Annotated in this window: 37 protein-coding genes; 17 read left to right on the forward strand and 20 right to left on the reverse strand. The window is 53.3% G+C overall.

Annotated features, from left to right (window positions below):
* Nucleotides 1–151: 151 nt before the first annotated feature.
* Nucleotides 152–1762 (reverse strand): ribonuclease J, encoded by a 1611-nt coding sequence (locus tag HZS80_RS20040; protein ID WP_179917125.1) that lies wholly within the window; start codon nucleotides 1760–1762, stop codon nucleotides 152–154.
* 230 nt (nucleotides 1763–1992) lie between these two features.
* On the opposite strand from HZS80_RS20040, the gene purU reads away from it, so the two are divergent.
* Nucleotides 1993–2847, forward strand: a complete 855-nt coding sequence (gene purU / locus HZS80_RS20045) for a formyltetrahydrofolate deformylase (RefSeq protein ID WP_179917108.1) — start codon at nucleotides 1993–1995, stop codon at nucleotides 2845–2847.
* 24 nt (nucleotides 2848–2871) lie between these two features.
* Nucleotides 2872–3543, forward strand: a complete 672-nt coding sequence (locus HZS80_RS20050) for an energy-coupling factor ABC transporter permease (protein WP_179917109.1) — start codon at nucleotides 2872–2874, stop codon at nucleotides 3541–3543.
* 9 nt (nucleotides 3544–3552) lie between these two features.
* Here HZS80_RS20050 and lexA read toward each other — a convergent pair whose 3' ends face one another.
* Nucleotides 3553–4233, reverse strand: a complete 681-nt coding sequence (gene lexA, locus HZS80_RS20055) for a transcriptional repressor LexA (RefSeq protein ID WP_179917110.1) — start codon at nucleotides 4231–4233, stop codon at nucleotides 3553–3555.
* Nucleotides 4234–4501: 268 nt separating this feature from the next.
* Between lexA and HZS80_RS20060 the strand changes: the two genes are divergently transcribed.
* The 4 genes from HZS80_RS20060 (at nucleotide 4502) to HZS80_RS20075 (ending at nucleotide 7416) form a co-directional block, all read left to right on the forward strand.
* The gene (locus tag HZS80_RS20060; RefSeq protein WP_179917111.1) at nucleotides 4502–5179 is read left to right on the forward strand and encodes a TetR/AcrR family transcriptional regulator; all 678 of its coding nucleotides are present in this window, start codon (nucleotides 4502–4504) and stop codon (nucleotides 5177–5179) included.
* The gene (locus tag HZS80_RS20065) at nucleotides 5157–5693 is read left to right on the forward strand and encodes a L,D-transpeptidase (protein ID WP_179917112.1); all 537 of its coding nucleotides are present in this window, start codon (nucleotides 5157–5159) and stop codon (nucleotides 5691–5693) included. Before HZS80_RS20060 ends, HZS80_RS20065 begins: the two co-directional genes overlap by 23 nt.
* Nucleotides 5694–5757: 64 nt before the next feature.
* Complete coding sequence (gene nagZ / locus HZS80_RS20070) at nucleotides 5758–6789, forward strand: beta-N-acetylhexosaminidase (RefSeq protein WP_179917113.1); 1032 nt, start codon at nucleotides 5758–5760, stop codon at nucleotides 6787–6789.
* Between the two features lie 48 nt (nucleotides 6790–6837).
* Nucleotides 6838–7416 (forward strand): hypoxanthine-guanine phosphoribosyltransferase, encoded by a 579-nt coding sequence (locus tag HZS80_RS20075; protein ID WP_007114399.1) that lies wholly within the window; start codon nucleotides 6838–6840, stop codon nucleotides 7414–7416.
* Nucleotides 7417–7436: 20 nt separating this feature from the next.
* On the opposite strand, the gene ppsR is transcribed toward HZS80_RS20075, so the two are convergent.
* Entirely contained in the window at nucleotides 7437–8270 is an 834-nt protein-coding gene (gene ppsR, locus HZS80_RS20080) for a posphoenolpyruvate synthetase regulatory kinase/phosphorylase PpsR (protein ID WP_101145420.1), read from the reverse strand.
* Between the two features lie 274 nt (nucleotides 8271–8544).
* On the opposite strand from ppsR, the gene ppsA reads away from it, so the two are divergent.
* Both ppsA and ggt read left to right on the forward strand, forming a co-directional pair.
* The gene (gene ppsA / locus HZS80_RS20085) at nucleotides 8545–10920 is read left to right on the forward strand and encodes a phosphoenolpyruvate synthase (protein WP_179917126.1); all 2376 of its coding nucleotides are present in this window, start codon (nucleotides 8545–8547) and stop codon (nucleotides 10918–10920) included.
* Nucleotides 10921–11034: 114 nt separating this feature from the next.
* Complete coding sequence (gene ggt, locus HZS80_RS20090) at nucleotides 11035–12825, forward strand: gamma-glutamyltransferase (protein WP_179917114.1); 1791 nt, start codon at nucleotides 11035–11037, stop codon at nucleotides 12823–12825.
* 5 nt (nucleotides 12826–12830) lie between these two features.
* Here the strand turns inward: ggt and HZS80_RS20095 are convergent, their stop codons facing one another.
* The 3 genes from HZS80_RS20095 to acnB all read right to left on the reverse strand — a co-directional run bounded on the left by HZS80_RS20095 (nucleotide 12831) and on the right by acnB (nucleotide 18094).
* Nucleotides 12831–14774: a glycerophosphodiester phosphodiesterase family protein gene (locus HZS80_RS20095; RefSeq protein ID WP_179917115.1), complete on the reverse strand. Its 1944-nt coding sequence runs from the start codon at nucleotides 14772–14774 to the stop codon at nucleotides 12831–12833.
* Between the two features lie 39 nt (nucleotides 14775–14813).
* Entirely contained in the window at nucleotides 14814–15308 is a 495-nt protein-coding gene (rraA, locus tag HZS80_RS20100; RefSeq protein WP_179917116.1) for a ribonuclease E activity regulator RraA, read from the reverse strand.
* Nucleotides 15309–15490: 182 nt separating this feature from the next.
* A complete protein-coding gene (gene acnB / locus HZS80_RS20105; protein WP_035557525.1) occupies nucleotides 15491–18094 on the reverse strand; it encodes a bifunctional aconitate hydratase 2/2-methylisocitrate dehydratase in 2604 nt (867 codons plus the stop codon).
* 527 nt (nucleotides 18095–18621) lie between these two features.
* Here acnB and HZS80_RS20110 point away from each other — a divergent pair.
* Nucleotides 18622–19293, forward strand: a complete 672-nt coding sequence (locus HZS80_RS20110; RefSeq protein WP_035557528.1) for a MiaE family protein — start codon at nucleotides 18622–18624, stop codon at nucleotides 19291–19293.
* 27 nt (nucleotides 19294–19320) lie between these two features.
* Nucleotides 19321–23220, forward strand: a complete 3900-nt coding sequence (locus HZS80_RS20115; protein WP_179917117.1) for an ATP-binding protein — start codon at nucleotides 19321–19323, stop codon at nucleotides 23218–23220.
* A 44-nt stretch (nucleotides 23221–23264) separates the two neighbouring features.
* Here HZS80_RS20115 and HZS80_RS20120 read toward each other — a convergent pair whose 3' ends face one another.
* The 4 genes from HZS80_RS20120 to queC are packed head-to-tail and all read right to left on the reverse strand — an operon-like array spanning nucleotide 23265 to nucleotide 25727.
* On the reverse strand, nucleotides 23265–23522 hold the full coding sequence (locus HZS80_RS20120; RefSeq protein ID WP_035557534.1) for a YkgJ family cysteine cluster protein: 258 nt from the start codon (nucleotides 23520–23522) through the stop codon (nucleotides 23265–23267).
* Nucleotides 23519–24364: a 6-carboxytetrahydropterin synthase gene (locus HZS80_RS20125; protein ID WP_179917118.1), complete on the reverse strand. Its 846-nt coding sequence runs from the start codon at nucleotides 24362–24364 to the stop codon at nucleotides 23519–23521. Before HZS80_RS20125 ends, HZS80_RS20120 begins: the two co-directional genes overlap by 4 nt.
* Nucleotides 24364–25020, reverse strand: coding sequence for a 7-carboxy-7-deazaguanine synthase (gene queE / locus HZS80_RS20130; protein ID WP_035557540.1), 657 nt, complete (start codon nucleotides 25018–25020; stop codon nucleotides 24364–24366). The genes HZS80_RS20125 and queE overlap by 1 nt, the downstream gene beginning before the upstream one ends.
* Complete coding sequence (gene queC / locus HZS80_RS20135) at nucleotides 25020–25727, reverse strand: 7-cyano-7-deazaguanine synthase QueC (RefSeq protein WP_035557543.1); 708 nt, start codon at nucleotides 25725–25727, stop codon at nucleotides 25020–25022. Before queC ends, queE begins: the two co-directional genes overlap by 1 nt.
* 222 nt (nucleotides 25728–25949) lie before the next feature.
* On the opposite strand from queC, the gene HZS80_RS20140 reads away from it, so the two are divergent.
* Nucleotides 25950–26366, forward strand: a complete 417-nt coding sequence (locus HZS80_RS20140) for an SRPBCC family protein (RefSeq protein ID WP_035557546.1) — start codon at nucleotides 25950–25952, stop codon at nucleotides 26364–26366.
* Between the two features lie 39 nt (nucleotides 26367–26405).
* On the opposite strand, the gene HZS80_RS20145 is transcribed toward HZS80_RS20140, so the two are convergent.
* The 9 genes from HZS80_RS20145 to HZS80_RS20185 all read right to left on the reverse strand — a co-directional run bounded on the left by HZS80_RS20145 (nucleotide 26406) and on the right by HZS80_RS20185 (nucleotide 35389).
* Nucleotides 26406–26645 carry a DUF2789 domain-containing protein gene (locus tag HZS80_RS20145; RefSeq protein ID WP_035557549.1) on the reverse strand — a complete coding sequence of 80 codons (240 nt, stop codon included), beginning with the start codon at nucleotides 26643–26645 and terminating at the stop codon, nucleotides 26406–26408.
* 87 nt (nucleotides 26646–26732) lie between these two features.
* Nucleotides 26733–27809, reverse strand: coding sequence for an asparaginase (locus tag HZS80_RS20150; protein ID WP_035557552.1), 1077 nt, complete (start codon nucleotides 27807–27809; stop codon nucleotides 26733–26735).
* A gap of 29 nt (nucleotides 27810–27838) precedes the next feature.
* Complete coding sequence (locus tag HZS80_RS20155) at nucleotides 27839–29050, reverse strand: MFS transporter (RefSeq protein WP_179917119.1); 1212 nt, start codon at nucleotides 29048–29050, stop codon at nucleotides 27839–27841.
* 8 nt (nucleotides 29051–29058) lie between these two features.
* Nucleotides 29059–29562: a hypothetical protein gene (locus tag HZS80_RS20160; RefSeq protein WP_035557558.1), complete on the reverse strand. Its 504-nt coding sequence runs from the start codon at nucleotides 29560–29562 to the stop codon at nucleotides 29059–29061.
* Nucleotides 29563–29657: 95 nt separating this feature from the next.
* Nucleotides 29658–30914 carry a DEAD/DEAH box helicase gene (locus tag HZS80_RS20165; RefSeq protein WP_035557561.1) on the reverse strand — a complete coding sequence of 419 codons (1257 nt, stop codon included), beginning with the start codon at nucleotides 30912–30914 and terminating at the stop codon, nucleotides 29658–29660.
* Nucleotides 30915–31194: 280 nt separating this feature from the next.
* Nucleotides 31195–31692, reverse strand: coding sequence for a helix-hairpin-helix domain-containing protein (locus tag HZS80_RS20170; RefSeq protein ID WP_179917120.1), 498 nt, complete (start codon nucleotides 31690–31692; stop codon nucleotides 31195–31197).
* A 65-nt stretch (nucleotides 31693–31757) separates the two neighbouring features.
* Nucleotides 31758–32363: a PqiC family protein gene (locus tag HZS80_RS20175; RefSeq protein ID WP_235272544.1), complete on the reverse strand. Its 606-nt coding sequence runs from the start codon at nucleotides 32361–32363 to the stop codon at nucleotides 31758–31760.
* A gap of 10 nt (nucleotides 32364–32373) precedes the next feature.
* Nucleotides 32374–34074 (reverse strand): intermembrane transport protein PqiB, encoded by a 1701-nt coding sequence (pqiB, locus tag HZS80_RS20180; RefSeq protein ID WP_179917121.1) that lies wholly within the window; start codon nucleotides 34072–34074, stop codon nucleotides 32374–32376.
* The gene (locus tag HZS80_RS20185; protein WP_246362371.1) at nucleotides 34067–35389 is read right to left on the reverse strand and encodes a paraquat-inducible protein A; all 1323 of its coding nucleotides are present in this window, start codon (nucleotides 35387–35389) and stop codon (nucleotides 34067–34069) included. The genes pqiB and HZS80_RS20185 overlap by 8 nt, the downstream gene beginning before the upstream one ends.
* Before the next feature lie 412 nt (nucleotides 35390–35801).
* Between HZS80_RS20185 and HZS80_RS20190 the strand changes: the two genes are divergently transcribed.
* From HZS80_RS20190 to HZS80_RS20215, 6 genes are all read left to right on the forward strand, one after another.
* On the forward strand, nucleotides 35802–36779 hold the full coding sequence (locus HZS80_RS20190) for a calcium/sodium antiporter (protein WP_035557573.1): 978 nt from the start codon (nucleotides 35802–35804) through the stop codon (nucleotides 36777–36779).
* A 231-nt stretch (nucleotides 36780–37010) separates the two neighbouring features.
* Nucleotides 37011–38426 carry a cytochrome ubiquinol oxidase subunit I gene (locus HZS80_RS20195; RefSeq protein ID WP_035557576.1) on the forward strand — a complete coding sequence of 472 codons (1416 nt, stop codon included), beginning with the start codon at nucleotides 37011–37013 and terminating at the stop codon, nucleotides 38424–38426.
* 2 nt (nucleotides 38427–38428) lie between these two features.
* A complete protein-coding gene (gene cydB / locus HZS80_RS20200; RefSeq protein ID WP_035557579.1) occupies nucleotides 38429–39430 on the forward strand; it encodes a cytochrome d ubiquinol oxidase subunit II in 1002 nt (333 codons plus the stop codon).
* A gap of 3 nt (nucleotides 39431–39433) precedes the next feature.
* The gene (gene cydD, locus HZS80_RS20205; protein ID WP_179917122.1) at nucleotides 39434–41107 is read left to right on the forward strand and encodes a thiol reductant ABC exporter subunit CydD; all 1674 of its coding nucleotides are present in this window, start codon (nucleotides 39434–39436) and stop codon (nucleotides 41105–41107) included.
* Entirely contained in the window at nucleotides 41104–42810 is a 1707-nt protein-coding gene (gene cydC / locus HZS80_RS20210) for a thiol reductant ABC exporter subunit CydC (RefSeq protein WP_179917123.1), read from the forward strand. Before cydD ends, cydC begins: the two co-directional genes overlap by 4 nt.
* Before the next feature lie 49 nt (nucleotides 42811–42859).
* On the forward strand, nucleotides 42860–43852 hold the full coding sequence (locus HZS80_RS20215; RefSeq protein WP_179917124.1) for an adenosine deaminase: 993 nt from the start codon (nucleotides 42860–42862) through the stop codon (nucleotides 43850–43852).
* A gap of 80 nt (nucleotides 43853–43932) precedes the next feature.
* Here the strand turns inward: HZS80_RS20215 and HZS80_RS20220 are convergent, their stop codons facing one another.
* A complete protein-coding gene (locus tag HZS80_RS20220; protein ID WP_035557588.1) occupies nucleotides 43933–44919 on the reverse strand; it encodes a cytochrome-c peroxidase in 987 nt (328 codons plus the stop codon).
* Nucleotides 44920–45293 lie beyond the last annotated feature (374 nt).

Raw genomic sequence — 45293 nt, forward strand, 5'->3', positions numbered from 1 at the left:
TTATCTTATGCTTGTTCATGACTCTTCCCCTCCGCATTGAAGTGGTTCAACTATCAATGTAGCTCTCTGAAGCTTCGAGAGGGGAGGAGTCCCTTTCATTGAACGCAGTGAAGCAATCTCAGTTTTATTGCCGTCGTTGAATGATGCGGCTCTAACGGTTAGCGGCACTTTCATACGCAGCAGGTTCTGGCATTTCGGCGGCCATAATCTGAAGATGCACATCGGGCAGGTGCTGCATATGCTCCGCCAGCCAGTGTACCAAGCGAGGCTGCAATGCTTGGCGAAGGTCGGCCAGTGTGTCGGCGGCAATCTCATCAAGCTGATCATCCAGCCAATCACTAAAGCTATCTTCATCCAGTGGGCTGGCACCCGTCGCATCCAGCATCAAACGTCCAATGCGGGCCCAGCCCGTATCAGTCGCGGTCACCGGCAGTGCTAGGTACAAACTGCCACGACGTGCCGTACTGGCGTCTTTTATTTCCAACCCTGGGTGAGGAACCACGCTGTTTTGACTGACGATGCAGGGCGGCTGGGGATAGCGTGCCTCGCAGCGCAGCCCTTGGTGATCAAAGCTGATTAAATCGCCATTAACTGGCGACAAAGGTGCGCTAATCCCTAATTGACTGGCAATTGCCTGATGCGCCTGCTGATGCCTTGCTTCGCCGTGGACGGGCATCAGATGCTTCGGCTTAGTCCATTGATAGAGTTTGATTAACTCATCATGAGCGGGGTGCCCCGTAGCATGTAACTCGGGATGGTTGATTTCGTCGTAAATACGAACACTTAACTGCGCTAAACGTTTTTTTAGCTGTTCAATAGGGCGTTCGTTGCCTGGAATGGCTTTAGCCGAGAAGATGACATTATCGCCAGGCTGAAGATCAACAAAGGGATGGCGGCCCTGAGCAAGACGCTGAAGCGCGGCACGCGCCTCACCCTGGCTGCCGGTGGCAATAATAACCACTTCATCCGGGGGGAGATAACCCAGGTCGTGATTGGGTACCAGCGGCGGTAAGTCATCCATATAGCCAAGCCCGCGCGCAACGCTAACCATTCGCTCCATTGAGCGCCCCATTAAGCTGATGCGACGGCCACACTGATGCGCCGCGCGCCCGATAGCCAATACCCGCGCAAGGTTACTGGCAAAACAAGAAACAACCACACGGCCCTGGCAGTTGGCGAGGGTTTTTACCAATGCCCTCGCCACATCACCTTCACTGCCGGAGTGGCCTGGCATGGGGGCGTTGGTGGAATCGCCGACCACTAAATCGACCGGGGCCAGCGCTCTAAACTGTGCCGCGCTCACCGGAGAGCCGATAAGCGGCTCAGGATCAAGTTTCCAGTCACCGGTATGTAAAACACGATAGCCGCCAGCCATCATGATGATGGCACAGCTTTCGGGTATCGAGTGCGTCAACGGCAAGTAGCGCAGCGTAAACGGCCCGCTTTCAAGTGCCTCGCCTGGTTCGATGACATGAATAGCAGCGCTGCTAAGTTGATGTTCAGCAAATTTAAGACGTAATAGCCCCGCGGCTAATGGCGTGGCATAAATAGGACAATTCCACATCGGCCAGAGCCAAGCGACGGCACCAATGTGGTCTTCATGGCCGTGGGTAATAAATAGTGCTTTCGGGACTATCCCTAATGCTTTTGGTGTATCAAGATTAGGCACTTGTAGCGGTGAGTTGGGGAGATCCTGGCGAATCATCATGCCGCAGTCGACGACAATCCAGTGATCATCGTAGCCGTAGAGCGTTAGATTCATGCCAATCTCACCGCATCCCCCCAGCGGCAACATGCGCAGCGGAGGACGACGACGGGGACGAATTTGAACGCGTGAAGAGTGCATCAGTTATGAAAAGCCTAAAAAGTAGTGACTCAACTATACGGGAAGGCAGGGGCGGCTAACAATCATCCTTGGCCTTCCGATACACTATGCAACCTAAGCCGTTGGTTTGTCATAATTACCTTAGAAATAGGTCAAGAGTTGCTCACATGTCCCATTATTATCGTTTAGTTGTGTCCTGCCCTGATCAGGTAGGTATTGTGGCCCGAGTATCGAGCTTTATTGCTAAGCAAGGGGGGTCCATCACCGAAGCAAGCCAGCACTCCGATTTAGAAACGGGCTGTTTTTTTATGCGTTACGACATCTTGGCGGATTCAGTGGGGATGTCGGTGGAGGCGCTACGTGCAGCGTTCGAGCCTGTGGCGATCGAATTTGATATGCAGTGGTCATTGGTGGATACACAGCAGCGCCGCCGGGTGGTGTTGATGGTCTCTAGAGAGTCACACTGCTTGGTAGATTTGCTTTATCGCTGGCAGGCCGGTGAGTTGGATTGCGATATTGTCGGCGTCATTTCCAACCATGACGATATGCGTTCATTGACCGAGTGGTACGGCATTCCTTATCACTATGTGCCAGTCGACCCCGATAACAAGCAAGTGTCGTTTGCCAAGGTGCAAGCAGAAATCGATAGTGCGCGCGCTGATTGCGTTGTGTTGGCGCGTTATATGCAAATCCTGCCGCCTGACCTGTGCGCACGCTATGCTGGGCGGGTGATTAATATACATCACAGCTTTTTACCCTCTTTCGCTGGGGCGAAGCCCTACCACCAGGCATATCAGCGCGGTGTGAAGCTGATTGGCGCCACCTGCCACTACGTCACCGAGGAACTCGATGCGGGCCCGATTATCGAACAGGATATTCATCGCGTTAGCCACTGCCATACCCCAACCGATTTAGTCCGCTTTGGGCGTGATGTTGAAAAAGCCGTTCTCGCACGCGGTTTACGCTGGCATCTTGAGGATCGTGTTTTAGTGCATGGCAACAAGACCGTGGTATTTAGCTAACGCTCGATAAAGTGAGAAGCCGCTATGTCGTTCGCACAAAGTGTACTGGCGCCCTGGGCGCTGATATTCACCTCGCTACTCTCGTTAGGCGTAGTGGTGTGGGCTCTTTGGCGGCGGCCCTGGAAAGCGCTACTGAAAGACACTGCCCTTCAGCATCGTTGGTTAGGCGCAACGCTGGCAGTGGTGCTGATGTGGCAGCTACGCGCTCAGGCGGTCGACTGGCTAACGCTGCATCTCGTCTTTACGGTATTGATGACACTCGTGTTTAAAGCGCCACTAGCGCTGCTCAGCAATGTGTTCATCAATGTGGCAATGGTAGTTATCGGCCGCAATGAGTGGACGCTGCTGGGGGCGAATGTATTGGTAACGGGCATTGTTCCGGCTGCCATTATTGGCACAGTGTGGCGGCTGGTAGATCGCCGCCTGCCGGATAACCTGATGGTGTTTCTATTTGCCTGCGGGTTTTTTGGGGCGGCGTTGGCAACATTAGGGGCAGGGCTGGCTGCCGTGCTGCTGATCATCGTGGCAGGCACAGACCCTAACGCTATCTATCTTGCTCAGGAGTATGCACGCTTCTTACCTCTACTAATGCCTTCAGAGGCGTTTATTACCGGGATGCTGCTGAGTATTTTGCTGGTCTATCATCCTAATTGGGTGGCCACCTTTAATGACCACCGCTATATCGACATGCAGTAGCGACGGTGGTTAGCCCAGTGCCTGGCCATTACCGCCACGAATAACGCCAACGCCGACACCTTCGATATCGAGTGACTGTGAACGCAGGTCGATTTCAATGGGCGCAAAGTCTGCATTTTCCGCAAATAGCGTTACTTGGTGGCCCTGACGTTTGAAGCGCTTGACGGTTACCTCATCATCTAGGCGCGCGACGACAATCTGGCCATCGCGCACCCGCTCGGTACGGTGAACTGCCAATAAATCACCTTCTAAAATACCAATATCCTTCATCGAAAGGCCCCGCACACGCAGCAGGTAATCGGCTTTAGGAGTGAAGTACTCGGCGGGCAGAGGGCAGTAACGGTCAATATGCTCAGCAGCTAGGATAGGGCTCCCGGCGGCTACTTCGCCAATCACCGGCAGGCCAGCAGGCGAGGCTTCAATATTGGCAGCGGGTAACGCGCTTATGGTGCTGTCTACTACCTCCTGGGGCTCTTGATTAGGTAGGCGAATACCGCGTGACGTATTGCGAATAATGCGAATAGCGCCTTTACGCTCTAGCGCGCGCAGGTGCTCTTCCGCTGCGTTAGGTGAGCGGAATCCCAGGGCTTTCGCAATTTCAGCACGGGTCGGAGGGTAGCCAAATTCGCCCATGGTCTTAACAATAAAATCAAATACATGCTGTTGGCGAGCGGTTAGCGGACGCGACATACCAGACTCCAATAATAGTGAATAGACAGTAACAAATTAAATGTCGACTTAATCGATAAGTGGTTAAGTATACAGTATGTTCCTCTGTCCAGTATATGTCTTGTCAACCCCTATCGGGCAAGGTCCCCGAATTTTTCCTAATCGTTTTAAACTAAGCTTCTACTGATATAGACAGCCATATTTCATCAGAAAATCAAGCGTTGAGCCCTCCAACGTTATGGCATAGTATTTTACTATGTTTTAAACACTCGTTTCCCCGGAGAGCGGCATGGCTCAATCTGATACGGTAACTCGAATACTCGACACCGCGGAAGTGCTGTTTGCTGAGCGAGGTTTTGCTGAAACATCGCTGCGCAACATCACTAGCAAAGCGCGCGTCAATTTAGCGGCGGTGAATTACCATTTTGGTTCCAAAAAAGCCTTAATTCAGGCCGTGTTTTCACGCTATCTGGACCCGTTCACTCAACGTTTTCATACCGCGCTTGATGAACTTGAAGCCCAGCATGCAGGGCGCGTTATTCCGTTGGAAACGCTACTCGAAACAATGGCGACCAGCGTGCTGGCAGTGCCTGCGGAGCGCAACAGTTTGAAGGTGTTTATGCGCTTGCTGGGCCTTGCCTATAGCCAAGCGCAGGGGCACCTTCGGCGTCATATTCAGCAAGAGTACGGTGATGTGTTTACCCGCTTCACCGAGCTAGTGCATCAAGCAACGCCCGACTTGCCTGACGCGGAGCGCTTTTGGCGGCTACACTTTATGCTTGGTACGGTGATTTTTACACTTTCAGGCCTTGATGCACTGCGCGACATCGCTGAAAAGGATTATCACGAGCAGGTCACCGTGCGGGATTTGGTTAGGCGGTTGCGCCCGGTAGTGGTGGCTGCCATGAATGCACCGTTGCCCCCAGCACTTGAAGAAGGAAAATATGCGAACGCCCAAGCTCGCTGAGCTTCCCCCTGTAGAGAACATCTGGTTGGAAATCGATACCACACAGCAGCAGCTACGCTGTTGGCGAGGGCCGAAGGTGCTGCATGAGTGTGAAGTATCGTCTGGCCTCGCGGGCGTCGGTGAGTACAATGGCAGTGGCAAAACACCCCAGGGTTGGCACTATATAAGAGCCGCTATTGGCAGCGGGATGCCTGATAATGCGGTATTTCGTGGTCGTCGCTGGACGGGAGAGGCATTTTCTCCTGCGCTAGCTGAAGCATATCCGAAGCGGGATTGGATTTTGACCCGCATCCTGTGGCTATGCGGATTAGAAAAAGGCGTGAACCGTGGTGGACAGGTCGATTCACAGCGTCGCTATATTTATCTTCATGGTACGCCACCTGATCAGCCCATGGGCGTTGCTGCCTCCCACGGCTGTATTCGTTTACGCAATAGTGATTTGCTCTATATCTTTTCGTTAGCGTTACCAGGTACCCCCGTTTGGTTGCACGGCGGTCGTCAGTCGTTTGACTAATCCGTTTTGACACCGCTAGACGATCGTCTAGAATCACCGCCTCTTTTTTAATGGACCTATCACGATGACTCAACCGTTAGGCCCGGTCATGCTCGACCTTGAAGGCCCGAAATTAACGGCCGCAGAAAAGCGCTTGCTGCTAGAACCGTCGGTAGGGGGCGTTATTCTGTTTGCCCGCAATGTCGAGAATGGCTATCAAGTACGCCAACTCTGCAGCGATATTCGCCGTGTGCGTGCGGACTTATTGCTTGCCGTTGATCAAGAGGGTGGCCGCGTTCAGCGCATTAAAGAGGGGATGACGCGCCTTCCCGCCATGGCTCGCATTGGGGAGTGTTATAGCGCCAATCCCGATGACGGTCTTGCGCTCGCAAAAGATGCTGGCTGGCTATTGGGCATGGAAATGGCCGCCTGCGGTTTGGATCTTAGCTTTGCTCCGGTACTGGATGTCGAAAGCGGCGTCTCAAGTGTTATTGGTGACCGAAGTTTTAGCCGCGATCCGCAGCATGTGGCGCAGCTTGGCAGCGCCTTTATTCAAGGGCTCCATGATGCTGGTATGGCCGCTGTCGGAAAACACTTCCCCGGTCACGGCGGAGTCGCGGCAGACTCTCACGTTGCGCTGCCGGTGGATGACCGCCCGCTAGAGGTGATTAAACAACGCGACCTGGTGCCCTTTGCCCATTTAGCCGCACCGTTAGACGGCGTGATGCCAGCGCATGTGATTTACAGTGCTTTCGATACGCGTCCTGCCGGGTTCTCCCCTCATTGGTTGGGCATGCTGCGTGAATCGTTGGGCTTCAAAGGCTGCATCTTTTCTGATGATTTAAGTATGGCGGGCGCCCACGAGGCGGGTGGGCCCAAACAGCGAGCCCAGGCAGCGCTAGCGGCGGGTTGCGATATGTTGCTGGTGTGCAACGATCGCGCCGCGGCACTTGAGGTGATTGAAGCCTGCCGGGGTATTGAAACCAAGCGTCCCGCCAAACTGCGCTACAGCCGTGCACGGCCTGATATTGATGCCCTAAGTGCGTTGGGCCGATGGCGTCGTACCCACGCTAAGTTGGAAGCATTGGCTGATAAACCGAAACCCAATGCTGTGTAAATTCACACGACTGATGTAATTGAAGCTTTTAACCCGCCTGGAGTTTAGATGTCAAAGTTGGATAAAGAAGCCTTAGAGTCATTGGACTCAATGCGTGAATTGATGGATAACGCCGACTGCCTTATTTCTCAGCAAGAGGTAGAGCGGGCACTTGATCGTATGGCGGAAGCGATCACGCGAGATTTAGGCGACAAGCTGCCGGTTTTTTACTGCGTTATGAATGGCGGCTTAATCACCACAGGGCATTTGCTAACCCGGCTGGGCTTTCCGCTTGAAGTGGATTACTTACATGCCACTCGTTACCGCAACGAGCTGCGCGGCGGTGAGCTGTTTTGGCGTGTGTCTCCTGAGGTGCCGATGGCGGGGCGCCATGTGGTGATCGTCGACGACATCTTGGACGAAGGTGCCACGCTAGCCGCCATTTTGGCTTACTGCGAAGAAGCCCAGGCAGCCAGTGTTACGACGGCTGTACTGGTGGATAAACAGCACAACCGCAAAGCGGTACCCGGTTTAAAGGCCGACTACTGCAGCTTGGAAGTCGCCGACCGTTACGTGTTTGGTTTTGGGATGGATTACAAAGGCTACTGGCGAAACGCGCCGGGAATTTTTGCCCCAAAAGGAATGTAAGTTAGCCGCAGAATGGATCGTTAGCGGGGCGAAAAGCGCCTCGCTAAGCCCGTTTCTGCAATCATCCGCGTTGATATCTCTTCTACCGAGAAGCGCGTCGCATCAATAAAAGGAATGTGCATGGTGCGGTAAAGCGACTCCGCTTGCCCTACTTCTTGAAGACACTGATCAATTGAGCTGTAACGGCTATTCGGCCGCCGCTCATTGCGAATTGCTGATAAACGACGCGCATCAATGGTTAACCCAAACAGTTTTTGACGATGGGGCGCGAGCGCCTTGGGCAGTTTTAACATGCCATCTTCGTCTAAATCATCCTCCGTCAGCGGATAGTTGGCCGCTCGAATACCAAACTGTAGTGCCAGATAGAGAGAGGTAGGTGTTTTGCCGCAGCGAGAGACGCCGACCAGGATAATATCGGCTTTATCGTATTGATGAGTGCGTGCTCCGTCATCATTATCCAGCGCAAAGTGCACTGAGTGAATCCGGTCCATATAGACGTCATCGCTACCAATTGAGTGCGTGCGTCCAACGCTATAGGAAGAGTGAGTATTAAGTTCCTGTTCCAATGGCTCCAGGAAGGTTGAAAAAATATCGACCTTGAAACCGGAGGCTTGCCGAATAACGTTGCGAATTTGTTGGTCAACGATGGTGTCAATGATGATAGGACGATGACCGTCGCGGCTGGCTGTCGCTTCGATAATGGCTGCTAGCGCCTGAGCTTTTTCCAGCGTATCGATATAAGGCTTGGTTTGCATATCGATCTCAACATCGCTGAACTGGGCCAGCAGGCTGCGCCCTAAGCTTTCTGCTGTGATCCCGGTGCCATCAGAGATAAAAAAAGCCGTACGTTTCATAGTGACATCCACTGGTGAGTAACTGCGCTATTGTGTGCCGAGCCGTTTGCTAGAGCAACTCGCTATGCGTACTGGCGAGGGAAGGGGCAAAGTGACTGACTACACAAATGACCTAAAAACCCTTCGTGTTGTAAAAATCCTCCATTCCCTTCGCTATTAGACCAATGGCGAATACATTGGCGCGGTGCTAGGGTGTCTCAATCAATAATCCATGATCCTACGTCTAAACGGCAATATTAGTGATCGTGTCGATGTCTATGAGCGAGGGGGTTACGTGGAAGAGTACATTCTGTGGTTCGATCAACTGGGCATGTCAGACGTCGAACGCGTGGGTGGTAAAAACGCCTCGCTAGGTGAAATGATTTCCAATCTGTCCGGTGCTGGCGTAACGGTGCCTGGCGGGTTTGCCACGACGGCTCATGCTTACCGCGAGTTTCTCTCCCACGAAGGCCTCAACGAGCGCATTAATGCCACGCTTGCGCGCTTGGATGTAGACGATGTTAAAGCGCTTGCCGAGGCGGGCCGCACCATTCGCCAATGGATTATTGATACGCCGTTGCCGCCTAGCTTTGAGACAGCCCTTCGCGACGCTTACGGACAGCTCCAGCAACAGCATCCTCAATTAAAAGTGGCTGTACGCAGCTCTGCTACCGCTGAAGATTTACCCGATGCTTCCTTCGCGGGTCAGCAGGAAACTTTTCTCAATATTGAAGGTTTCGACAATATTAAACGTGCCGTGCACGAAGTATTTGCCTCGCTGTTTAACGACCGCGCTATCTCCTACCGCGTCCATCGTGGCTACGCCCACGAAAATGTTGCCTTGTCGGCCGGTGTGCAAAAGATGGTGCGCTCTGAGATCGGGGCGTCGGGCGTTATGTTTACGCTGGATACCGAGTCCGGCTTCCGCGATGCGGTTTTCGTTACTGGCTCCTGGGGCTTAGGCGAAACCGTGGTGCAGGGCGCAGTCAATCCCGATGAATTCTACGTGCATAAACCGACCCTGGCGGCGGGCCGCCCGGCAGTGCTGCGCCGTAACTTGGGCTCCAAGCTGATCAAGATGATTTACGGCCAGGATGCCAGCGCCGGTAAATCCGTTGAAACCGTCGATGTGCCCCATCAGGATCGCGGTCGCTTCTGTATAAATGATCAACAGGTGATGGAACTGGCTCGTCAGGCCATGACGATCGAGCAGCATTACCAACGCCCTATGGATATTGAGTGGGCGCTGGATGGTGATGATGGTGAGCTGTATATCGTTCAAGCGCGTCCTGAAACGGTCGTCTCCCAGCAGGAAGGCGGCAAGCTTGAACGTTTCCAGCTGCGCGAAAAAGGCCGCACATTAATCACCGGCAGGGCGATTGGTCAGCGCATTGGCCGTGGTACCGTCAAAGTGGTGCTCAGCCCTGACGATATGGACAAGATCCATGATGGCGATATTCTGGTCACCGATATGACTGACCCGGATTGGGAGCCAATAATGAAACGTGCTTCCGCCATCGTCACCAATCGTGGCGGGCGCACTTGCCATGCCGCCATTATTGCCCGTGAATTGGGTATTCCCGCGGTAGTGGGGTGTGGCGACGCGACCACTCAGCTCAAAGAGGGCATCGACGTTACGGTTTCGTGTGCGGAAGGCGACACCGGCAATGTCTACGAAGGGTTGTTGGAGTTTGACTGCAAAGTCTCCAGTGTCGACGCCATGCCGGAAATCCCCTTCAAAATCATGATGAATGTGGGCAATCCCGATCGCGCCTTCGGCTTCGCCAGCCTCCCAAACGCAGGTGTAGGCTTGGCGCGTCTCGAATTTATTATTAACCGCATGATCGGCGTTCACCCTAAAGCGCTGTTGGAGTACGACACGCTGCCAGTGGATCTACAGCAGGTGATCGATTTACGGACGGCCGGTTATGCCGACCCCGTCAGTTTTTACGTCGATAAACTGGTTGAGGGGATCTCGACGCTGGCAGCCGCGTTCCACCCGCAGCGTGTGATCGTGCGGCTGTCAGACTTCAAGTCTAACGAATACGAAAACCTGATTGGCGGTAAGCTCTATGAGCCGGGGGAAGAGAACCCAATGCTCGGTTTTCGGGGTGCGTCGCGCTATATTTCTGAAGCGTTCCGACCCTGCTTTGAACTTGAATGCCGTGCCCTGAAGCGGGTGCGTGAAGAGATGGGGTTCGAGAATGTGGAGATCATGGTGCCCTTCGTGCGTACCACCGACGAAGCGCGAGAGGTGGTAGAGCTGTTGGCCGCCAATGGTTTGGAGCGAGGCGGTCCGACAGGCTTGAAAGTGATTATGATGTGCGAACTGCCAGCTAACGCCCTGCTAGCCGATGAGTTCCTTGAGTACTTTGATGGGTTCTCTATCGGCTCTAATGATTTAACGCAGTTAACATTGGGGTTAGATCGTGATTCGGGCATCGTTGCACATCTGTTCGATGAGCGTAATGGGGCGGTTAAAAAGCTGCTTGCGATGGCGATTCAGGCGTGCAAAGCGAAGGGGAAATACGTCGGCATTTGTGGCCAGGGGCCGTCAGATCACCCCGATTTGGCGAAGTGGTTGATGGAACAGGGCATCGACTCCGTATCACTCAATCCCGATGCGGTCCTGGAAACGTGGTTTATGCTCGCAGGCCAAAAAATTGAATAAGTTTGCTTGCTAAAACATTCAGTTTACGCCCGGACATTGAGCCGGGCGTTGCTGTTTTTATAGACTACTCTTTTATGTGTGATTTTTATTTAACTTGTCGCGGAGAGCGCTGAAATGTTCACAAAATCAGCTAAGTTTGCGCTACCTGTGCTGCTGGTAACGCCGTTTTATAGTTGGGGGTTTAGCTACGAGACACCCTCCATTTCTCCTGAAAGTGAGTCTGGCTATGAAGAGAAGCCAGGCTGGGAGGCTGAGTCGTTTGCGGTGGCGGCAGCCAACCCGCTCGCAACCGATGCTGGTTATCAAGTATTGAAAGCCGGTGGTAACGCTATTGATGCGGCCATTGCAGTGCAAATGGTACTGAATTTGGTAGAGCCTCAATCCAGCGGTATCGGTGGCGGTGCTTTTCTAATGCATTACGATGGCAGCGAAGTGCGCGCCTATGATGGCCGTGAAACCGCACCGCAGGGAGTAAATGGCGAGCTGTTTTTGCAGAATGGCGAGCCGCTTGCGTTTACCGACGCGGTGGTTAGCGGCCTTTCTGTCGGTGTGCCGGGTACGCTGCGTATGCTTGAAAAAGCCCATGCAGAGCATGGCGAGTTAGCCTGGGAAGAATTGTTTACACCGGCTATTACCCTGGCCGAAGAAGGCTTTGCTGTGAGCAATCGGTTGCATGCCAGCCTGACGAGTGACGAGTTTCTGCGCCAAGATCCGTTAGCCAGCCAGTTTTATTACGATAGCGAAGGTGCGGCTATCGCGGTTGGTGAAACACTCAAAAATCCGGCCTTGGCAGAGGTACTGCGTCGCGTAGCAACCCAAGGCAGCGCTGCCTTGCACGAAGGTTCTGTAGCGGAAGATATCGTTGAGCGGGTTCAGAATCACCCTGAGCGTCCTGGTAGTTTGTCGGTTGAAGATATGCGTGGCTACGAGGCGCTTGACCGCGAACCTTTATGCACCCCTTGGCAGCAGTGGGAAGTATGCGGTTTTCCGCCTCCCTCGTCGGGCCATCTCACCGTGATGCAGATTTTGGGCATGCTCGAACAACAGCCGCTGCTTGAAGCCCCGTTCGATGACGGCGCTCCAAGCAGCGGGTGGTTGCACCAGTTTCTGGAAGCCTCGCGGCTCGCTTTTGCCGACCGCGGTCGTTATATCGCCGACCCGGACTTTGTCGAAGCACCGGGGGGGGATTGGTCATTGATGCTGGCCCCTGACTACCTGGAGCAACGCAGTGAGCTCATTGAAGAGATGAGCATGGGCGACAGCGCTGAACCGGGTAATCCCGGCGAGCTTGCCGTTAGTTGGGCCAGCCAGCCCGATCAGCCTGAGTATGGCACTAGCCATATCAGTATTGTGGATGAGGAGGGCAATGCGGTGGCCATGACGACCACCATTGAGCAGGCGTTCGGTTCGCGCATTCTCTCGGATGGCGGAACGGGCCTAGCGGGTGGTTTCCTGCTCAATAATGAGCTCACCGATTTTTCATTTTCCCCTGAAGTGGACGGCGACCCTGTGGCGAACCGAGTCGAGCCAGGCAAGCGCCCGCGTTCCAGCATGAGCCCTACGCTGGTATTCGATCAAGAAAGCGGTGAGCTAGTGGCCAGTTTAGGGTCGCCGGGTGGTGCGGCGATCATTCATTATACGGCCCGCACCCTAGTCGCGCTGCGTGACTGGGGGCTGAGTGCTCAGGAAGCGCTCAATCTACCCCACGCCATTACGTTGGGCGGCGATGTTTACGTCGAAGAGGGGCGTTTTCCTGAGGAAACTATTGCGTCACTACGCGAGCGAGGCCACACGGTCAGCGAACGGGAGTTGACCAGCGGGCTACAGGCCATCAGGCGGCTTAACGATGGCACACTGTTTGGCGGCGCTGACCCACGCCGTGAGGGTGTGGTGATGGGCGATTAGGAGTGCTACTGACGAAGCCAGTTGCGCAGTTTTACCAGCATTAGCGCCCCGTCGCTTAACTCACGGCGAATCTGAATAAGCTCTGTTAAACGATCTGGGTAGTCAGTGATAATGGCATCGACGCCCAGGTCAATCAGCGTCGACATTCTAGCGCGGTCGTTAACCGTCCAGGCGTGTATTTCGTAGCCGTACAGCCGTGCCAGGCGAACTTCTCCTTCCGTGATGCGGTTATGGCGCAGGCCTAATGCGTCAAAACCACGACGATTGAGTGTGCCGGGCAGAATGAGCTGCGCCAACAAAGTAACGCGCAGTTCTGGCGCCCGGGCATTAATATACTCAAGTAGTGACGGCGACATGGTCGCCATCCGCATATCCAACAGCGCATTGGGGAAACCGCAGGCGGTATAACCATCAAAGGCGTTTTGTTGGGTTGCCCAGCAGCGGTAGCGAATGTCGCTCTCGGCATTTAAGGTATCAATAACGGCATCGGCTAACGCTTGCTCTTGACCCGGCAGGGGCTTGATATCAATCATTAACCCCGCTTTTCCACGAACTCTTTCGAGCGCTTCGTCCAGGCCAGGAATGTTCTCGCCTTGAAACGCATCCCCAAACCAACTGCCCACATCGAATTGGCTAAGTTGGTCTCTGGTTAGCTCACCAAACTCACGGCTGTCACCAGTTAGCCGTGCCATGCTGCGGTCGTGGTAGAGCATTACCTGCTGGTCACTGCTCAAGCGTACGTCAATTTCGATATAATCAGCACCATCAATCAGTGACTGCTCTAATGCAGAGAGGGTGTTTTCAGGAGCCACCATGGAGCTTCCGCGGTGGGCTATCACTGCGACGTTGTCACGAATTTCGAAGCTATTCAGAATCCACCATGCTTGAAGGCCGGCAAAAACAAGCACGCTGAGCTCAACCGCCCAGGCAAGGCGCCCTGCGTTCGTATCTTCCGGTGGGGCCGCCGGGCGTGGTTCTTGATGCGCCAGCTGCATGTACAAGCAGGCAGAAAGGAGGGCGTTAGTGGCAATACCCAAAAAGGTAATGGTCAGCGTAATCAGCACATAGCCCAACAGGTACGCCAACATCGCCGGTATGAGTACGGCGTTATGCTCAGGCAGCCACCACAGCAAGGGCGTAAATAGCCGGTCGAATAGCAAAGTGGCCAGTAACGGCAGGCTGATAATAATCAGTAGCAAGAGCAGAACCGCTGCACCAATTGAGCGTCGCCAGCCGCGCGTTAAGCTAACGCTACGCTTCAGCGCTCGCCAGGGGTTGCACCTTTCCAGGGCCACTAAGGGTAGTGCAAGCAGCCAGCGCAGATAGAGCCATGAGGCCGCCCATATCCAGGCAATGATCAGGGGGAGGGCGCAGCCAATGAAGTACCACAGCGCGGGGGGGCGCACTCTCTGTAAATAGTAAGGGTCTATACCGCTGAGCCAGAAGCTATATAACCAAGCCAGCCCGAGCATAAAAGGGGCCAATAGCAGTAAGTGTGTGCCTACCTGAAGAATCACCAACCCAGCGAGTGCTGGCAAACGTTGAGTGCTTAGCCAAAGTGCTTCAAGCGCTAGGCGGTAGTGATTGTCGCGGGGTCTAATCGCAACTTGCAGCATGCCCGCCTGTTGCCAATAAATAATTAAAAACGTGAATCCAAGCCCTACTAACATACCCACTAACCCGAGTGGACTAAACAGCAGAGCGATCAGCTCATCGTTGGTAACGACGGTCCGGTTGAGTTGGGCAAGTAATCCGCGTATCACCCAGGTAATGGCGGGTAGCAGTAAGGCTGAGGCAAGCAGCGTGAAAAACAGGTGATAGGCGATCAGAGGGCGAAGATGATCGCGCAGCGTGCGCAGTAAGGCAGAGCCAAGGTAGGTCAAAGGCTGCATCGTCACTAAACGGTAAGAATGAATTACCAGGGTGGCAGTAAGCACCACGCCTGGCAAGTGGACTGTTACCAATCCTTATGGGTGGTCAAGAAATAGTCAGGGGAGGGGTAGCTTATGCGCAGCAACAATAATGCCGTTGTTATCTGCATATAACCATTGGCCGGGCTGAAGGGTGACGCCTGCAAAGGTGACGTCAATATCACGCTGACCTTCACCGCGCTTTTCACTCTTGCGCGGATGGCTTCCCAATGCCTGAACGCCAATCGGCAGGGCGGCGAGTATATCCACATCGCGCACGCAGCCGTACATAACAACAGCTGCCCAGCCGTTGGCGACAGCCTGCTCTGCCAGCATATCACCCAGCATGGCGCAGCGATGCGAACCGCCTGCGTCGACCACCAGCACCGCGCCATTACCTGGCTCGGCGACCGCCTGCTTAACCATGGAGTTATCTTCAAAACATTTAATGGTGCGAATAGGACCATAAAAGGCTTCAAGACCGCCAAAGTTAACAAACAGTGGGTCTAGCACGGCGACTTCTGGGTGCGCATCACAAAGATCGGGTGTCACAATTTGCGTTGAATTCGTCATCACACGCTCCTAATGGTAGAGGCTGTTGATATTAAACCGGTGTCCAAAGGCAGTGCAAAAAAACGCCCCGCCCTGAAGAACAGTGGCGGGGCGTTCGGTCATCGACTCAGAAAATGCAATCTGTCACATTCTCTGCGATGGTGCGAGCATCGGCGATGGGGTGATCAGACTCAAGCGTTAAACTAAGCTTCTTGAGCGATCGGAATCACGTTAGAGGCGATCTTTTGATACTCCTCGATTTCGTGAAAATTCATATAACGATAAATCTCGCCAGCCATGGCGTCAAACTCACCCATGTAACGTTGATACTCTTCAACGCTGGGTAGGCGTCCTTCTACCGCGGCAACAGCCGCCAGTTCCGCAGAGGCAAGGTACACGTTGGCACCATCGCCCAGGCGGTTCGGGAAGTTTCGTGTAGACGTAGACACGACGGTGCTCTTGGCAGCAACGCGCGCCTGGTTACCCATACACAGTGAACAACCCGGCATTTCCATGCGGGCACCGGCACGACCGTAAATACCGTAGTAGCCTTCTTGGGTCAGCTGGTGCTGATCCATTTTCGTCGGTGGTGCCAGCCACAGCCGGGTTTTTAAACTACCGGCAGGCTGCTTTTCAAGCAACTTACCCGCAGCCCGGAAGTGGCCGATGTTAGTCATGCATGAACCGATAAAGACTTCGTCGATTTTCTGGCCAGCTACTTCTGATAGCAGGCGAGCATCGTCGGGGTCGTTCGGGGCACACAGAACCGGCTCTTTAATTTCAGCCAGGTCAATTTCGATAACTTCAGTGTACTCGGCATCTTGGTCGGCACGCATCAAGCTCGGGTTAGCCAACCATGCTTCCATACCTTCAATACGGCGGCTAATGGTACGTTCGTCACCGTAACCGTTGCCCATCATCCACTTCAATAGGGTGATGTTGGACTTCAAGTATTCGGTCACGCTCTCTTCTGACAGCGTAATCGTACAGCCAGCAGCAGAACGCTCGGCAGAGGCATCGGAAAGCTCAAAGGCTTGCTCGACGGTTAGGTCTTCCAAACCTTCAATTTCCAACACGCGGCCTGAGAAGGCGTTTTTCTTGTTGGATTTATCGACCGTCAACAAGCCCTGCTTGATGGCGTAAAGTGGAATGGCGTGAACCAGATCGCGCAGCGTAACGCCCGGCTGACGTTGGCCCTTAAAGCGAACCAGTACCGATTCCGGCATATCCAGCGGCATTACACCGGTAGCAGCAGCAAATGCTACCAGGCCTGAACCGGCTGGGAACGAGATGCCCAGCGGGAAGCGGGTGTGCGAGTCGCCGCCGGTGCCTACTGTGTCAGGCAGCAGCATGCGGTTCAGCCAGCTGTGAATGATACCGTCGCCGGGGCGTAGTGAAACACCGCCGCGGTTCATGATGAAGTCCGGCAGAGTGTGGTGGGTATCCACGTCGACCGGCTTAGGATAAGCGGCGGTATGGCAGAAAGACTGCATGACCAGATCGGCCTGGAAGCCTAGGCAAGCAAGGTCTTTCAGCTCATCGCGTGTCATCGGGCCGGTGGTGTCTTGAGACCCAACGGTGGTCATTTTAGGCTCGCAGTACATGCCTGGGCGAACGCCGTCCAAACCACACGCTTTGCCAACCATCTTCTGGGCTAAGGTAAAGCCTTTGCCAGTATCTTTGGGCTGATCGGGTAAGCGGAAAACGTCAGAGGCCGGTATTCCCAACGACTCACGCGCCTTGCCGGTTAGTCCGCGACCAATGATAAGAGGGATACGGCCGCCAGCACGAACTTCATCCAGGATCAGCTGCGTTTTAAGTTCAAACGTAGTGATGACGTCATCGCTGCCATGCTTGCAGACTTTGCCTTCATAAGGATAAACGTCGATGATGTCGCCCATGTTCAGGTTGGTGACGTCCATCTCTACCGGCAGGGCGCCTGAGTCTTCCATGGTGTTGAAGAAGATAGGCGCGATTTTGCTACCAAAGCAGAAACCGCCAGCGCGCTTGTTCGGGGCGTAAGGAATGTCGTCGCCAAAGAACCAGAGTACGGAGTTAGTCGCTGATTTACGTGATGAACCAGTGCCCACAACGTCACCAACGTAAACAACCGGAAAGCCTTTTGCTTTAACGTCTTCAATCTGCTTGAGCGGGCCTGTGGTGCCTTGCACCACAGGCTCAATGCCATCACGCTCGTTTTTAAGCATCGCATTGGCGTGCAGCGGTATATCAGGGCGTGACCAAGCATCTGGCGCCGGAGACAAGTCATCCGTGTTGGTTTCGCCAGGTACTTTAAACACGCTGAGTGTAATTTTTTCAGCCAGGGCCGGTTTAGAGAGGAACCACTCAGCATCTGCCCAAGATTGAATGACTTCTTTAGCAACGCTATTGCCGTTCTTGGCGCGTGTTTCGACATCATGGAAAGCATCGAACATCAACAGTGTGTGCTTGAGCTGCTCACCAGCTTCACGGGCAAGCTCCTCGTTATCGAGAAGTTCAACCATTGAAACAATGTTGTAGCCGCCCTGCATGGTGCCAAGCAGTTTAACAGCATGCACCTTGTCGATCAGCGGCGAGCTTGCTTCACCTTTCGCGACTGCAGTTAGAAAACCCGCTTTTACATACGCGGCTTCATCAACACCGGGCGGTACGCGATTGGTGATTAAATCGAGAATAAACTCCTCTTCACCGGCCGGTGGCGTTTTAAGCAGCTCAACCACTGACGCTACTTGTTCGGCGGTTAGGGGTTTGGGCGGGATGCCCTCAGCAGCACGTTCCTCGACATGTTGGCGGTAAGCTTCAAGCACGTTGGGGCCCTCTCATCTACGTTCTGATTTACTTTATGGTGACGGCCTACACGTAGCACCGTATTGGCTGCGCAGTGTTGGAAAGTGGACCAATCACATATGACATACGCTTGACAAACAGCATATGGTTGGATGGCCGAGATTCTACGGCAAACTGTCGACAATGTTAAGCTGGCATGGCGTGACGTCTGTTGTACTTTATGTTGATGCTACGATCTAAATGAATCAAAAAGCACCTTTTTATTAGTCGTTTGGCTCAAAATCAGGAAAGTTTTTACCATTTTCTAAGTTAACATAGGGTGGTGCGGGTGTGATTGGGGTTACAGCGGGTTACCATAGACCTCAATTTATAACCTTAGAGGCATCGTATTAATAGTGTGCTTATAAAGTGTATGGAGCATTTTTGAGCGAATGATTACATTAGTAATAGGCGATGCAAGGTATAAAGATTTGTACCTAACAGGGACTGAGCGTTTTGAGCGCTTATATGTTGTACAATAATGAAACACAAGATTGGTAATGGTGTTATGTCGATACAATCCAGTACTTTACAAACGAATGCCTTGCAAAGGGCTGACCATGCGTTAAAAGCGGATGATTTGTTGCCTGAAAGTCTGCACCAGTTTCTGGCCTGTGCAACCCCTGACGCATGGCTACAGTGGGCGCTCGAAAATCCTCAAACGCTATTAATCGACCATGCGCAATGTGAAAAAAAAGCCGCTTCTACGGCAATGAGTCTACTCTATCGCTATGTTGATCAACCGCTGTTGCTCAGCAAAATGTCGCAATTAGCCCGTGAAGAGCTGCTCCATTTCGAGCAGGTAGTCGCGCTCATGGAAGCACGCGGCGTTGCTTACCAACATTTAACGGCATCACGCTACGCTGAAGGGCTTAGGCGACACTTGCGTAGTAATGATCCCGAACGGCTAATTGATGTGTTAATCATCGGTGCACTTATTGAAGCACGTAGCTGTGAACGGTTCGCTTGTTTGATCCCTTATTTAGACGAAGAGCTTGCCAAGTTTTATCGCACTCTTGTGAAGTCAGAAGGCCGTCATTTTGAAGACTATTTGTTGCTCGCTCGCCAGCAAACAGCAAGCTCTATTGACGAGCGGATCGCTTTTTTTGTAGCGCGTGAAGCGGAGCTGATTACTTCGCCCGATACGGCTTTTCGTTTTCATAGCGGTGTGCCAGCTTAAGCCGCTTAGCCCGGCAGGATGTTTATCATGCGCGATGCTCGTGAGACAGACCAGTTAACCTTATTCGGCCACTTTTCGCTTACCCAGGGCGAAGATGTATTGACCCACTTTAGTTACGACAAAGTGAAAGCGCTGCTTGTTTATCTTTTGCTGCACCGCCAGCCGGTCAATCGGGCTGCTCTGGCAGAGCTGTTGTGGCCCGACCAAGGGTTGTCATCAGGCAGAACCAACCTGCGCCATGCGCTGCACTGTTTGCGCCAATCGTTAGGTGAGAGCGCTGACCATGTATTAAGTGTCTCCCGGCAAACGATTGCTTTTCAACTTCCTAATAACTGGCAGGTTGACCTCCATACGCTGCAGCGGCTCTTAGAAGGACCCCGCGATTTAAATACCCTTGAAGCGCTGATGTCTTGTTACCAAGGCGACTTGATTGAAGAGCTGCAACTGACCAACTGTAGCGAATTTCAGCGTTGGTTAGTCCAAGTTCGTAATGAGTGGCGTCAGCGTGTCATTCGTTTTGCTGAACAGGTGCTCGAAGCTCACGCCGATGTACCTGATTCAATTTTGGAAGCGTTGGTCAGCCGCTTTTCAGGCTACGGTCCCTTTCATGAGCGTTTGGTTCGTCAACTCGCCGAACAGAACCAAATGGCTGCTGCCCATGAGCAATACAACAGCTATTTACAGCTGTTAGCGCTGTCGGGTCAGCAGCCTGAGCCAAGCTTTCTGCAGTTAGCCAGCTACTGGTCAGATGGCCACCACGACCCGCGGATGATGAGCCCTCAAGGTGCCTTTTCGCGCGCGCTGGCAGCAGATAGTAAGCCGCTCCGTGAAGATGAAATCGAACTGCGTCAGCTCTCCGTGATGGCTATACGCTTGCATCTAAAAGGGGAGTGGCAAGATCGCGCGGCGACACGCCACTGCCTTACGCTGCAGTTGGAATTACTACGCTGGTTAGAGCAGCAGTGCCATCACTTAGGCGGCTTTTGGCTTCCAGGTGCTACGGGCGGCTTAGGCTTGGCCTGTTTCGGCACTCATGGCCCCGCGCATCAGTTGGCGGAGCTAGTGGCGCTTTATGAGCATTGTCGTCAGGCCCTTCCCCAAGAGAGCGGGCGCCACTGGACTGGTGAGGGTGATATACCGCACTTTGAGTTGGCCGCTGGCTTGCACAGCGGTCGTGTGGTGTACCTACCCGAGCGTCAGTTGGCGGACCCGTTAGGGCAAGTCACGCAAATGTCTTTGGAGCTGATGAGCGCTGCAGAAGGTAGTGAACTGGTTATTTCCCAAGAAGCCAGTCAGCATATGCCGCCCGCGCTTGATCTTCAGCCACGCCTGGTGTCACGTTTGATCGCCAGCGATGGTCGTGTGCGCCTGCGTGCTCTGGTGCTGGGCCAGAACGAAGGCGGCCGCGATGCACTTCCCCCCAGCTTGGTGGGCCGTGAGACGTCGCTGCGTACCCTGCGCGATGCGCTGGCGCGGGCGGGTATTGGCTTGCGCCAAAGTGTATTGGTGCGTGGTGCCTCGGGTATGGGAAAATCGGCGTTAATGGTCGGTTTTCGCCAATTAGAACTTAGCCGTGACGCGGCGATATGCTGGCAGCCCACCACGCGTCTTTCGGTGCTAGACCCTTATGGGGTGGCCCGCACGCTGGTTGGCTGGTATCTCAAGCAGGCGCTTACCGTTGAAGCCATTCACGAACTACAGGCAACGCTAGGGTTTGATCAGCTGACGGCTGACCGGCAGCATCTGTTGGAGCAAGCGCTTGGAGTGCATGAAGTACAGGAGATCACCCAGCTTGCCCAAAGTGGCGAAGCCGTTGAGCTGGTCGTGATGCTTTTGCACCGTTTAATTGAGCGGCAAGCAACGACCCACACGCTGGTGTTCATGATTGATGATTTACAGTGGCTGGATGAACCCTCCTTTAAAGTATTGGCAGGGTTGCAGGCAAGACTACCCATCAATACTGCTTTTATGTTGGTCGCTAGTCATCATGGGCGTGAAGCGTTGCCGGTGAAATTGCACTGGGATCAGCAAATTAGCTTAGGCAACCTGGATGCGCTGCAGTCTTCACGGCTATTGTCGCAGCTTTCCCGCCGTTACCGTATCCACCTGAGTCCGCGGTTGCGTAATCAAATTATTGAGCGCTGCGATGGTGTGCCTCTGTATATGCAGGAGATTTGCCGTCGTTTGGATATGGATCGCCGAGAAGGGCGCAGTGTTCAGTTTGAAGAACTGCCCAAAGGGTTATTAGGGCTTTTAGCAAGCCGTATTGATCAACTTGAGGGCGACCGTGAAATTGCCCACGTAGCAGCGGTACTGGGTAAGCGCTTTCGGTTGGATTTTCTACTTGAGTGTAGTGGCTGGGAAAAAGGTCGGCTTAACCAAGCGCTTGAGCATATGCGGGTACTGGAAATTGTTGAGCCGGTTGATAAAGAGAGTGGTGACCATGAATTCCAGTTTAGTCACCAGTTGCTGCAGGAAGCCGCTTATCTCTCTTGCCCGAGAGATGTGCGGGTCAAGCTGCACCAGCAGGTGGTGACTTTAATAGAAGAGCGTTTTCCGGTATGGATCAGTCGTCACCCCGGTGATTTCGCGACCCACCTACGTCGTAGTGGGCACTATGCCCGTGGCGCCCGTTACTTTGAGCTGGCCGCTCGGGAAGCGCTCAAGGTCAGTGCTAACCGAACCGCACTGCGTATGGCGGATTTCGGCTTAGCGAGCCTTCGCCATGTTGAGCACGAGATCGAGCGTGAAGTGAGTCTGCTCACCGTTCGCGGTCAGGCGGCCTTTTCGTTAGAGGGGCATGGTTCACCGACCGCCCACGAAAGCTTTGTGCGTGCACGAGAGCTGCTGCGTGAATCGGGCAGCGATAGCCTTGAAGACCCGGAAGATCTTGAACAGATATTCCTGGTCAAATGGGGGCTCTGGGTCGGTCGTAGTCAGCGCTATGCCCATGCGGATGCGTTTGCTTTGGCTTCAACTCTGGCCGATATCGCGTCTCGTCTCGAAGACCCGCGTTATCGCCGTTTAGCCGATTATGCCCGGGCTAATTGCGAGTATTGGGCTGGGCGCATTCAGCAGGCGCACGATCACTTGGATGAAATTGATCCGCTGAATGCGCAGATGATGATTGAGTGGCTGCCATTCTCTGATCACCCGCAGGTTTCTGCTGCCTGCTTTCAAGGCTGGGCGCTCTGCTTGCGTGGCGATTATCAGCGCGCTGAACGTCAAGTCTCGTCGGCGATTCGCCTAGCGGAGAAGATTGCACACCCTGGGACTTTGGCGATGGCGCTATTATTTGCCGCGGCGCTTTATCGTCAATTGGGACACGTTCATCTGGCTGCCCGGCACGCCGAACGGGCGGCCGCTATGACCGGCACACCAGATTTGCAGCTATGGCAAATTTCCGCACAAATTATTCTCGGCTGGCAGCGGGCGTTGGCAGGGGATACGGCGGGGCTTACCCAACTGCGTGACTGTCTAGATCAGATGGCCGAGCTGAAAGGGCGTAACCGCTACCAGCGGCCAGTGCTCTGGTATTCGGATGCGTGTATTGAGCTGGGCGAGCTAAACGCTGCAGAGGATTACCTGGATCAGTGCTTAGTGATCGCCCGTGAAAGGACAACGCTATTCCTGCCGGAATTAGCCACCCAGCTTGCCAAGGTGCGTGATCTGCTTGGGCATCCCGCCAATGAGGTGAAAGCATTAGCTGAGATGGCGATTAACCAAGCTCGCGAGCATGGCAACCGTCACCAGGAGCTGGCGGCCCTTGAGCTATGGTTGACGCGCATTGAGCCTAATGACCAGCAGGCCAAAGAGAGTTTCAGGCGCTTGTTGAGCGAAGTCAGCCACAGTGATGCCCCGGTGTTGACACGCTGGATCAGCTTGCTGGACCGCCGTTTGCCGCTCCCCGTGAGCATTGAAAGCTAGCCCTAAGGGAGTTGTCTTTGGCAGAGGGGCAGAAATTGCACTTTCTAACGTGTGTCTTCTTCTAGCCAGGTCAGCGTGGCGAGCGCCTCTTCTCGGTGCTCGCCACAAACGCTGGCATCAAAGTTAAAACGTTCGCAAACCTTTGGGCGGCTCGGGTCACCAAATAGACGACACAGGTTGTGCTCATCTAGCTGAACACAACGTACCCCTGCCGGCTTGCCTTCTGGCATGCCGGGAATAGCAGAGCTAATCGAAGGCGCAATGCAGCAGGCACCACACCCCGCACGACATTCCTCGCTCATTGCGCAGCACTTGGTGAAAACATAGCAATCGCGCCCTTGTTGATACCCTCGAATGCCTGAATGCGTGTGGCTTGACCGCTCTGTGTGGCGACTTCCTGTGCCAGCCAGGCCGCAATATTTTCTACCGTGGTCGGACCGGGCAGCACGGTACACAGCGACTGTGGCAGGGTAATGGAAAAATCTCCCTGGGCGGCTCGGTAGCGGCAGGTAAGCGTTTCACTATTGCGAGCCGCAATATCTGCCTCCTCAAGAAGGTAACGATTATCCAGCCGTGCCGCCCACTGTTGCTCAAGCAGGGTTTGGCGCGCCGCCTGCTGCCAGATATACAGTCGTGAACGGTGGCCGTGGGCAATGCGCTGGCAATTTCCTGCGTGTCGTTTCAGGCCGTGGCTGTAGCCGTATGCGGCACCGTCGTTGGGTTCATCGCTCAGTGTCAGGGAAACCCGGTCAACATTTTCGGGACGCTGCTCGGTCAGTTGGTGACTTAAATGCTCGGCGACCATTTCAAGCTTAATGGCTTGCCAGGGAAGCAGGGTGAATGCCTCTTTCGGCCCGCGTACTTCCATCGGGTAGGGCGTCGTGGTGCGAACGCATAATCCTTCAGGGCATTCGGAGACACTGATGCCTGGTGCCTCGGTGGGGACCAGCAGGGTATGGTCTAGCCCGCTGTCCAGGGTACGCTTGATCCACGGCTTCACTTCACCAAAATCGAAAAGCATGCCGTCTTCACCCAGCTTGCCTTCCAGCACCGCGTCTACCTGCCAGCTACAGCCGACCAAGCCGCGCTTGGCGCACCAAAGCGAGACATCGATATGGGTCAGTTGTTGAACGAATAAAGCCATTAATCAAAACCTGCTAATTTATGCATTTGCAGCGAAAGACGCCACTGTGGATTAGCCATACAGTAAGCGGTCGTCTCAGCAACGGTCGTCTTGTCCTGGTGTAGGGGAGCAAGATCCATCGGCTGTAAAAAAAAGTGGTGAAAATCCAAGCTTGAAAACTGCTCCGGGGGCGCATCAGCCTGGGGGTAAACGAGCTTTAATTCGTCGCCATGGGTAACGACCAAGGGATTGTTGCCCTTGGGGCTAACGCACAGCCAATCAATGCCAGGGGGTGGCGCCAGCGTGCCGTTGGTTTCGACGGCCACCTCAAACCCATGGCGGTGTAGCGTGGCAATCAACGCCGCGTCAAGCTGCAGCAAAGGCTCACCACCGGTAAACACGACATAGGGAGTTGCTTTGGGCTTGTCACCACCGCTTTGGGTAGGCCAAAGGGCTGCGATGTGTTCGGCAAGGGCTTCGGCGGTGGCAAACTTGCCACCGTTGATACCGTTCGTGCCAATAAAATCGGTATCGCAAAACGTGCATTTAGCCGTTGCACGATCCACTTCGCGGCCCGACCACAGGTTGCAACCGCTAAAACGACAAAAAACACTTGCTCTACCAGCCTGGGCGCCTTCCCCCTGCAGGGTATAAAACGCTTCTTTAACTTGATACATCAGCGTTGTCCTGCGGTGTCTGAGGTATATGGCAGTGGGTCTGTCACCCCGTTAGCGGCAAAGGCGGCTAGTCGTTCGCGGCAGCTACCGCAAACGCCGCAGGCTAATTCACGGCCTTCGTAGCATGTCCAGGTGTGGCGGTAGTTCAAGCCCATGGCCAAGCCCTCACGCAAAATCTCGGCCTTGCTTGAGGAGAGGTATGGCGCGTGGAGCGTGACGGGCTCGAAGTTGGCAATGCCTGCGACATGGTTCATTGCCTCAACGAACTCGGGACGGCAGTCTGGGTACAATATGTGATCGCCGCCATGGGCACCGTAATCGACTCGCTCTGCGCCAATATTGACCGCTTTGGCAATCGCCAAAGAGAGTAAAATCATATTGCGATTAGGCACCACCGTAGCGCGTAAAGTGTCCGCGGCGTAGTCGCCGTGGGGCATCGCTTGGTCTGGGTTGGTCAACGCTGAATTGTTAATCAGCCCGTGGATGGCGCGAATATCGACCACCTGGTGGGGCACGCCAAGCGTGGTGCATACCTGACGAGCAGTGTCGAGTTCACGAGCATGCCGCTGGCCATAGTCAAACGAGAGGGCGTGGACGGTAAGCCCTTCGCGCAGCGCGCGGTGAAGTACGGTAAAAGAGTCCATTCCACCGGAGTAGATAACGACGGTCGTGGCGCTATCAGCGGCCACTGGGGGTATTGATGACATGAGAAAACACTCGTTGTCGGAGAATTTATTAATCGCGAGCAGCGGTTAGCTGGCGCGGCGTTCCGGGGTCCGGTCCGGAAGGGGGAGCAGTTTACGCAATAGCCGTTAATCTGACCAGTTCTGGCGTCTATCGCCGTACCTCATTGAGGTGAAAAATGCGTAGGTGGGCAGCATTAATATCAACATGCTACGCTAACCATCCATGTTGTTAGAGGCGAACCAATGGCAACGATTGAACATAGTGAAATCATTAACGCTCCGCCGGAACGCGTCTTTGATCTATTGCGCCGCGTCGAGGATTTTGCCGATTACTCGGATCTGATTCGGTCAATAGAGACCTTGGGCGAAAATCGTTATCGCTGGCACGTACGCGCTGTGGGTATGGACTGGGCGTTTGATGTCATGGTTACCGAGATTCAGCCACCCAATGTGCTTGCCTGGGAGTCGCTGAATGGCGTCAAGAATCAGGGCCGCTATCGCCTTCGCGAAGTGCCAGAAGGTACCGAAGTGGCGTTGACGCTAAGCTATGAAATTCGCAACCGCTTAATGGAGAAAGCCGTTAACAAAGCGGCCAAGCCGCTAGTCAGTAAAGTCAGCCGTCAGATTCTCGAACGCGTTGAGGCACGGTTAAATCGATAGCGCCGCACTAGGCGGCGTGGTGTTGATCAAACCGATGAGTTATTGAGTTTTATGCATCGAGGCATCAAGGTGGTCGACGACCTCTGCCCAATCCGCATCTTCCTCTACCGCTTCTTTTAGAAATTCTGCCTGACCCTCGTTCCAGCAGGGGGCTTCAGCCAACGGCATCGTTTCTGGGAGCGGGGCGTTGCGTTGGATAAAGCGCTCGATTGAATCTGCGTCAGATGCCAGTCCCAATTGCTCGAATAGCTCGCTGAAATGGTGTACCGGTTTTTCCATAATTTGTTGCTCCTTCAAGCGGTTAAAAGACTTCTTATAACATAGCTGGATTCTCAGCCTACGCCACTATTCAACCGCTTTGATTTGCTAGCGTTCACCGACTAGCGACGTCAAAAAGAGCTGTTGCCGGTCTTCTAACGCGAGTGGCTGGGCCAGTAAGTGAGCCAGCTTGGTGAAAGCCGCCTCTGGCGTCATATCATCGCCTGCGAGTACACCTGCATTGCTCAGCCCATGCCCAGCTGCGTAAGCACCCAGGTGGACACTGCCCTGTGGGCACTGGCTAATGGCGGCGAGCAGCTTGCCTTCCCCCCTGACCCTGGCGAGAACGTCCAGCACACTGGGGTCGCCAGGGAGGTTGCCAGCGCCCCAAAGCTGAAGTAACGCCCCTTTAACCCGCGAATCGCTCAACCAGGCGTCCAACTGCCAAGCTGATATGCCCGGCCAAAGAGCGATGCGAACGATCTCTCCCTGATTGACCAGTCGGTAGTCGGGGAGCTCGAAACGCGGTGCGCCACGCTGTTGCAGGCCAAGCCCGCGGCTGGGGTAATAAACAAAATCGTCGCCTACGCGCTCGCCGAGCAGTGGGTAGTTGGGGCTGGCAAAGGCGTTGGCTGCTTCGCTATGCTGCTTGATGGCGCGGACGCCCCGCAGTAATTGCCCTGCAAAGTAAATAGCCACCTCTTGGAGTTCAGGCTTAGCAGCAAACTGCAGCGCGCCGTGCAAATTGTCCAAGGCATCGCTGCCGGGCGATTCCAAGGGCGACATTGAGCCCGTGACGACCACTGGTCGATCTAAGCCCTGAAGTTGATAGGCAAGGCTAGCGGCGGTCCAGCTGAGTGTATCGGTGCCGTGAATAATCACGAAACCGGCGTAGGCCGTTAACTGGTCGTTAATATCACGGGCGAGCTGTTGCCAAGTGAGCGGAGTAGCCGCACTTGAGTCAATCAGCGTGGCGTAGCTGATGACCTGGTAAGGTGGAAGTAATTGCTGTTGGGCAAGTGGTAACTGGTTAAGAGCCGTCGCCATGCGAGTTGTAAAGTCGCCGCCAGGCGCAAGTCCTTCTGCATGCTGTTGCATACCGATGGTGCCGCCCGTGTAAATAACTAAAATGCGCTCTTGGGTGGGAACACTGTCGGCTAGAGGGGAGTAGGGGGGCATCGCCATCTCCTGGGGCTTTATGCGAAAACTGTTAATCAGAAAGTGGGCGTTACACGCTGTATCACAAGTTCGCCGCTCTGGTCATCCAATCGCTGATTGCGGCCCGCCAGTAGCGCGAAGCCACAGCAAACCGTGATCAGTGCGATTAACAGCCAAGCTATCTGTGATGTGTTGGCGCCCGATTGCAGCATAATCCCCACACCAAAAGGCCCTAGTGCTGCCAATGTATAACCCCCGCCCTGAACGAGCCCAGAAAGCTGACCGGCAAGGCGCGAGTTGGCTGTGCGTAAGACTAACAGGCTTAGCGCCAGGCTAAAGCTGCCGCCCTGGCCGATACCCAGTAGTGCAGCGCCTGGCCATTTCCATATTAGTGGCGCGATCAGCAGCATCCACAGACCAAGGGCGGTGCTAAGCAGCACAATCAATAGCGCGGGGCGCTGATCACGTCCCATACGTGCAAGCCAGGGGGCGCTCAGTGCCGAGGCAAGCTGGCACATAATAGAAATCGCCATGGTCCAGCCCGCATCGGCCTCGTTATAACCGCGATCAACCAGCAGTGTAGGCAGCCAGCCAAATACGATGTACGCCATGGATGATTGAATCCCCATGAACAGCATAACGTGCCAGGTGAGCGGTTGTTTAAGAAGCCGTAAAATACCGCTTTTGCGCGCTGTAGGCGTGCTTGTCATTGTGGTGCGGGGCATTTGGAAGTGCCACAGCACCAGCGCGAATAGCGCCAGCAATGACCAGCTCATCAAGCTCGCCTGCCAACTGCCGAGCAGTTGCGTTAATGGGACGCTAAACCCGGCTCCTAACGCGCCACCTAAGCAGAGCGCCATGGTGTATAAGCCGGTGAGCAGGTCTGCGCTGTCGGGGAGTTCACGCTTAACCAGGGCCGGTAGCAGGGTGCCGCCAATGCCGATCGCACAGCCTGCCATTGCTGAGCCGATAAAGAGTCCACCGGGGAGGGGTAAACCACGCAAAATCAACCCAGCAGCCAGCAGTGTCAGTGCCGCACTCAGCGCCCGTTCGCTGCCTATGCGTTTAGCCAGGGCAGGGGCAAGTGGGGCGGAGAGGCCTAAAAACAGTACTGGGAGTGTGGTGAGTAGCCCCGCAGCAGTAGCGGAAAGCCCCGCGCTTTCTTGCAGGCGAGTAAGCAATGGGGCAACCGAAGACATGGCGGGGCGTAAATTAAGCCCCACCACAACCATCAGCAAAATAAACGTAATCGAGCGACGCGTTGCCATACGAGTATTTACTTAAGGTGGGGACGCAAGTCTCCGCGAACGGCATCGAGTAGCGTAATGAAGTGGTAGTCCTGGGGAGTGTCCAGACAGTCGACCCTGACGTTTGTGCGCATGCCTTTATCCATATTCAACTGGTCAAATATTTCTAAAGTAAGCTTGCGAGCAGGTTTATCGCCTGGCGCCAAGATGCCATCTTCAAGGGTAAAGGTTTCAAGCAAGGTAACGCGTACACGAGTGCTATTGCCTTCGCTAAGCACACGGCGCACAAATAGCCAGCCTTCGCAGGGAAGTGCGTGGTTGTCATCCCGTTGGCGTAAGAAAATCGTGCGGTAGCAGGCGCCTTCAACCGACGCTTTTTCAGCCATGCTGCGATAGGCCTGTACCACCTGATTAGCCGACGCCCGGGCGTCCTCTAAGCGCTGTACGATCCCTTGATGTTCGCGGCTGAGCTGCTCTTGACGTTGAAACGTCAGCCATTGGCGGTACTCGGCCATCAGTTGAGAAGACGCCATAATCACTCCGTGAAAAGTATTGGCTAAAATAGCTGCTGGAAACAGCGGCTTGGAATATGCAAAAACGACACCTTCGCATATTCCTGCACTCTGAGCTAGCGCCGCGCGCGACGTTTACGCTCGCCACCGGTATTGGCACTCTGGCCTTCGGGTTTGCGTTTAGCGCGAGGCTGACGTTGATTGCGTCGGCCATTTTCGATGGGCTCAGGTTTGATACTGGGGTCGGGCTCAAAGCCAGGTTCAATGTGCTTTGTTAGCTTCTGCTTGATTAGCCGCTCAATATTGCCTAGCAAGGCATCTTCATCGACACACACCAATGAAACGGCTTCGCCATTGCTGCCAGCACGACCGGTGCGGCCAATGCGGTGGACATAATCTTCCGCCACGTTGGGTAGGTCAAAATTGACGACGTGGGGCAACTCATTGATATCCAGTCCACGAGCAGCGATATCGGTGGCCACGAGTACCTGCAGGTCACCGCTCTTAAATGCCGTTAGCGCGCGAGTGCGAGCTCCCTGGCTTTTATTGCCATGGATCGCCATGGAAGGGATGTCCTGCTTGGAGAGCTGCTCTGCAAGGCGGTTAGCGCCATGTTTGGTGCGCGTAAATACCAGCACCTGGAACCAGCCGTTTTGCTGAATCAAGTGGGCCAGCAACTCACGTTTCTTCTCGCGATCAACACGGTAAATCGCCTGCTCAATTTTATCGGCAGTAGCATTACGCGGCGCTACTTCAATCATCGCCGGATTATCCAGCAGCTGTTGTGCCAGGGTCTGGATCTCATTAGAGAACGTCGCCGAGAACAGCAGATTTTGGCGCTTTTTGGGGACCAGACGCAGCAAGCGCTTAATGTCATGAATGAAGCCCATATCCAGCATGCGGTCGGCTTCATCAAGCACTAAAATCTCTACACAGGAGAGATCCACATGCCCTTGCTGGTGAAGATCCAGCAAGCGGCCTGGGGTGGCAACCAGTACATCCAAACCGGCTTTTAGTGCATCGATTTGAGGCTGTTGGCCGACGCCACCAAAAATAATGTGGGAGCGTAGTGCCAGATGCTGGCCATAGGTCGACACGCTTTCGCCTACCTGAGCGGCAAGCTCACGGGTAGGGGTTAGCACCAGTGCACGTACCTGACGTTTCCCAGGTCGTTTGCCGGTGTTTAAGCGTTGCAGCATTGGCAGCGTAAAACCAGCGGTTTTACCAGTGCCGGTTTGGGCGCTGGCCAGCATGTCGCGGCCTTCAAGTACAACGGGAATAGCCTGTCGTTGTATCGGGGTAGGCTCAGTGTAACCTTGCGCTGTGACAGCGCGTAATAAATCGGCGTGCAGGCCAAGTTCAGAAAAGCTCATGCGTTCTCCGCAATCACCTAGTGAGTTAATACCGGTAAGTGGTTATTGTCACTAGATGTAATGTTCAAAAAGCGAGGTTGATTGACCTTCGCGGCAGCGAAGTGTGCCAGATATCTCAACATGCCGCGATGGTCGTTAGTTAGCCGTGGATGACCGTGAAAGGAGACGTGAAGATTACAGCGCTAAGAAATGCTGAGACTGATGTGCACGGGCACATCAGAAAACTTACGTATCAGTAATTAGCCGAGCAGTGTAACACGAATATACGATGCCAGCCTGTTTAGCTCTCTTGTGTCAGTTGTGAATGCTGGGCATGAAGAGGGATCAACCGAGCTAATGTCGCGGGCGGTAATTGCATCTGGGCAAGCTCGCCAGGTGTTAACCCAAAAAATTGCTCGGGTGTGAATACGCCTAGCTGAAATAGTTGTTGTGCCGTCGCCGGTCCCAACCCATCAAGGGCGAGTAGTCGTCGTGCAAAAAGAGAAATAAAACGATTTTTTTGTTTGTTATCGAGCTCGGCGCAGGTGGTTTGATAGTAATTTCCCGCGTGCAGCGTAATAAATTGCTCAATACGCTCAAGCGCGGCTAGCGTTGACGCGTCGAGCGAGTGAATGGCTAACTGATCGAGTAGAGCGTCGTGACTATGCAATGCTGTTTCAAGGGTTGCGAGTGTCGCCTCTCCCTCCAGCAGGGAGGTCACTGTCTGCATTAACGCATTGACCGCCTCGCGCAGTTGTTCAGCGGGCAATTCAGCAGTGTTGTTCGTTTCAACTATCATGAGAACATTCCTGAGAAGGCTGATATTTAGCGTAGTTCAGCAAACCGTGGTTAGTAAGCCTTGAATTAATTAAAATAATTGCCTTGGCGTATTTCATTGGCGATAAGCTCGGCGGCTTGATCCCAGCTTTCGCTCAGAGCGCGCACGAGCGCTGGGTAGCCATCTGTTTCAAGCGGTGTCTCCGAGTAGAAATTCTCCATTACCAACAGTTCGCCAGCACTGTTGACTAATTGCCATTGGCCACTCGCGACGGCGACACCATCAAAACGGCCTTGGAATTGATCAACAGTAAGGCGCAGGGTCAATGCGTTAGCGGGTTCGCCCTCTGCGCGCATCACCCTGAGCGTGGGCATCGCTTGCGATAAATTGGCGCGCATGCGGCGTTCTAACTGCCTATCCAACCCTTCCGCCCACTGATGCTCACGTGCCGCGTTCAGCGTAATATCGTCTAACTGCATCACTATGCCGTCAACATCAAGATAATGCGCAAGTCGAGGGCTACTCAGTACGAGTGTACCCTCTGGCTGGTTAGTGGTACTGCTCACAGTGTCGCTCGGTAGCATATAGCGCGCAGGGGGAGTAACACTGCTGGCGCAAGCGGTTACCAGTGCACAGATCATTAGTAGCAGTAAACACTTGATCCAGTTCGTCATACTCGTCCCTATAAGCATGGAGGGCTCCTTAATCACGTGGCGCGCGCGGAATGGGGTCTTGGGCATCCAGGTTATCAAACAGCAGAGCCCTGGGATTGTCGTTAAGCGTGCGGGTAAGTGGCTGCAAGTCACGCATTAAGCGATCCAGTCGTTCGATGGCAGTGGTGAGCTCTTGGTAAGCGGACGATGACGGAGACAGCCCTTCCAGCGTGCTACGTAGTTCCTCAAGAGTCCCGTTTAGGTTGCCACCAATCGCCTGGGTCTCCGGATCATTCAGCAGCTGATTGAGAGAAGCACTTACTTCACGTACTTCATTAAGAACATCCTCAGAGGCCTGCAAATTACGATCCAAGCCAGCAAGTAACGGCTCAACCTCAAGGCTGTTCAGTTTCTCAAGCAAATCGGTCACTTGTGCTTGAATCTGCGCAAACCCGCCCGCCACCGTAGGGAATACGTCGCGCTCAGAGAATCGTTCAGCGACATACTCGTCGGCAGGGTCTCGTTGGAAGTTTAAGTCGACAAACAGTGCGCCTGTCAGCAGATTGCCACTTTTGAGTGACGCGCGAAGCCCCAGACCAAACATGCGCTCGAAACGAGCTTGCCACTCTTCTAGATTAATATCGCTATTTTCAATACCCAGGCGCTGCGGCTCAATCCGTATCAAGACAGGAATTGCAAAGCGCGCGCGCGAGTCAGGCTGAGGAGCGGTAAAGTTCCAGGGCACGGCGGCAACAGTGCCCATTCGCACCCCGCGAAACTCTACAGGGGCTCCTTTTGAAAGACCGCGAACCGTTTCATCTACCAGCAGTACATACTCTAAGTAACGATTAAAGGTGCCTTCTCGTGCCGCATCTTCATCAGCATAAAGGGTGAAGCGCGTATTGGCTTCGACTGGCTGCCCCATAGGTAGGTCTTCAGGTACGCCAAACGTAACGCCGCCGCCGAGTAAGGCTTCAATGGATTCGACGTTAACGCGTACACCATCAGCACCTAAACGAAAATCAATACCACTAGAGGTCCAAAAACGTGTGCTGTCGGTCACTAAGTCGGTATACGGTTCTTCAATAAATACCTGATGCTGCATAGTGCGTGAATCAGGTTCAAAGCTATTTTCTTCAATGCGCCCCACGGTGTAGCCCTGATAGGAAACCGGGTCGCCGACGCGAAGGGAGTTTCCCAGTTGGCTGGTTAGGCTTAGTCGCAGGCCTGCCTGCCCGGCCGGGGCGACGGGAGGGATATCGCTGACAGGAAACTCGCGTCTAGGTGCTTCTTCAGTGCCGGGCTCAAGCTGAATGTAAGCGCCGGATAGTACGGTACCCAAGCCACTAATCCCTTCACGCCCAATGCGCGGTTTAACCACCCAGAAGCGACTATCTTCGCGCAGCATATCCTCGACTTCCGGCTGGATGCGTGCGGTTAATACTGCATGAGAGAGATCATCGGATAGACGCACACTCTGTACACGACCAATTTCAACATTGCGACTGCGGATCAGTGTATTGCCCGCTTCGATGCCCTCTGCATTATCCATGGTAAGCGTGACTTGGGTGCCCCGACTGGAGTAGTTGTCATATACCAGCCATAAGCCAATCGCAATGGCGACGATAGGCACTACCCAAATAGGAGAAAGGCGCGTTTGACGCGATGTCTTGGCCTTATTTAAATCCTGTTCGCTGGCGGAGTCAGCATTAGCCTGGTTGGAAGTAGGCGGAGTTGTTTCATTAGCCATCAACAGGTTCCTTGGTGGCCGCTTTACGGCGAAGAAGAAAGTGGCGAAGAGAGTTTCTATGGGGAGGTGATGTATCCCATATTAAGCGTGGATCAAATGTCATCGCCGCCAACATGGTTAACACAACCACAGAGCCGAAGGCGAGTGCAGCTGGACCTGGTGTAATTGACATTAATGATCCTGCGCGGATCAGCGCCACCAAAATAGCGACCACAAAAACATCGACCATCGACCAGCGGCCGATAAATTCCGTTAAGCGATAAAGCCGAGTACGGCTTTGGGCATTCAAGACGCTGCTGCGTCTAACGACTAGGCAAAGCCAGGTTAAGGCAACTAATTTGCCGACTGGTACGATAACGCTGGCTATGAAAATGACGGCTGCAATTGGCCAGGAGCCCATCTGTATCAGTTGAACGACACCGCCTATGATGGTTGATGGTGAAGAGTTGCCCAAGCTTGTGGTGGTCATAATAGGGTAAACATTAGCAGGAATGTACATAATCGCGGAGGCGCCCAGCAGTGCCCATGTGCGCTGTAAGCTATGCGGTAACCGCTGGTGAAGCTTTTCATGGCAGCGAATACAATGTCCTCGGCCCTGTGGCGATAGACGATTAATAAGCCCGCAGGTGGGGCAGCCAGTTAGCCCTTGGCCAGCGGCAGGGATTCCAGTTTGAGTGCCGTCGGGGGCCAGGGGTTCTCCCTCTAGCGAGAACCACATCCAATCTGCGTCGATAGATTGAGTGGTCATCAGTAGTAGCAGTGCAAACACGCAAAAACCCCAAAAGGATATACCTAGCTCAACATCGGCTAGGCCCGCTATTTTGATCAGGCTTACCAGGGCGCCAATAATAAATACGTCGGCCATCATCCATGGCGTTAAATGCGCTAATGAGCGGGCTATATCGCGGCTAAAAGGCAGAGGGTGACCCCGCAAGAGGCCAAACTGGAGCCAAAGCACGCCAAGCAGGTATACCGCTGGCAATACCACTATGGTCATGATGATGGCGATTGCGACGAGCGGTTGATGAAAGCCAATCAGGGCAGTGGCGGTTTGGGTTAACTCAATGCGGTTGCTAACCCCGCTAACGGTAAAACTAATAAAAGGAAATGAGACGGCCACCATTAGTGCAATGAGAGATGCGATGGCGAGCGCCATGCTGCGCTGAGCAGGGTAGCGATGGCGTTTGACTAATACATGCGAGCACCTTGGGCAGCTTGCTCTTTCACCAGAGCTGAGTGGTGGTAGTGCGGATACCCAGTCACATTCATGACAGGCGCGCAAACGCCTTCGCTGAGTTCGAGTCTCAGGCGGCATGAGGTCAACAAGGGGGGTGTTAACCGGTAGTGCGCGGCGCTTTATCAATCGTTGTGGAGGCAAAAACCAAAACTCTCAGTGCGAATACCTAGCTAAACTACTAGGATGTGGCGAATTAAGCTGTTAATTACACATTTTAGCAAGTTTATGTCACTGAAATAATGTTCAAAAACATAGCCAAGCCGCTTGACCATGGCATCAGTTTAGACAACGATGCTGCGGCGCAATGGCGAGTGGCGGCGGATGAACAGCACTGCCGGTTGCTTCTCTGCCAGGATAGCTCCTCAGCAAGAGGTCGCAACGTGATGGTTAGCGTTGCTAGTAAAATCATCTTGGCGCCCTCGCTATGAGGGTGCGCTAAGCTACAAAACGTTGAAATTAGTGCCGTTCATTATGCCATGAAGGAAATGAAATGCTGCTTCCCACATTAGCGGTTGTGTTTGGTTTGATATTATTGGTTTGGAGTGCTGAAAAGTTTATTGATGGCGCTGCAGCCACATCGCGTTGGCTTGGGCTTTCGCCGCTGTTGATTGGGATGCTTGTCATCGGTTTTGGTACCTCGGCCCCAGAAATGATGGTATCGGTGCTGGCGGCAATAGATGGTAACCCAGGGCTGGCGGTAGGTAATGCATACGGCTCTAATATTGCTAATATTGGCTTAATACTGGGGCTAATAGCGCTTATTTCGCCATTAGCCGTTCATTCCAGCGTTATCCGTAAAGAAATGCCAATACTTATGCTAGTCATGCTGGTGACTGGCTTGATGCTGCTGGACGGTTTTGTAGCACGCTGGGAAGCTGTCTGTCTTTTACTGGCATTAGTGGCTTTTATCGTTGTTAGTATTATTCGCTCACGTAGTCAGCCTGACGACGCAATCGTATCTGAAGTAGCTGAGACCCTGGATAGCAAACCGATGTCCCGGGGTAAATCCATTATGTGGACCCTGGTAGGGCTGCTGTTTTTGATCGCTAGTTCACGTCTATTGGTGTGGGGGGCGGTTGAAATTGCGGTTCGCTTCGGTGTCAGTGATTTGATTATTGGTCTAACCGTCGTCGCTATTGGTACTTCGCTGCCGGAACTCGCCTCTTCTATTAGCGCTCTGCGTCGGAAAGAACACGATATGGTGTTGGGCAACGTGGTCGGTTCTAACCTGTTTAACAGCTTGGCGGTCGTTGGCCTAGCGGGGGTTATTGCGCCCATTGAAGCAGGTCGGGAAGTATTGGTGCGCGACTGGAGCGTGATGACGGGTATGACACTGCTGATGATTCTATTTGCGTTTTCTTGGCGTGGTCGCCCACGGCGCATTAATCGTTTGGAAGGTGGGATATTGCTGGCGCTTTTTGTCGCGTACACCGGCTATATGGTAAGCGTCGTTATTATGTCTCGTTAGACGTATGTTCCTAATAGCGCAGCGCTATGGTGCTTGGTGCGTCAATGCGACCCATCTTGGGTGTTAGGTTGTCAATGTATGATGGGAACTTAATATATAATATGTTTAAAAAATTAACATAGTTAAGAAATAAGCTTAGTGCTTATAACTAAAAGTGCGCTGCCATTAAGGCTCAACTAAGCTTGTGTTAACTCGTTGATGGAATGTCGATTCAGGCCTTAGGAGAGTGAAATGGAACTTGATCCGCTCGTATTATCGCGATTGCAATTTGCATTCGTTGTGTCGTTTCACGCGATCTTCCCCGTGTTTACTATTGGTCTGGCGTCCTACATTGCGCTGCTTCATGGGCTGTTCTTCAAAACGAAAAATCCAGCCTGGGACCGCCTGTCGCTCTTCTGGACAAAGGTGTTCGCCGTTGTCTTTGGCATGGGGGTGGTGTCTGGCATTGTGATGTCCTTCCAGTTTGGTACTAACTGGAGCAATTTTTCACAAGCATCCTCGAATTTCCTCGGCCCTATGCTGAGCTATGAAGTGGTGACAGCTTTCTTCTTAGAAGCGGCTTTCCTGGGCGTGCTGCTATTTGGGCGTGGAAAGGTTCCTCAAGGCGTCCACCTCTTTGCGGCCATTATGGTGGCGGTGGGCACCTTTATTTCGTCCTTTTGGATCCTATCGGCTAACAGTTGGCTGCACACGCCGGCAGGGGTAGAGCTGATCGACTTCCGTTTCCACGTCACCTCTTGGACAGAGGCGATCTTTAATCCGTCGTTCCCATACCGCTTTATGCATATGGCCGTTGCCTCCTTCCTGACAGGTGGCTTTGTTGTCGCAGGGGTGAGCGCATGGTTTCTGTTGCGTGACCGGGACCCAGAAGCTAACCGCCGTGCGCTCTCAATGTGCCTTTGGCTGTTGCTGTTTTTGGCACCTACCCAGGCCGTTATTGGCGATTTCCATGGCATCAATACGTTAGAGCACCAGCCGACTAAAGTGGCTGCGATGGAAGGGCATTGGGAAACCTCCGGCAATGTGCCGCTGTTGTTATTTGCTATTCCTGATCAAGATGCGCAAACCAATCACTTTGAGCTGGGTATTCCTAATCTGGCCAGCATCATCTTGACCCACTCTATTGATGGGGAGGTGCCGGGGATTAGCGAGGCGGCGCCTGAAGAGCAGCCGCCAGTGCTGATCATTTTCTGGGCCTTCCGAGTCATGGTAGGGATTGGCCTACTCATGATTGCAGTGGCGTTAACGGGATTAGTGTTACGCATCAAAGGTCGTATCTTTGATAAACGGCTATTTTTAAAAGGCTTGACTGCCATGATTCCTATGCCATTTGTCGCTGTCTTGGCGGGCTGGATCGTGACTGAGTCAGGTCGTGCGCCTTGGCTCGTTTATGGAATGATGACGCATGCCGAAGGCTTAACGCCTTCACTAACGGGCCCTATGGCGCTATTTACTCTGATTGGTTATATCTTGGTTTACGCCGTGGTGTTTTATGCGGGCATTTATTACCTCACGCGCGTGGTGCGCAACGGTATGCTGCCTGAAGAAGAGCGCGATACAACCGATGAGAACTTCAAGCGGCCCATGCGCCCAATGTCTGCTGCGCATACCCCTTTTGACGATGACGTTGACCCGGTGAGGAGCTAGACATGGAAATGTTTGATCTGACGTTAGTTTGGGCCTTTATCATCGGTTTCGGCATCATGATGTATGTGTTGATGGACGGATTTGATTTGGGGCTGGGGATTCTTTACCCCTTTGCTCCTGATGAAGATGCCCGCGATGTGATGATGAACTCAGTGGCACCGATATGGGATGGCAACGAAACATGGCTGGTGCTAGGCGGGGCTGGTTTGTTGGGCGCTTTCCCGCTGGTTTATTCGGTTTTCTTGCCGGCTTTATATATCGGCGTCTTCTTAATGCTGGCGGGCTTGATCTTTCGTGGCGTAGCTTTTGAATTCCGTTTTAAATCCAGGCGCAATCGGCGCTGGTGGAACCGCGCTTTCTGCTGGGGATCGGCTATCGCCGCATTCGCTCAAGGAGCTGTTGTCGGGGCTTATATTCAAGGCTTTCCAGTGGAAAACTTCGCCTATGTAGGCGGCGCCTTTGACTGGCTGACGCCTTTCTCAGTGCTGACCGGGCTTGGTTTAATGGCAGGCTACGCCCTGTTGGGGGCCACTTGGTTAATTCTTAAATCAGAAGGCCATGTGCAAGATTGGGCTTACAAAATTACCCCAATGCTGCTGGCGCTGGTGCTGTTTGTTTTTGCCGTGATCAGCCTATGGACGCCGTTCATCAATCCACTAGTGTGGGAGCGGTGGTTCGGTAATATTCAGCTAATTTGGGTTTTCCCCGTCTCTGCACTGATCTGTGCTTTTATCGTCTTTCGTTCGGTTCAAAAGCGTCGTGAAGGCGTACCTTTCCTAGCGACTATTGGTATTTATGTCTTTACCTATTTAGGTCTAATTGTAAGTAAATGGCCAGTCATCGTGCCGCCAGACTATACGCTGTGGGATGCAGCCTCTTCGCCTGAATCACAGCTGTTTTTACTGGTGGGAATGGTGTTTGTTATTCCGATTATATTGACCTATACCGCTTGGACCTACTGGGTATTCCGCGGCAAGGTGCGTGTAGGCGAGGGATATCACTGATTCATGGTAACTGAAGAAACGCTCTCCCTTTCGCCGCGCAGTTGGCTTCAAACATTGGCCAGGGGAGAGCGTAAACGTCTGCTAGGCTCTGCACTTTGCGGCGTACTGGCAGGTAGTCAAACGGTTGTGATAGTAGTGGGTCTTGCCTGGCTTATTGATCAATTGGTAATTCACGACCAGTCGCCAATGTCTTTACTGCCGATATTTTCTCTATTGGTGGGCTGTGTGCTTTTGCGCGCCGCCTTTCAGTGGGGGCATGAAACGCTGAGCTTGGAAGCGAGCCTGCGAATACGTCAGCGTGCCAGAGCTCAGTTGCTCGATAAATTATCTGCATTAGGTCCCGTTTGGCTTACCAGTCAGCATAGTGGTTCATTAGCCAGTCAAGTGGTTGAACACATCGATACGCTAGAGGGTTATTTCGCGCGTTTTTACCCTCAACTGCGTATCACGTTCTGTTTACCACTGTTGATCTTGGCGGTGGCAGGCTGGCTTGATTACTTGGTGGCACTTTTCCTGCTGCTTTCTGCACCGCTTATTCCGCTTTTTATGGCGTTGGTCGGTATGGGGGCGGAACGCCTTAACCGTGACCAATTCGTTGCGGTATCGCGATTGTCTGCGCATTTTATTGATCGGGTGCGTGGTATGACGACGTTGCAGCTATTTGGACGTACCTTCGCCGCACAGCAGGATGTTTGGTATGCCACCGACGAATATCGGCGTCTGAGTATGCGTACTTTGCGTTTGGCTTTTCTCTCTTCTGCCGTCCTCGAGTTCTTTTCTTCAGTCGCGATTGCAGTGGTGGCCATGTATGTCGGTTTTGGCCTGTTGGGCTATATCGAGTACGGGCCATCTTCGTCACTGACGCTTTTTTCTGGCTTAGCGGTGCTACTGCTCGCTCCCGAGTTTTTCCAGCCTCTTCGTACGCTTTCTCAGCACTACCATGATCGCGCGGCGGCACTCGGTGCCGCCGAAAGTGTAGTGAATATACTTAATCAGCCAAGCTTGGTGAGCGGTCATCGTCATTTGCCTCCGCTGTCGGAAAGATCAGCCATCGAATTAACGGCTGCCTGCGTTGCTTATCCCAGCCGAGGGCAAGTAATAGGCCCGATCACTCTCACTATTCAAAAGGGGGAGGTGGTGGCGATTAGCGGTATCTCCGGTAGCGGAAAGTCGACACTGTTGGCGCTGCTGGCGGACTTTATCGCCCCCAGTGCGGGAGAGTACTGGCGACAGGTGAATAGCCATTATGCCTGGCTGGATCAGCAGCCTTGTCTCCTGCACGGAAGCTTGATTGATAATCTCCGCTTAGCAGCTCCTGACGCTTCTCGTGAAGAAATGGTTGCAGCGCTTCAGCGCGCAGGTTTTGGGGCTCTTTTAACCCAACTGCCCGAAGGCCTAGATACATTAATTGGTGAGCGTGGAGTTGGACTGTCGGGGGGGCAGGCTCAGCGTTTGGCAATTGCCCGCGTTTATCTCAGTAATGCTCCACTGGTACTGTTAGATGAACCCACGGCGAGTTTAGATCAAGAGACAGAGCAGTTCGTTATGACTGCTCTACTTGAGCTTGCGCAAGAGGGGCGAACGCTGGTGATCGCTACTCACCACCCCGCCGTCATCGCCGTTGCTCATCGTCACTTTGCTTTTGAGAAGGGCGAGCTGGTAGAGGTGGTCTCATGATGGGGACTTACCGTGAATTCCGCCCTTGGTTGCTGCTTCTAGTTCGGAGGCGCAGGCGCTTCTTGTTAGGCGCTTTGCTGGTATGGATCACCCTGATGGCAGGACTGGCGCTGCTGGGCCTGTCGGGTTGGTTTATTACTGCCAGCGCGTTGACAGGGATCGCGCTATCCTTAGGCCTTCCAGCGCGACTGGATGTTTATGTGCCCGGCGGTGGCATTCGTTTTTTTGCCTTGGCGCGTACCGTCGCCCGTTATGTTGAGCGGCTGTATAACCATAATACGGTGCTAACGCTACTGGCTGACTTGCGGTATCGGGTATTTGGTTATTTAACCCACTTCGACGATGCCCGATTGCATGGTGAGCGTGCCAGCGATTGGCTAAGCCGGTTAACGGCGGATATCGACACGCTGGATAACTTTTATCTCCGGCTCTTGGTGCCACCGTTAGTTGCGCTGCTCGGCGTGGTAGCCGTCTCGCTTTTTGTGGCTATTTGGTTGCCCGGCGTCGCCGTTCTGATGGCGTTGACACTAGGCGTGCTGTGGCTAGTAGCAACACTCTTGGCTGCTGTTTGGGGGTTTTCGCAAAGCTATCAGCAGGTGGTTGATCAGCAGTTGCTGCGTCGTTTAGTGGTTGACCAGGTGCAGGCCTCGGCTGAGTTGATGAGTTACCAAACGGCCGAGTGGCACCGTACGCTTATCGCCAGTCAAGAGCGGCAGGCGTTTAGCAACTCGCGCCGATTAGGGCGTAAGACTGCGCTATTAAATTGCGTGGTGAGTGTTGTTAGCGGCGTCATGGTAGTCGCAGTCGTGTGGTTGGCTAGCCTAGTGTTTAGTCAGCAGTTGGTAGCGGGGCCTATTTTGGTGATGGCTGCATTGATAGCACTGGGAGCCAATGAGGCGTTTATTACGCTACCTGCTAGCTTTATAAAGCTAGGCGCGAGCCATGCTGCGGTTCAACGTTTAAATGAATTAGCCGATGTTCCAACGGCAAGTAAGGCCTCTGCTACTCTACCAGAAGGGCGCGGCCTAGATATTCAGGCGAATCAGCTCTCTCTGCGCTATGCCCATACACTTGGGCCCGCGTTAAGTAAGGTTGAGTTTTACCTGCCCGCCGGAAAGCGAGCGGTGATAACCGGCAACTCCGGAGCCGGTAAATCTTCTTTAGCCAGCCTGTTAATGGGGCGCTTAAAAGCGACGCAGGGAGAGGCGATGGTCGGCGGGGTGCCATCGTTGCAACTTTCGACCGAAAGCCGTGCTCATCACTTTGCCATGCTCACCCAGCAGGTAGACCTTTTTGATGCTTCTATAGCTGAAAATTTGCGCATTGCTAACCCTACCGCTAGCGATGTCATGCTTTGGGAGGTTTTGAGGGCGGTAGCGATGGACAGTTGGGTTGAGCAGTTGCCAAAAGGTTTGGCGACAGCGGTGGGGGAGAAAGGCCATCAGCTCTCGGGTGGTCAGGGCCGGCGTTTAGCTCTAGCGCGTCTTATGCTAGGTAACCCTCAAGTCGTGATTCTAGACGAGCCGTTTGCTGGTGTTGATTCAGCGACAGCTAAGCATATTGCGGCTTCCTTGGATAAATGGCTGATTAATCGAACGGCTATCTTCTTTCTACATCAAGTGAGTTCGCTAAAACTATTGCCTGGGATCGAGTACCACTGGCATTTAGATGCCGGTAAACTTAGCCAATGCCCGCTGAAATAATCGATAATGAATGACATTAATTAATTGATAAGGCAGCTAGGAGCCCTCCATGCAAGAATTTTTACACGCCCTTCCCAAAGTAGAGCTCCATTTGCACATCGAAGGCTCATTGGAACCAGAATTAATGTTTGCGTTAGCGCAGCGCAATGGCATTGATTTGCCTTATGCGACTGTTCAAGAAGCTAAAGATGCTTATCATTTCAGCGGTCTGCAGGGGTTTCTAAACCTCTATTTTCAAGGCATGAACGTGCTTCGTAATGAAGAAGACTTTTATGACCTGGCGATGGATTATTTCAAGCGTGCGCGGGAGGAAGGTGTTGTTCATATCGACATGCACTTTGACCCTCAGGCGCATCTGCAACGTGGCGTTCCCCTTGAAGTGGTCATGGGGGGATTATTAAAAGCCAAGCAGGAAGCTGAAGAAACTCTCGATCTCTCTATCGGCATGATTATGGCTTTTCTACGTGATCGCCCTGCTGAGGAGGCGTTACATGTCCTGGAGCAAGCGGCTCCGTATTGGAAGCTGCTGGATGCGATCGGCTTAGACAGTGCTGAGCAAAATAATCCGCCTGCTGGGTTTGTGGATTTATTTGAGCGCGCTAAGCAGCTTGGCCTTGTTCGTGTGGCCCATGCAGGAGAGGAAGGCCCAGCAGAATATATTCAAGAAGCCCTGGATCTTCTTGATGTTCAACGTATCGATCATGGTGTGCGGTGTTTGGAAAGTAATGAGGTAGTTGAACGTTTGCGCAGCGAGCAAATTGTATTAACGGTCTGCCCACTTTCTAACGTGAGTTTAAAGGTGGTGGAAGATCTGCGTGATCATCCGCTTCCTAAGCTGTTGGCTGAAGGGCTCAAGGTAACGATTAGCTCGGATGATCCCGCCTATTTTGGAGGCGGGATGCTGACCAATCACCTTGCTTGCGCCGAGGCGTTTGGTTGGGATGAAGCGGTATTTCGTCAGCTAACCTGCAATGCTATTGAAGAAGCTTTTGTTACTCCAAAGCGTCGCGAAGAGTTGCTGGCTCGTTTGGCTGCTGTATAACATCAAACCGCTTGGTCGCGCTGATCAGGCGGTTGTTCGCATTGAGGCGATAGTTTTAAGTGTCGGATTAAAACGATAGTTCAGGGCAATGCAGGTACGTCAAAATCAGGCATTTCACCGGTTAGTGTATTGAGAAACGCGGTAATAGCACTAATAGTGTCATCATCAAACTCCCGTCCGAGCATTTCTTTGCCCATTATAGCGACCGCTTCTTTCAGTGTTTCAGTCGCTCCGTTATTCATATATGGATACGTCACCGCCACATTGCGCAGCGTAGGTGTCCTGAAACGGTACTTATCACTCTCTTCTTCGGTGACTACGTAACGACCTAAATCGGTTGAGCCTGGAACCTGAATCGCATGAAATTGGCTATCGGTTAAAGCAGGACCGCGATGGCAGGCGATACAGCCATTATCAACAAAAGCCACCATACCGTCTTTGGCTTGTTGGTTAATTGCCTCTAAATCACCGTGTAGGTAACGATCAAAAGGTGAGTTGGGTGTATTGAGCGTACGTTGGAAAGCGGCTAACGCGTGGGCCAGATTATCATCGGTGATAGGTTCTTCTTGATCAGGATAGGCGGCGTTGAATTTTTCCTGATAGAGCTCGAATCCCACCAGCCGCTCCAGGGCCATTTCCAGATCCATCGCCATTTCCACCGGTGCTTCAATAGGGCCCAGTGCTTGGCCTTCTAAATCAGGCTCTCGGCCATCCCAAAATTGTGATCCCAAAAAGCCACTGTTCAGCACGGTGGGGGTATTACGTTCACCGACCTGCCCATCGTGGCCAACAGCGCGGGGAATTCGGTCAGCCCAGCCTAGCGCTGGATTGTGGCAGGTGGCACAGCTGATAACGCCACTCGACGAGATGCGTGGTTCAAAGAACAGCATGTTACCGAGTTCTACCTTCTCCTCTGTTAATGAGTTGTCCGCAGGGATTGGTGGCAGGTAAGGCAGTGCCTCGAAACGTTGGCGGTAATTTTCCAAGCCATCGTCAGCCATGGCTAAGCTTGCAGCAAGAAAGCTGCTGGCCGCCAGTGCGGGTAGTAAGGTGGCTTTTATGGTCATGTTTAATCTCCCTCGCTTTTATAATCGGCGTTTTGGGCTTCGTGCGAAGAGCCTCAACGTCCACTATCTGTAAGCTTATGGGAGAGGGGGGTAGCCGTTTTGACCCAGATCAAATCTTGCATTGCTTTATAGTGCGTGCAGGGTGAGCCCTAATCTTTAACGACTTTTAGTCATAAATGTTCAAATCACTGTTGACCCTAGCGGTGGATCGGGTAGTATACGCACACGTCAACGGGGCACGGCCTCATCGACTAGCTCTTTAACAATTTGATCAGGTAATTCATGTGGGCGCTTGCTGATGTTGGTGACAAATCACCGAATATCAAGGCAAGCGACTCAAGCAATAGGGTGTTAAAGGATTCGTCCTTTGGGAT

This window comes from Vreelandella glaciei, from assembly GCF_013415125.1.
Classification (GTDB): domain Bacteria; phylum Pseudomonadota; class Gammaproteobacteria; order Pseudomonadales; family Halomonadaceae; genus Vreelandella; species Vreelandella glaciei.

What these genes read in the sequence shown, in the direction of transcription:
- HZS80_RS20040 (WP_179917125.1), bottom strand. Translation starts at nt 1,762, where the DNA reads ATGAATCTAACGCTCTACGGCTACGATGATCACTGGATTGTCGTCGAC.
- purU (WP_179917108.1), top strand. Translation starts at nt 1,993, where the DNA reads ATGTCCCATTATTATCGTTTAGTTGTGTCCTGCCCTGATCAGGTAGGT.
- HZS80_RS20050 (WP_179917109.1), top strand. Translation starts at nt 2,872, where the DNA reads ATGTCGTTCGCACAAAGTGTACTGGCGCCCTGGGCGCTGATATTCACC.
- lexA (WP_179917110.1), bottom strand. Translation starts at nt 4,233, where the DNA reads ATGTCGCGTCCGCTAACCGCTCGCCAACAGCATGTATTTGATTTTATT.
- HZS80_RS20060 (WP_179917111.1), top strand. Translation starts at nt 4,502, where the DNA reads ATGGCTCAATCTGATACGGTAACTCGAATACTCGACACCGCGGAAGTG.
- HZS80_RS20065 (WP_179917112.1), top strand. Translation starts at nt 5,157, where the DNA reads ATGCGAACGCCCAAGCTCGCTGAGCTTCCCCCTGTAGAGAACATCTGG.
- nagZ (WP_179917113.1), top strand. Translation starts at nt 5,758, where the DNA reads ATGACTCAACCGTTAGGCCCGGTCATGCTCGACCTTGAAGGCCCGAAA.
- HZS80_RS20075 (WP_007114399.1), top strand. Translation starts at nt 6,838, where the DNA reads ATGTCAAAGTTGGATAAAGAAGCCTTAGAGTCATTGGACTCAATGCGT.
- ppsR (WP_101145420.1), bottom strand. Translation starts at nt 8,270, where the DNA reads ATGAAACGTACGGCTTTTTTTATCTCTGATGGCACCGGGATCACAGCA.
- ggt (WP_179917114.1), top strand. Translation starts at nt 11,035, where the DNA reads ATGTTCACAAAATCAGCTAAGTTTGCGCTACCTGTGCTGCTGGTAACG.
- rraA (WP_179917116.1), bottom strand. Translation starts at nt 15,308, where the DNA reads ATGACGAATTCAACGCAAATTGTGACACCCGATCTTTGTGATGCGCAC.
- HZS80_RS20110 (WP_035557528.1), top strand. Translation starts at nt 18,622, where the DNA reads ATGTCGATACAATCCAGTACTTTACAAACGAATGCCTTGCAAAGGGCT.
- HZS80_RS20115 (WP_179917117.1), top strand. Translation starts at nt 19,321, where the DNA reads ATGCGCGATGCTCGTGAGACAGACCAGTTAACCTTATTCGGCCACTTT.
- HZS80_RS20120 (WP_035557534.1), bottom strand. Translation starts at nt 23,522, where the DNA reads ATGAGCGAGGAATGTCGTGCGGGGTGTGGTGCCTGCTGCATTGCGCCT.
- HZS80_RS20125 (WP_179917118.1), bottom strand. Translation starts at nt 24,364, where the DNA reads ATGGCTTTATTCGTTCAACAACTGACCCATATCGATGTCTCGCTTTGG.
- queE (WP_035557540.1), bottom strand. Translation starts at nt 25,020, where the DNA reads ATGTATCAAGTTAAAGAAGCGTTTTATACCCTGCAGGGGGAAGGCGCC.
- queC (WP_035557543.1), bottom strand. Translation starts at nt 25,727, where the DNA reads ATGTCATCAATACCCCCAGTGGCCGCTGATAGCGCCACGACCGTCGTT.
- HZS80_RS20140 (WP_035557546.1), top strand. Translation starts at nt 25,950, where the DNA reads ATGGCAACGATTGAACATAGTGAAATCATTAACGCTCCGCCGGAACGC.
- HZS80_RS20145 (WP_035557549.1), bottom strand. Translation starts at nt 26,645, where the DNA reads ATGGAAAAACCGGTACACCATTTCAGCGAGCTATTCGAGCAATTGGGA.
- HZS80_RS20150 (WP_035557552.1), bottom strand. Translation starts at nt 27,809, where the DNA reads ATGGCGATGCCCCCCTACTCCCCTCTAGCCGACAGTGTTCCCACCCAA.
- HZS80_RS20155 (WP_179917119.1), bottom strand. Translation starts at nt 29,050, where the DNA reads ATGGCAACGCGTCGCTCGATTACGTTTATTTTGCTGATGGTTGTGGTG.
- HZS80_RS20160 (WP_035557558.1), bottom strand. Translation starts at nt 29,562, where the DNA reads ATGGCGTCTTCTCAACTGATGGCCGAGTACCGCCAATGGCTGACGTTT.
- HZS80_RS20165 (WP_035557561.1), bottom strand. Translation starts at nt 30,914, where the DNA reads ATGAGCTTTTCTGAACTTGGCCTGCACGCCGATTTATTACGCGCTGTC.
- HZS80_RS20170 (WP_179917120.1), bottom strand. Translation starts at nt 31,692, where the DNA reads ATGATAGTTGAAACGAACAACACTGCTGAATTGCCCGCTGAACAACTG.
- HZS80_RS20175 (WP_235272544.1), bottom strand. Translation starts at nt 32,363, where the DNA reads ATGCTTATAGGGACGAGTATGACGAACTGGATCAAGTGTTTACTGCTA.
- pqiB (WP_179917121.1), bottom strand. Translation starts at nt 34,074, where the DNA reads ATGGCTAATGAAACAACTCCGCCTACTTCCAACCAGGCTAATGCTGAC.
- HZS80_RS20185 (WP_246362371.1), bottom strand. Translation starts at nt 35,389, where the DNA reads ATGCCGCCTGAGACTCGAACTCAGCGAAGGCGTTTGCGCGCCTGTCAT.
- HZS80_RS20190 (WP_035557573.1), top strand. Translation starts at nt 35,802, where the DNA reads ATGCTGCTTCCCACATTAGCGGTTGTGTTTGGTTTGATATTATTGGTT.
- HZS80_RS20195 (WP_035557576.1), top strand. Translation starts at nt 37,011, where the DNA reads ATGGAACTTGATCCGCTCGTATTATCGCGATTGCAATTTGCATTCGTT.
- cydB (WP_035557579.1), top strand. Translation starts at nt 38,429, where the DNA reads ATGGAAATGTTTGATCTGACGTTAGTTTGGGCCTTTATCATCGGTTTC.
- cydD (WP_179917122.1), top strand. Translation starts at nt 39,434, where the DNA reads ATGGTAACTGAAGAAACGCTCTCCCTTTCGCCGCGCAGTTGGCTTCAA.
- cydC (WP_179917123.1), top strand. Translation starts at nt 41,104, where the DNA reads ATGATGGGGACTTACCGTGAATTCCGCCCTTGGTTGCTGCTTCTAGTT.
- HZS80_RS20215 (WP_179917124.1), top strand. Translation starts at nt 42,860, where the DNA reads ATGCAAGAATTTTTACACGCCCTTCCCAAAGTAGAGCTCCATTTGCAC.
- HZS80_RS20220 (WP_035557588.1), bottom strand. Translation starts at nt 44,919, where the DNA reads ATGACCATAAAAGCCACCTTACTACCCGCACTGGCGGCCAGCAGCTTT.